This is a genomic window from Nostoc sp. LPT, assembly GCF_017115165.1.
Lineage (GTDB): Bacteria > Cyanobacteriota > Cyanobacteriia > Cyanobacteriales > Nostocaceae > Nostoc.
Window position 1 is genome coordinate 1 of sequence record NZ_JABXKF010000126.1, and the last position, 40,932, is coordinate 40,932.

The window sequence follows — 40,932 nt, forward strand, 5'->3', positions numbered from 1 at the left end:
TTTGAACTCCGTTAATGAGCCTTTGAACTCCGTTAATGAGTCTTTGAACTCCATTAATGAGCCTTTGAACTCCATTAATGAGCCTTTGAACTCCATTAATGAGTCTTTGAGGTGGATGAACGAGTCTTTAAGCCAATGCTTTAACTTCTAACTCCCTTGCCCCCTCCCCCTGCCCCCAGCAGTCGGCGTGTTTCGGCAGCAGCAGCTTGCATTGCTCGTTCAGGATTCATCCGATTAGATAAGGCGGCGCTGAGATAACGCTGCAAAATATCTGATGTCTGAGGATATTGCGCGATCGGCGGACGTAAAACTGCATTGTCCACGACCTCCAATAACTGCGGATAGTGAGGGTATTTAGCAACAATCTCTTGGTCAGTAAACAATTCCCGGCGACTAGGCACATAGCCTGCACTGAAAATAAATCGCCGCTGTGCTTCCCGACTGGTAAAATACTGAATTGCTTTCCAAGCTTCTTCTGGATGTTGAGAGGATTTCGCAATCCCTAAACCCCAGCCCCCTAGACAAGCCGCTCCCGTCTTACCAGGAGCATGAACCATCGGTTTAATCGCAATTTTGCCCCGGATTGGCGAATTTTCTGCCTGGGCTAAAGGCCACGCATAGGGCCAACTGCGTAAAAACGCTACTTGACCACTTTGAAATAAGCGTCGGGTATCTTCTTCCTGGTAAGTCGTGACTCCAGGAGGAGAAACGCCTTCTTTAACGGTACTACGCAGAAACTCAATGGCTCGTAATGTTTCTGGTCGATCTAGTCCAACTTCGAGCGTCTTGGGATTAACCCAGAAGCCACCAAAGCCATCAAGGACTTCCGCAAACATCGCCACAAGTCCTTCATATTGGCGACCTTGCCAAAGATAGCCCCAATTTACCTGGTTTTTCTTCTGCAAAACTTGGGAAATTCTAATCAAATCATCAAAGGTTTCTGGCGGTTTCAACCCTGCTTGTTTAATTAAATCTTCCCGGTAGTAGAGCATTCCCACGTCGGAACGCACTGGTATGCGGTACAGCTTGTTTTGGTAACGTCCCCCTTCTACATCCTGGGGTGAAAATGCTGCCAACTCTTTTTTAGAAATGCGATCGTCTAAGGGTAGCAACCATCCAGCAGCAGCAAACTTGGATGTCCAGATCACATCCATATTGATCAGGTCGTAAGGGGATTCACCTAAGATAAAAGATGAGGTATACAGGTCTTCGAGCAAATTTGTGGCATTCGGCCCTTCAACTAGGTTAATGCGAATACCAGGGTTCTCAGCCTCGAAGTCTCTAATTAAACCCTTCCTCCAAGGTTCGGCATCAGGAGCAGTCATTAATATATTCAGGGTAACTGGTTGCTGCGAGAGTGCTACCCAACTGAAAAATATAATGCTCAAGAGAGTTGCCAGAAAAATCCCTATATGCAAATAACTTTGTTTTTGGATGAATTTTTGTAACTTGTTTATTGGCTTTCGGTACAACATTATCAATGTAGCGATCGCTAGTGGTAATTCTTAGGAAATAAAAACATGAAATATCTCAAAAAAGATTATTCTGTATTATTTTTTTACGGCTTAATCAGTAGGTCGGCATAAATATTTGTTGTTGGAATGAGGCAGTAAGCAGATCGCTTTTAGCGTCTCCCCGTGGGAGAAAGTAGAAGTCAGGAGATAAAAGGGTTTTAGCCTCATTTATTTTTGACTCACATCGCCGACCGCGAAAGCGATATGTATGAGGAATTTGCCACAGTCCCAAATCACGACAATCATGTGCTGGTCAGAGCGCGCATTGACCGTCGCCTTGTGGGAAAAACCCAATCACTGTATACATACTTAAATCAACAGCCCAGCGAGGGGACTTATACAGTAGATGTGCGTAGCCTACCAGGAGAGAGGCTTTGAGTTTTATTCCCCTTCCCTGTCTTCGACACGCTGCGCGAATGTAGGGAAGGGGTTAGGGGTTAGGTCTGTATTCCATTCAACCGCAAACCGTTATAATTTGTGCTTTTTTCTCTGTTGAGAAACTGTTATGCTGAGAAAAATAAGTATAATCTCGTAATATTATTGTTAACTTATGGAAGCAGTAACATTAACAGCCGTAGGAACTGCGATCGCTACTATAGTTTTAACTAAGGCTTTAGAAAAAACAGGCGAAAAGCTGGGGGAAGCTGCATTAGAAAAAAGTAACGAGTTAATCGCACAGCTACGCCAGAAAAATAAGCTGCCCTTTTTAGCGAATACGTCACAGGAAAATACACAGCAGGCGTTAGATTATGGTCAAGCTGTGTTGGAATTGAAAGCCGCAGCCGATACAGATACCGAAATTGCTCAATCAGTACGGGAAGTAGAAGCAGCTGTAAACGTTGACCCACAAGCAGCAAAAGTTCAGGCTTTAGCAAATGACCTCAACTCACAACCAGCAGGTGCGATCAATAATGCAAAGTTAGCTGAATCTATTAAAAACGTCTTTCAGGGAAATACTTTTATTGGTACTCAGAACTTTTGACTACAGTCGCCCGAACAGGAACGGGTAAAGTCAAATCCTGAAATACCGCAAAATTTACCCCTGAGTGGGGTAGTGAAATTTGTGGGACGTGATGAAGAACTGCAAAAACTCCATGAACTTTTGCAGGAAAATAACCAAGTAGCCATTGCGGCTATTTTGGGAATGGGTGGACTGGGTAAAACAGAACTCGCCTTGCAATATGCCATGACTCAGCGCGAAACCTACAAAGGTGGACTGTGCTGGTTACAGGCGAAAGTTGAGGATTTTGGCGTTCAAGTGGTGCGGTTTGCCAGAACTCAGCTTGATTTAAAGCCACCAGAAGAATTTGATTTACCTGCACAAGTACAATACTGCTGGCGGAATTGGCGTGGGGGTAATGTGCTGCTGGTGGTGGATGATCTCACAGATTACCAGCAAGTCAAACCTTACCTACAGGGCGCATCTTCCAGATTTAAAGTGTTAATGACTACGCGCAAAAAGTTGGGTGCAGCTATCAAGCAATTATCTTTAGATGTATTACAACCAGATGCAGCGTTGGAGTTGTTACGGTCTTTGTTGGCAGAAACACCAGGGCGAATTGAGAGAGAATTAGACATAGCAAATCAATTGTGCGAATGGCTGGGGTATTTGCCTTTGGGTTTAGAGTTGGTGGGGCGATATCTGGCGCGGAAGCAGGATTTGTCTATATCGAAAATGATGGGGCGATTAAAGGAAAAGGAAAAGCCACTAGAACAACTTGCACTTGTGAACCCAGAAGCCGATATGACAGCACAATTGGGAGTGCAAGCCGCCTTTGAGTTGAGTTGGCAGGAATTAGCAGAGGATGATAGGTTATTAGGCTGTGTACTCAGTTTATTTGCCGCCGCACCCATACCCTGGAAATTAGTAGAACAGTGCTTAACAGAGAAAGATGAGGATGAGTTAGAGGAAATTCGGGATGATAAGTTATTGAATCTGCATTTACTCCAGCGCAAAAGTGAGGGAATTTATCAACTACATCCCCTACTGCGGGAATTTTTCCAATCTAAGTTTACAGGTTTAGAGCAAGCCGAGGAACTTAAGGGATGGTTTTGCGGTGTAATGATAGCAGTTGCTAAAGAAATTCCTGAGACTCCTACCCTTGAGGAAATTAACGCTGTTTCCCTTGCCATACCACACATAGCTGAAGTAGCAAACAATCTCATTCAATACGTCAGTGATGAAGATGTAATTTCGCCTTTCGTCGGCTTGGGTAGATTTTATGAAGGGCAAGGGTTATATACCCAAGCCGAACCTTGGAGAACACAGTGTTTATCAACAGCGCAAAATCGCTTGGGAGACAATCATCCCGATATCGCCACCAGCCTCAACAACTTGGCATTACTCTACGAATTCCAAGGAAAGTACAACCAAGCCGAACCCCTGTTTCTCCAAGCTTTAGAACTCAGACAACACCTGCTGGGAGACAATCATCCCGATATCGCCACCAGCCTCGGCAACTTGGCATATCTCTACTATTCTCAAGCAAGGTACGACCAAGCCGAACCCCTGTATCTCCAAGCTTTAGAACTCAGACAACGCCTGCTGGAAAACAATCATCCCAATGTCGCCACCAGCCTCGACAACTTGGCATTACTCTACACTTACCAAGGAAAGTACAACCAAGCCGAACCCCTGTTTCTCCAAGCTTTAGAACTCTATAAACGCCTGCGGGGAGACAATTATCCCCATATCGCCACCAGCCTCAACAACTTGGCATTACTCTACGAATTCCAAGGAAAGTACGACCAAGCCGAACCCCTATATCTCCAAGCTTTAGAACTCAGTCAACGCCTGCGGGGAGACAATCATCCCAATGTCGCCCCCAGCCTCAGCAACTTGGCAAATCTCTACGAATTCCAAGGAAAGTACGACCAAGCCGAACCCCTGCTTCTCCAAGCGTTAGAACTCTATAAACGCCTGCTGGGAGACAATCATCCCAATGTCGCCACCAGCCTCGGCAACTTGGCAAATCTCTACGAATCCCAAGGAAAGTACGACCAAGCCGAACCCCTGTACCTCCAAGCTTTAGAACTCTATAAACGCCTGCTGGGAGACAATCATCCCGATGTCGCCACCAGCTTCAACAACTTGGCTAAACTCTACTATTCCCAAGGAAGGTACGACCAAGCCGAACCCCTCTATCTCCAAGCTTTAGAACTCAGTCAACACCTGCTGGGAGACAATCATCCCGATGTCGCCACCAGCCTCAACAACTTGGCAGAATTCTACCGCACCCAAGGAAGGTACGACCAAGCCGAACCCCTGCATTTCCAAGCTCTAGAACTCTATAAACGTCTGTTGGGAGACAATCATCCCAATGTCGCCTCCAGTCTCAACAACTTGGCTAAACTCTACTATTCCCAAGGAAGGTACGACCAAGCCCAACCCCTGTATCTCCAAGCTTTGAATATTTTCGAGCGCAGTTTAGGAGGGAATCATCCTAATACTGTGAGAGTGCGTGAGAATTTAGCAAATTTGCGCGATCATCTCTAATGAGAAGACGAAAATTTACCTTCCCAACCTCATCACTCTAGCTTTTATCTCCAAGTTTCCTGTTGTGAACTCAAAGTTTCATGTTCAGAACCCGAACTTTTGTGTTGCAAACGAGAATGTTCCTGTTTTCAGCTAAAGTATTCTTGTTTCCAGTAAGAAGGTTCTTGTTCTAAACGAGAATGTTTCTATTTCAAACGAGAACGTTCCTGTTTCCAGTGAGAATGTTCTTGCTGCAAAGGAGAATCTTCTAGTTCTGAGGTCGAATGATGGTGTTATGAATATAAAAGTTCTCGTTTGTATGCAATACACTCTAACCTCTCTCCTACAAGGCTACGGTGTACACACAAGTCCAACATTTTCATGCTGAACCCTGATACCGCCTAGAACTTAAGTTCTAGGCTAATAGCTAAAGTCCACTCAAGTGGACTAAATGGAATTTCTCTTTGAGTCCTCTAAAGAGGACTTGCGCTATGAGACTCGGAATTGATTCCGAGGCGGGATAGATACACTGCGCCAAAACTTGTGTGTACATCGTAGGCTTGCGGGGAGGGGGTTGGGGGTGGGGTTCTTGTATCTCACTCAACTAAGAACCGCTATACCTACTTAGCGCTTGATAACAGAATTTAGGCAATTGTCAGCAAAAGTTTAGATTTCCTAGAGAAAACATCAAGTTTGACGCTTTGTCTTTTGACAGCGATCGCAATTTCACCTACAGTTCCGCACTAGAGGAGTGTTGAGTACTGAGTAAAGAAGAAAAGAAAAAAATTTCTTATTACTTCTGCAACATCTTTATTCGGACACTCAGGACTCATGACTCAGGGTTTTTTTATGGTAGATTTGTTGCTGATCGCAATCCTGGGATTCCTGGGGAGTTTTGGACATTGCTTTGGGATGTGTGGCCCGCTAACAGTGGCATTTTCTCTGTCTCATCAGCCAAAAAGTCCACAAACAGTCTCCTTGGGACGGACATTAACCTTAGAAAAACCCGATACTTGGCAACAGCAATTAAAATTTCATATCCTGCTAAACCTGGGGCGGATGTTGAGCTATGCTCTAGTCGGTGCTGGCATTGGGGCGCTAGGTTCGGTATTACTGCAAGGTGGACAGCTAGCGGGTGTTGGCAGCGACTTCCGGCGCTGGATGGCAATTCTGACTGGTGTGATGTTGATTTGGTTTGGCTTAGGACAAGTAAAACCCGATTTACTACCGCGTATTCCCGTGTTACATCCCCTATTGCAAGCTAGTTTACACGATCGCCTCAGCACAGGAATGGTTAAACTTTCCTTAAAAACCAAATGGTGGACGCCAATGCTTTTGGGCATGACTTGGGGTTTAATGCCCTGTGGTTTTCTGTATGCTGCCCAAATTAAAGCCGCTGAAACTGGCAATTTATGGATGAGTACAGCTACTATGCTGGCTTTTGGCTTGGGAACCTTGCCCACGATGATAGGTGTAGGCGTTTCCACATCATTGGTAAGTAAAGACAGGCGCAGTCAGTTGTTTCGATTAGGCGGTTGGGTAACACTCACCATTGGCGTCATCACCTTGCTGCGGACTGGTGACACAATGGTAGATTACACCGGACACGCCGCCTTAATCTGCTTAATTTTGGCGTTAATTGCCCGTCCAATTAGTGGCTTGTGGGCTTCACCACTGCGTTATCGTCGCGGCTTGGGAGTGGGATCTTTTGTGCTTTCTGTGGTTCACACCTTCCACATGATAGAACACTCATTGCAATGGAATTTTGCCGCCTTTTCTTTTCTGCCGCCAGAATTTCAGTGGGGGATGGCTGCGGGTGCTGTAGCATTGGTATTAATGTCCCCCGCCGCTTTTACAAGTTGGGAATCGTTGCAAAAATCTTTGGGCAAGCGTTGGCGACAGATTCATCTATTGGGTGTGCCAGCCTTGCTCTTGAGTGCCATTCATACTGTGTTGATTGGTTCCCATTACCTGGGTTCCTTGCAATCAACTTGGGGAAATAAATTAGCGGCAGTACTGATGGTAATTGTTACTGTCAGTGTCTTGCTAGTGCGATCGCGCTTTTTTTGGTCAAAGTTAGCCGTAGAAAAGTTTTATGTTCCCCCAACCAAATCGCGGTAAATCATCCTTATTTTCTGGCTCTATTCTAACGAGTCAAAAACAGAGGCGTTACCCCTTCAAAGGCATTTTCTGGAAGAATCAAGGAACGATAAAGTATTTATTATTCCTGAGTTGCTTAGTTATATCAATAACTAATCTTTACCCTGCTTTTGCTCATAAGGTGGAAGTAGCCTCAGATGTTGGTGGCACTCTCCACATTGAACCAAATGATAATCCCCGTGCTGGAGAACCAAGCCAAGCCTGGTTTGCACTTACCCGCAGAGGTGGAAAAGTGATTCCTCTGTCACAGTGTAATTGTCAGTTGGCTGTTTATGCCGAACCTTATGCAGCCGGAGAGCCACCGCTGTTAGAACCACAGTTAAAACCTGTGGCAGCCGAACGTTATCGAGGCATCCCAGGTGCAGAAGTTGTCTTTCCCAAACCAGGTCTTTATGAGTTGCAACTAAATGGTAAACCTGTCTCTGGGGCAAGATTCAAACCCTTTGAATTCAAATTTGAAGTAACTGTGGCAGGAGGCGGATCTACACAAAATTCACAAAACCTGCGAGATGTCAATGGTGATTTAGTAGAGGGTCAATCTCAACAATTACCAACTTGGGCGATCGCACTGCCAATTCTCGGATTTATTGGCATCTTAGTTGTTGTACTGCAAAGTATGAGAGGCGGTAGGGAATAAAAGAGTGGGGAGACATTTTCTTTGTGTCTCCCTTTGTGCACTGTAGTTCAGAGCATTGGATAAGGGCATCCACCGAGAACTATAAGGGTAGCCGTTTAGCATTCCTGCCACAATTGCCTCACCAATGGCTTTTGCTGCGAAGCCCACAGCATATCTTCAATCGGGATGGTCTTGATTTCAACAATGCGTATATTTTAAGTAATCCATATGAGATTAACTTTCTCCCCCTTCATCCCCATACGTACTATAAATTCATGTCCATCATCAGCAAAACTCAGCTTCCACAAATACGTCTGAGTTTCTCCTTGTTTGAGATGACCGAAGTAAGTAATTGTATAACCCTCAGACATGCGTGGAATTAGTGGGGAGCTAACTTGGTCAAAAATTTCTTTGGTAATATCTGTCCTGTAGTCTGAATCACCGACTGTGAGAAAAAGTTCGTAATTTCCCGTAGTAGTGGCATCCAAGATAGCCTGCAAAGAATTAATCACGTTTTTAGGGGGATTTGTCGAATTCATAATCATGCTCCCAAAACTCAACTTTTTCGCAGAAAGTAAAAAATATTACAAAACTTCGTATACTACTAACAGCATATTTACTTTTAAGTTTTCTCAAATCTGTCTTTAGATAGATGAGTTATCCTTATGTCTACCCTTTCAGTCTGCCTTCCTTGTAATCTGGTTAATAATATACAAGTGTTGGAGGTAGCAATTCCCCCAGCACATGTACTTATCTACTTTTGACTTTTTTTACCGATGTCGCTTTTGATGCCACTGCCACGCATGAACGACAATATCTTTGATAGATGGATACTGAGGTTGCCAGCCTAAGATTGTTCTGGCTTTATCGCTGGTGCCAATGAGAATTGGGGGATCGCCAGGACGGCGATCGCGTTCTTCTACTGGTATCGAAATTCCTGTCACGTCTTCGACTGCGGCAATGACTTCTCTGACGGAGAAGCCGCTGCCATTGCTCAAATTAAAAACTTCGCTATCGCCACCTTTTAATAAATATTCCAATCCCAAAATATGGGCATCTGCTAAGTCATTAACGTGAATATAATCTCGAATACACGTACCATCGGGTGTGGGGTAATCAATGCCGAAAATTGAAATGGCTTCTCGTTTGCCTAAAGCTGTCATTAACACCAAGGGAATCAAATGGGTTTCTGGGTTGTGATCCTCGCCCAGTAAGCCATTGGGATTAGCACCAGCAGCATTGAAATAGCGAAAACGCACTGATTGCAAACCGTAAGCGACATCAAAATCAGAGAGAATCCTTTCTACCATCAGCTTTGTAGCGCCATAAGGATTAATCGGATTTTGGGGATGGGTTTCTGGAATTGGCACGAATTCCGGTACCCCGTAGGTGGCACAGGTAGAAGAAAAGACAAATTTCTTTACAGATGCTGTCAGCATCGCTTCTAACAGGGTCAAAGTACCAAGGACGTTATTGCGGTAATATTTGGCCGGATCAGTCACCGATTCTCCTACGTAGGCATAAGCGGAAAAATGCATCACCGCAGCAATATCGTGGGTTTTAAATAGATGATCGAGCAAGGCGCGATCGCTTGTGTCCCCAATTATCAGTTCTACCTGTAAAACCTTTTCTACTAAATCGCGATGTCCATAGACCAGATTATCAAGTATGACAACGCTATAACCCGCTTTCTTCAAAGCAAGTACTGTATGGGAACCAATATATCCAGCTCCTCCCGTTACCAGAATAGTAGGCTTTTCAGGCGACATAGTTTTTCCTTTTAAGTCGATTACTTAATTAATTTAGTTTATCGGTGCCATATTACTCTTCTGGAAAATTATAAATAATAGACGCAGTGTCAAAAAATTGCACTAAAATCACTACGACGGTAGTCTTTGGGTGTGAGGTTTGAGAAATTTTAAGTCAAACAGTACGATTACAATTTGACAATAAAATAAATCCATTTCCCGAAACCTCTAGGTTGAGCCTTACGGGTGACGCTTCTAACGTCGCTATCAGTAAGAACTCGCCAGTTGTTTTATACAGGGAAACCATGCATGGCAGTCTTTTCTGGGGGCAACCCCGATCGAAACGGACTGCCTCTCCACCACACTGGCTCACTGCACCAGAAAATTTGAGAGTTAGTCTATGTTTCTATTGTTAAGCCGGGTACTGCTGTGGCTACTGATTGGCACTATCGTTTATTCTCTGTTCCAGCGATTTTATCCCTCTGGAAGTTTTGTCGGGCGATTAATCTTAGTCGTTATCTTGGTAATCGTAGCCCTATCATTTCTTAACCCCAATGAACCTGCTGTGGCGTCGTTGTGGAGGATGCTATCTTTTCCACTCAAGCCTCTAGGAGCCTCTGTTTTACTGATGATTATTGCCGCTCAGAAAATCAAAGGAGGTGGAATAGACAAACCAGGAGGATACTTGATTGGTTGGGCACTGACGATTTTGCTGTTGGCAAGTACACCAGCAGTCGCCTATTTCCTTTATAGAGCGCCACTAGCAATGACAGGTGAAAGATATGTAGCAACTGCTGCACCAACATCGGGGACACTGGTGGCATTAGGGCAACCCACCACAGCGAACATCTCGGATGTGACGGGGGATAGCATTCTTTCTTATAATTTGAGAGTACCTCCCTATTTATTACAAGGAAGTCCTCAAGATATTCGCACCCGCGGTTTACGACTTGAAGACTTTGTACCAAATTCGGAAACGTTGCAATTGACGACAAGAACTTGGGAAAGTTATCTCATTGAAGTTTACAGGTTCTTGCGTGTTCAGCGCTAATCAGGCAAGAGAACAATACTTGGTTCGTAGTCAGCGCTTGAGCGCTCAATCAAAGGACTAAACTCCTTACTACGAACTTATTTCTTCATTAAAGTTGCTGTAATGGACTACTAGTACCAAACGGCAATAACTATCCAGTTAAAACAGGTAACAAAAGCTGAATTTATAACAAGCGGTATTTCCTCTGCATAGCTGCCTTCTTGGACTAGCAGTTAATCTAGATGATAAAGTTGCACAATTGCTTTAATGGCAAAATCTCGACGAATCGCTAAACTCAGTGCTTACCTACGACCCCATTGGCAAGAAGCCTCCTTGGGCATTCTCGCTTTGTTGTCTGTCAATGCACTGGGCGTTTATATCCCTTGGTTGATTCGTGCTGGTGTTGACAAACTCTCGACAACCTTCAGCTGGAACCAAATACTACATTATGTAGTAATCATTGTCCTGCTCAGTTCGGCGATGTGGTTAATGCGGATGGCATCACGCATTTGGCTATTTGGGGTGGGACGTCAGGTGGAATTTGACCTGAAACAACGGATTTTTGAACACTTACTGAAGCTGGAGCCTGCTTATTTTGCCAGTAATACTGCTGGCGATTTGATTAGTCGGGCTACTAGTGATGTGGACAATATCAAACGGTTATTGGGTTTTGCGGTCTTGAGTTTGGCAAATACGGTGTTTGCCTACGCCCTGACACTGCCAGTAATGCTGGCAATTAGTGTGGATCTCACCCTAGCCGCCCTAGCAGTGTACCCTTTTATGCTCTTATTGGTGAGTCTGTTTAGCGATCGCTTACGCAAACAACAAGCAGCAGTCCAAGAGCAACTCTCTGACATCAGCGAACTCATCCAGGAGGATATCAGTGGCATTGCCTTAATTAAAATCTATGCTCAAGAAGCAAACGAGCGTCGAGCTTTTGCCAAGAAAAATCAGCAGCTATTGACTGCTAACCTGGAATTGGCAAAACTCCGCAATACACTGTTTCCGCTAATTGGCGGGCTAGCTAATATCAGTTCACTGGTAATCATCTGGCTAGGATCGGCACGGATGTCTGCTGGGACGCTTCAGGTTGGCGATTTTTTAGCGCTGTTAATTTATGTAGAGCGCCTGGTTTTTCCCACTGCCCTTTTAGGATTCACAATTACTGCCTACCAACGCGGTGAAGTTAGTATCGATAGGCTTGAATCTATTCTCTCTGTCACACCAAAAATTAAAGATGCAGCTGATGCCATACATTTACCAGTGGCTGAACTTAAAGGCGAACTGACAGCTAAAAATCTTACCTACAATTACCCTGCTTCCACTACTCCAGCTTTAGCAAATGTTAACTTTACCATTGCTCCTGGAGAAACTGTAGCAATTGTTGGGGCAATTGGTGCGGGGAAATCTACTTTGGCTAATACTTTACCGCGCTTGTTGGATGTTGAATCAGGACAATTGTTTTTAGATGGGCTAGATATTACTAAGATCGCCTTGACTTCTTTACGAGGTGCGATCGCCTACGTTCCTCAAGATAGCTTTCTATTTAGCACTACAATCAAAAATAATATTCGCTACGGCGATCCAGTTAGCGAACAACAGCAGGTAGAATCTGTCGCTAAACTTGCCCAAATTGAATCAGAAATTCAGAATTTTCCGCAGCAATATGAAACTATTGTTGGTGAACGCGGGATTAATCTTTCTGGCGGTCAACGGCAACGTACTGCTTTGGCTCGCGCAATGTTGATTAATGCTCCAGTGTTAATTTTGGATGACGCTCTCTCTAGTGTGGATAATCAAACAGCCACGCAAATCCTCAAAAATCTCTCCAGTGGTACTAAACGTAAAACAGTAATTTTTATTACGCACCAATTATCAGCGGCGGCGACGGCTGACCGAATTTTGGTAATGGAAAAGGGAAAAATTGTGCAGGTTGGAAATCACTTAGAACTTTTAAAACAACAGGGTTTATACAGAACTTTGTGGAGCCAACATCAAGTTGAGGAATTACTGCGGTGAACAAGACAGCATAAAACAAGTTTCAAAAGCCTTGAATGAAAGAATGACTCATAGCTTGCCTAGTTGAGCAAATTCATATCTAGCAACCTTTTTGGGCTTTTCTATCCATCGAACTCACGTTAATTTATTTATTGGAAATCCCTGCCTGCCGACTTTACTCAAGGATTGTAAAGAGGCCTAGCAAAATAATTGCATTTGTCATAACTTGATAGTTATGTAACTATTGATTTGATCGCCTCATTACTCATGGTTAACACCCTACCGAAGCCAGAAATTAAAACCCCCAGCAAAGAAACTGTACTCACCCCCCGGTTTTACACTACAGATTTTGAAACCGCAGCCAAGCTAGATTTGTCTGCTCAGGAAACGGAGTTGCAGGCGATGTTGACAGAAATGCGGACAGACTACAACCGCCACCATTTTGTTCGTGATGAAGCGTTTGAGCAGTCTTGGGAACATATTAGCGGTGAAGCAAGGCAGGCATTTATAGAGTATTTGGAACGCTCTTGCATTTCTGAGTTTTCCGGCTTCTTGCTATTCAAGGAATTATCCCGCAAGCTAAAAAATCGCAGTCCAGTGTTAGCGGAAATATTTCAAATGATGGCGCGTGATGAAGCCCGCCACGCTGGATTTCTCAACAAAGCAATGGCCGATTTTAAACTCTCCCTTGATTTAGGCACTGTTACTAAAACCCGCACTTATACATTTTTCCCGATTGAATGGGTACTTTACACCGTTTACCTCTCAGAAAAAATCGGCTACTGGCGTTACATTATTATTTTCAGGCATCTAGAAAAGCACCCGGAAAACCAGTTTTACCCCATATTCCGCTACTTTGAGAGTTGGTGTCAGGACGAAAACCGCCACGGTGACATATTCAAAGCATTATTGCGTTCTCAACCGCAACTTTGGAACACCTGGAAATCTAGGCTGTGGAGTCGCTTTTTCTTGCTATCAGTATTTGCTACTCACACTCTAACAGTTCATGAACGTTCCGGGTTCTACAAATCATTGGGACTTGATGCCACAGAATTTGATATCCAAGTTGTCCGCAACACCAATGAAACCGCAGGACGGGCTTTTCCTGTAATATTGAATACCGAACATCCCAAGTTTTTCCCACGTCTGCAACGCTGTGCTGGTTATAACTTGAAAATTGCAGAGATTGAAGGCAGTTCTAGTCCGAAATTGGTGAAGCTAATTCGCAAACTACCTTTGATTGCAGCAATTGTTTGGAATCTGCTGTTAATTTACCTCATCAAACCAATTGATACTGAAGTCCTGCGGGGAACGGTTCGTTAGCTATTTATTAAACATCTGCTAGTGAAATTAATTATGTGTTCTGAATAACGCATAATTAATTTCATCAGATGTCAATTCTTGAATATTTGGGTAGCTCAATGATGAGAAAATTAGACTAAAGTCTATACATATTGTCAACAGTGAAGAGTTCAGAGGGTGTAGGGGATAGGGTGTAGAGTGTAGGGAACCCCCACGTTTAAAAACGTGAGATTGAAGCAATGACCGGAGGCAAAGCGGCTTTGCGCTGTATTTCTCGCGCTGCGCCACTCGTTATACATCTTTTTTTTACTGGGCTTCAGACCCAGAACTAAAATTTTTTATTTCTACAACCCACACCCAAACCTGCAACCCCACACCCTTTTCTTTGTAAAAAATTAAAACGACTTTTATTGCGCTTCTGGGTTGAGTGCAATACGACCTAACCCCCTACCCCTTCCCTACTAGCGTTGGGGAGTAAGACTCAAAGCCTCTCTCCTTTTAGGAGAGAGGAATGGAAGTGAGGTCAAAGTGTATTGCATCCATTCGAGAACCGCTATAACTGGAGGCGAAGCTTTCCAAGGCTACACTTTAACTCTCAACTTTTAATCGGATCGTGTCCCCAATTTTTTAGTGAGTAGCGCCAACGTGTATGTTCAACATCGCCTTCAGGCTGCTGCGCTAAGTGGCGATGAATGTAACTAACGACTTTTTTCATCTCTGATAAATCATCATCTGTATAAGTATCTTTTTTCTTTTTCAGCAAACCGATGATTTGCTTACCTGATTTGTGTCCAATTGATTCATCGTCATTTTTCTTTTGTCCAACAGATTGAGATTCTTCTGTTTCCAGCCAGGATGCTAGTTCTTTTGGTGTCATGTTGACTGAAGAATAAAACTCATCTATTACTGATTTGATATCTTTACTCATAACGCTACATTACTCTTCAATTTTTTCAAGAGCATCGAATTTATGAGCAGCTTCTTTGCCAGTTTTGTCGCTTTTCACTAGATATTGTGGATTATCCTTTGAGGCAGCAACATGATGTCCACTTATATCTATGGGTGAAGTTAATTTTTTTTCTACTTTGCCAGTAGTTTCACCCTGTGATGTATTCCACTTTACCCGATCGCCTTTCTTTAATTCTTCAGTCACGAGTTTTTCTTTTGGCTATTTTATGTCTGTTTATTATGGTGGGGTCGCCAGAAAAATTAATCAGCCGAACGAGAGAAAAAGGGTTATGGAGAGCTAACTTTTTCCGTTATCGTTTGGGCAAAGCTATGTCTACGATGGGCTAGGTCTACGCTCACTGATTAAGTTTCTGTCGGTTCAGCCGATTTCATTCTTGCTTCACCAACCTCTGCTTTTGCTTCTGTAATGATATCTTTTGCCAACATGCGATCGCACTGACATTGATCGCAAATACCTGCCGTGACAATTAACAGAATCATCACCTGACTTTTCACGTTATGTGGAAAAGTCCACCAAAAACCTAACCCCCTAACCCCCAACCCGTGGCGGGAAGGGGGAAAATTCAAAGTCTCTCTCCTTTTAGGAGAGAGAAATAGAAGTGAGGTTTTCCAGATGCCGTGACAATTAACGGAATCATCACACCCACCTGTTGTTGCAAATAGTCCCGCAGTTGAGAAATTACAGACTCAATCGATTATCTGGGAATTTTTACTACCAAAGTACTAATTTTAAATATTTTCAATAGAATATTTGATGATACATATTGCTGACTTTTTACTAGCAGATTAGTAAATAATAATGCAGTGATGGTTAAAATACTTATCCGGGAATAAAGCTTAATTTTGATCAGATAAAAGAGATAAAATTTATTAATTTTAAATTTTCCCATACTGCATAGCAAAATCCATAGATGCCCTACATAAGGCTGGTCATAGAGTAAGCTAGGAGGTTGACACGACTAGCTGACAATGCAGCAATAGATGAAACAAATATTTTGACAGGTGCTTGATTATTCTGGTTGTTTGTGATAATTTTCTTTATTACTAACCTAAAATACTGTAAACTTATCAAGATGCCGTTGTTTATTAAATTTCGTTAACCTAGTTGCAAAGATTTGCAGTTAAAAATAAATAGCTAATCTATCGAGATTATTTATTGCAGGTATAACATTGCGAACCAACGAACTAGAAATTAATCTCTAAGCCAGGGCAACCTTATGAGCAAAATACGTGCTGTAATTGTCGATCCCAATGTGCCGGGGCGTTTGGCACTGAGTGAAGTGACTGCACCAAAGCCTGCCCCAGATGAAGCTCTAGTGCGGGTAGCGGCAATTTCCCTCAATCGGGGAGAGATAAAACGTTCAACCACTGCTGAGGCTGGTTGGCAGCCTGGTTGGGACTTAGCAGGTGTAGTGGAAATCCCCGCCGCCGATGGTTCGGGGCCTCCCCAAGGGGCGCGTGTAGTTGGCTTGCGTCGCGCCGGTGCTTGGGCAGAACTCGTGTCTGTTTCTACTAACGCCTTAGCAGTAGTGCCGCCATCGGTATCTTTTGCTCAAGCTGCCACACTGCCTGTAGCAGGTTTAACTGCATACCATGCACTCTTAAAAGGTGGTTCACTTTTGGGTCGGACAGTTCTGGTTACAGGTGCATCAGGAGGCGTTGGTTACTTCGCTATCCAATTGGCGCAATTGTCAGGAGCGCAAGTTGTGGCACATATTCGTCAAGCTGGCTATGAAACTCTAGTTAGAGAAGCAGGAGCGCAATCGGTGGTGATTGGCGAAGACCTCTCACCCGCCAGCGAGTACGGCCCCTACGATCTAATTGTAGAGTCAGTAGGTGGCAAGACTTTGGGGATAGCCCTTGGCTTACTGGCACAGGATGGGAAAACTGTGCTGTATGGAGTATCTGGGGGAGCTGAAGTGACATTCAACGCGGCTCAGTTTTTTGGAACTGGTAGCGTGAGCCTGTATGGTTTACGTCTATTTGATGAATTGAGATTTGAATCAGCAGCAGTCGGTCTAAAACGGCTTTTGAGTCTAGTAGAAGCAGGTGAGTTACATCCTCACATTGATTTAGAAGCTTCTTGGACAGAAATAGCTGACGTGGCCCAACAACTACTCGATAGGCGTTTTCCTGGTAAGGCTGTGTTGCATCTTTCAAACTGAGCAATAGCAGATGGTATGAGGGATAGTACTGACTTCTGGTTCAAACTAGATCGGCTTGTAATCATTAGTAATCTCAAGATAGATCGCCCAAAAGGGACATCACATCCACGTTATCCATCCTTTGTTTATCCGTTGGACTATGGATACTTGGAAAATACTCGCTCTGGAGATAGAGCCGATATTGATGTCTGGATAGGTAGTTTGTCTAGCAAAAAAGTCATTGCCGTCATTTGTAGTGTTGACTTGGAAAAGCGAGATACAGAAATCAACATACTTCTAGGTTGTACATCTGAGGAAAGCCAAGTCATCTTGGACATCCACAATATAGGCTCTCAATCAGCAGTATTGTTGGTTCGCAAGTAAATTACATTTTTGAAGGTAACTGTGTATGAGTTTAGAACTAAAACTATCAGGTAAAACAGCGATCGTTACAGGAGGAAGTGCGGGCATTGGTTTAGCTACTGCCAAAGCACTCTATAGTGAGGGTGTGAATATTGCGATCGCAGCCCGCAATCAAGAACGCTTAGATCGGGCTGTAGCTGACATCCAGTCCCTACCCACACCAGGGGCGAAAGTTATTGCCATCAGCGCCGATTTGACTAAAGCAGAGGATGTTGAGAAAGTTGTCTCCACAACATTGGCCCAGTTTAGTCAGATTGATATCTTGATTAATAATGCAGGTTCAGCTCGTGCTGGATCTTTCCTAGAATCCACTGATGATTTATTTTTGGATGCTTGGAACTTAAAATTATTGGGCTATATCCGCTTAGTTAGAGCCGTCGTCCCCCATCAAAAAAGTCGTGGCGATGGACGGATTGTCAATATAGTCGGTGGTGCAGGACGGACACCTCGTCCGAACTTCCTAGCTGGTGGTACAAGCAATGCTGCTTTGCTGAACTTCACAAAGGGCATTTCTAAAGAGCTAGCCGAGTACAAGATTCGCATTAACGCTATCTCCCCTGGTGCTACAGCTACTGAGCGTGCCGAGACTTTAGCTCGGCAAAATGCCCAAGCGCAAGGCATCACCGTCGAGCAAGTGAAGGCACAAAACATCCAAAGTATTCCTTTAAAAAGAATCGCCCAGCCAGAAGAAATTGCCGCGCTGGCGCTATTTTTGGTGTCTGATCTTGCTGCATCGATTACAGGAACAGAGATTATCGTTGATGGCGGATCTACCCCTGGTGTTTAACAGTAGAGACGCGATTCATCAGACGCGATAAATCGCGTCTCTACTGTTGTAAAAACATAAACTTCTTGGAGATAAAAACATGGGTTCTCAATACTTTGATATCAAACCAGTAGCAGGACGTATCGGTGCTGAAATTATTGGTGTTAATCTGAGTTCTAACCTCAGCGATGACATCATCAGTGACATTCGCAAGACTCTAGTCAAATACAAAGTCATCTTTTTCCGTGGTCAGCAACAACTCAATGCTGATGGACAGGTCGCCTTCGCTCGTCGTTTTGGTGAAGTCACTACAGCCCACCCAACTGTACCATCGCTGCCAGAAAATCCAGAAGTCTTAGACCTGAATTATGGGCGTACCACTTCCCGCGCCAATAGCTGGCATACTGATGTAACATTTGTAGACCGTCCTCCTCTCGGCTCTATCTTACGAGCGCTTGACATTCCTCCAACCGGCGGCGATACAATCTGGGCAAACTCCGTGACTGCTTACGAAGATTTACCTACCCATCTGCGTAATCTAGCGGATCAACTTTGGGCAGTACACAGCAATAAATTCGACTATGCAACTGCATTCGACCTACCTGAAGATGCCAAGGCTTACCGGGCTGTCTTCACCTCGACTGTATACGAGACTCTGCACCCAGTTGTACGCGTCCATCCCGAATCTGGGGAGCGTGGGCTATTCATCGGCGGATTTGTGCGCCAGTTCCGTGGTTTATCAACAACTGAATCAAATGACATTCACCGGCTGTTGCAAGCGTACATTACACGTCCTGAGAACACAGTCCGGTGGGGTTGGCAAGTTGGTGACGTAGCCTTTTGGGATAACCGGGCTACTCAACATTATGCGATCGCAGATTACGGCGACCAGCCCCGCCATGTTCAACGAGTCACAATTGTCGGCGACCTCCCCGTTGGCATCGATGGTAAACAAAGTGAAGCGATCAAAGGAGATGCTTCTGAGTACAATCGACGTGAAGCGGTAACTGCGTAATAGGACTAGCGTAAAAATAAAATACCAGCTAGACAATCTCTATGAAGTAGAAGTTTCATTGGTAGTAAAGCAAGTTCCATCCTTGGGCAGAGGAGCGATGCATGGGTGATACACGCGCTACTGTTTTGGAAACAATAGCGGATACTTTAATCGAGCGTGCTGAGGCTCTGCCTTCTCGTGTTCTGCAAGTAGCGGTAACAGGCATTAGTGCTAGTGGCAAATCCACTTTGGCACAGGAGCTAGCGCAGATACTAACCAGACGTGGAAGAAGTTCTGTTCACATTGCAGTGGATGATTTTCATAACCCACGCGATCTGCGCCATCGCCGAGGTCGTGAGTCGGCTGAAGGCTACTATTTTGATGCCTACAACTATCCGCTGCTCAAAAAGCTTGTGCTTGAACCACTCGGGCCTGGGGGTAATTTAATCTACCAGGCACGTGGGTTCGATTTGGAAATAGATGCTCCAGTGGAAGAGACACCTAATAAAGCCAATCCTGGAGATATTTTTCTTTTTGCTGCCAGTTTTCTGCTACGACCAGAGATTGTCTCTTACTTTGACTATCGTATCTATATAGATACAGATTTTGATGTGGCCGAGCAGCGTGGGGTAGACAGAGATACAGCACGGCTTGGGTCTTGGGAAAACGCAGTTCGTCTATATCGTCAGCGATACCATGCCGCACAACGAATCTATTTTGCAGAATCTAATCCTGTGCAGTATGCCGATGCTTTATTGAAAAACAATAATTTGGCAGAACCGATTCTCTTCTTCAGAGCAAATCATCCTAATTCGTAATGGGCTTACGCCCCGCTTCTCTACGCTACTGTGTATACACAAGTCTTTTAGAGTTGCTAGGTAACGTAGGGTAGGTTAATTTTTACAAGCCGATGCAATGGCATTGTCAGCCGACACAATGGCATTGTCAACCGATGCAATGGCATTGTCAGCCGATGCAATGGCATTGTCAGCCGACACAATGGTATTGTCAACCGACACAATGGCATTGTCAGCCAACACAATGGCATTGCAAGTCATGTGTACACCGTAGCTTCTCTTCTTAGGCTGCGCCAACGAGATGCACTCGCGTTCAGGACGCTACGCGAACGTAATTAAGACACACTGTAAACAGGAGAATGAGAAGAGAATGAGTACGAGAAAGAAACAATTAAGACTGGGTGTGTTAGGTGGAGACTGCATTCATTATGCCGCTTGCTGAAATAGAGTCAAATCCAATTATTGCTGCACTTCCCAAGGCAGACTTACACATCCATCAGGAATGGTCGCCGCGCCTTGACCGAGTGTTAGCGCGGCGCGAAGGGCGGACATCCTATAATTGGCGGCACTGGGCTGAACAGTTGATGACTGAAACACCACCTGGAATGCCGCGCCTCCAGCAGCTTGGTAGAATTTTCCCTGCTGCGCGAGACGCTGATGCTGAAGCAGAAAACTTCGTAGCGTGGATTGAGGATTTGCTGGATGAGGCAGCAGCAGATGGAGCCATCCTGGTAGAAGTGCGTTTTGGCAAAGAGGCGGTACTACAACCCGACTTTATGTCATTGTTTCGAGAAGCCGAGCGTCGCGTCCAGGCGCGACATCCCCGGCTTTGTGCTGAGGCGGTTTTCGTGTTCATGCTAGGTCGATACGATCGCGATCGCCTGGAGCAACTTTTACAAGGTTGTATTCAGGCAGCAGATGAGGGACTAAGCGGTATAGATTTCCTATACGAACCGTATGACACCGAGGCAGATTGGACAACTGCCTATCACATCGCAAAACGGGCTGCTGCGGTGGGGCTAGGTATTACCGCGCACGCAGGCGAATTCTCCACCGCCAATATTGCTGCTGCCCTGTGCGTCCCTGGACTGACGCGGATCGGTCATGCAACACAGGCTGTTCGTGACCCGCATTTGTTAGAACTGCTGGCAACGAGCGGCGTTACCGTTGAGTGTTCCCTTACTTGTAACGTTGTCTTGGGAGCCGTCGCTTCTTATACAGAGCATCCGGTTCGGCAGCTTGTATCTGGTGTTGCGATCGCCCTTTGTACAGATGATCCTGTCCAAATCTGTACCACCATTGGGCGGGAGTATACAGTAGCCCATGCCCTCGGTTTTTCTCCAGCCGAATTGCTTGCCGTAACTCGTAATGCGATCAAGGTAGCATTTACATCACCAAAGCGCCGAAACGAACTACTAATTGAGTTGAACCAATGGGGAGACTCAAAGTAATGCATTGTCAAAGTAGTACAAAAGGGTTTGTAGTAAGCGCTAAAGTGCTTAGAAAATAAGGACTAAAGTCCTTACTACGAACTTGCTTACCTATGAATTTAAACTTGACAAACTAGTAAATGCCACTGAAATATCTTTCAGACATTTCCTAATTTCTTAACCAGATTTTTTCAAATGTTAAAACGATAGACATTTGAATCCAGTATCTAATGACGATCGCGCTTTTTTATGAAACTCTTCTATACACCTAACTCACCCTATGCACGCATTGCACGGGTAGCAAGACTAGAACTGAATCTGTGCAATCGCATCGAAACGCAAAAAGTCATTGCACGAGATCCAAACAACGACCTACTTAATTACAACCCTACAGGTAAAGTACCAACTCTAACGACTGACGACGGATTTATCTTGAGTGAAACACGTATAATTTGCGTCTATCTGAATCACTTAAATCCTGAAATTAAACTAGTTGCTGACATTTCTAATGGCTTTTTACAGCAACTCGAAGGTATGACTGGTGGGTTCATAGATGGTATTGCTGTCTGGGTAAGGGAGTTAAGGCGTCCCCACAGTGAGCAATCACCTGGGGTGATCGAGTTTGAGCGTGAGCGGGCGTTGAGAATTTTGGACTATTTCGAGAAGATATCAGATAAACTCGACCAAACTCCAAAACTTGCTCATATAACCCTCGCCTCTGCACTGGGACTAGAGATCCGTCTTCCCAATCTCCAATGGCGGCAGAAATATCCAAAACTTGCTCATTGGTACGATGAATTCTCTAAACTACCCTCCATCCAAGCAACAAGACCAGAGTCTTAATAACTAACATTTTCTTGTTCCAAACAAGAGAACGAAAAAAGCATAAGTACACCCTCGCAAATACAAACATGAGTACAAAAAAACAACTTAAACTCGGAGCATTTTTACCCGGTAGTGGTCATCACGTCGCAGCATGGCGACATCCCAACACCCCGGCTGATGGAGGTCTAAACTTCCAACATTACAAGCAGCTGGCACAAACAGCTGAACGGGGTAAATTTGATATGCTTTTCCTCGCAGATGGTTTAGCCGTCTGGGATCGAGGGCAAGGGACTGAGGCTTTCAGCCGTTCGGGACAATTCAGTGTCCACTTTGAACCTTTAACCTTGTTGTCGGCTCTGTCTGTGGTGACAGAAAATATCGGGTTGGTGGCAACATCATCAACGACTTATGATGAACCTTTTCATCTCGCCCGCAAGTTTGCATCACTAGATTATCTCAGCGGTGGTCGTGCCGGATGGAATCTTGTAACCTCTGCTGCTGAAGCCGCAGCGCAGAATTTCAGCCAAGAAAACCACCTAGAACACTCGCTACGCTATGAACGGGCAAGGGAATTTGTGGATGTTGTCACCAAACTTTGGGACAGTTGGGAAGACGATGCTTTTCTCCACAATAAGGAGTCAGGTATTTACTTCGATGCAGAAAAGTTGCATATTCCCCACCACAAGGGCAAATATTTCTCGGTGCGCGGCCCGTTGAATGTGGCGCGTCCACCGCAGGGATATCCAGTAATTGTACAAGCTGGATCTTCTGAGGCTGGACAGGATTTAGCTGCCCAAACAGCAGAGGCGATTTTCACTGCACAACAGACATTGGCAGAAGCTCAAACGTTCTATGCCAGCGTCAAGGGGAGATTAGCTAAATACGGACGTTCCCCTGACCATCTCAAAATCATGCCAGGGGTGTTCCCGGTAATTGGTAAGACTGAGCAGGAAGCTAAGGATAAATATGAGCAACTTCAGGAGTTGATCCATCCCCTGGTCGGATTAGGGCTGCTTTCTGGGCTAGTGGGTGGCCATGATTTGTCTAAATATCCCCTAGATGGGCCGCTGCCGGATCTGCCAGATACCAACGCTGGCAAAAGCCGCTTGCAGCTGATCACCGATCTTGCCCGCAGAGAGAACTTAACAATCCGACAACTGTATTTGTGGATTGCAGGAGCGCGGGGACATCGAACGATTCTCGGAACACCACAACATATTGCCGATCAGTTAGAAGATTGGTTCGTTAATGGTGGGGCTGATGGATTTAACATCATGCCGCCCTGGCTACCTGGGGGTTTAGATGAATTCGTGGACTTGGTAATTCCCGAACTGCAACGCCGAGGAATATTTCGTACTGAGTATGAAGGTAGTACTTTGCGCGAAAATCTTGGTTTGCCTCGTCCGGTGAACCAGTTCATTACAAAGACTGCTCCTGAACCTGTGGGCGTCGGTTCCTTGGCATAGTTTTGATTGAACAACTGGCAGTGTTTTTGAAGCGACGGCTTTGATTTCCTCAATACTTCATCTAGTTTGTTATTCCAGTGGTTTTAACAATACAATCAAGTCGTCTCTAAGGAAACTTTTTATCGTGTTGGGCATCCTAACGGTTCTTCTATCCTCCTTTGTTTTGACGTTTCACAACGTTACTGTCCGAGTTTTGTTTTCAGAACATCTCGTACTAGGTTTATTTTTACTCGGTGGATACGTTAAACCGGATTTGCAGAATTCCTTCTTGCTGATGTTCATGCGAATGCTGCTGGTGGTTCCACTCATGGCATCTCTATCATTTAAGCTATATCCATCTGCTTGGACAGAACTCCAAAACTTGTTCACCCGCAAGCGTAGGGATGTTCTGATTCAAGCTCTTGGCTGTGGGGTACTGATGTTTGTATATATTGCCTCACTCTACATTGCTATTGGCTTGATTCCCACAGGCATTGCCTTGACCCTCTTCTTCACCTATCCCGTATTTACAGCTCTGCTGTCTTGGAGGTTTTTTGGCGATCGCCCCACATTGTTCCGTTGGCTAGTAATGGCTATTATTCTGGTGGGAAGCGCTCTCACCATTCCCCAATCTTCGGACACCTACAGCAGTCATACCATTGCGATCGGCATTTTCGCTAGTTTTGGCGCTGGAATTGTTTACGCTTTTTATTGTATCATTGCCCAAAAATGTTTAGAAAAATTCCATCCAGTTCCCTTTACCTGGATCAGTTTTGCCTCCACTCTACTGCTCTCCGGTATTAGCTTACTGTTCTGGCCAGCTAATAACGCCCAACTTGACTGGACACCCCTATGGATTGGTAGCATATTTTCGGGTCTTGTCAGCTTTCTCGGACACACTTTAAACAATGTAGGGATTCGGATGGTTGGCGCATCTACCGCCTCCATAATCGGCTCTAGCAGTCCAGCATTGACAGCGTTAGTTGCATGGATAACGATTAACGAAACTTTAAACGTGATTCAGAGTGTAGGGATTGGTGTTGTCACATTGGGGATCGCCTTACTTAGTGCAGAAGGCTTTATTAAATCGCTCAAACTTAGGGGTTAAATTAGTAACTAGGCATTGGGCATTGGGGACTTTTAGAATACTTTATGTAATACCAATTATCCCAAAGAAAGCTACAGATGCAGACCTAGAAACCCAGATTAAAATCGACTTTCTTAATTACGAATTAATATCAATATATGCTTTCTGACGCTGTTCTTTTTGATTTAGACGGAACGTTGACAGATCCTCAACTTGGCATCACTCGCTGCATTCAGTATGCGCTCTCTGAACTCGGTTACAAACCACCGAATGCTGATGAATTAAATTGGTGTATTGGCCCACCACTGAAAGATAGCTTTTCGCAATTACTCAATACCTTGGATAGCACAGTACTTGAACAGGCTCTTTTACTATATCGTCATCGCTTTGCCACAATTGGATTATTTGAAAACTCACTTTATCCCCAAATTTCAGAAGTCCTAAAAGCCATTCGTTTTGCTGGTTATAAAACTTTTGTTGCAACTTCTAAACCATATATTTATGCTACACAAATTATTGAATATTTTGGTTTATCATTGCTTTTTGATAGTGTTTATGGTAGCGAACTTGACGGAACGCGGAGCATGAAAGGCGACTTGATTCACTACATATTAGTGACGGAAAATCTTTCATCTTCTACTGTGGTGATGGTAGGCGATCGCTCACATGACATCATTGGAGCCAAGTGCCATCAAATCGCCTCAATTGGTGTCACCTATGGCTATGGAACTGAGGAGGAATTAAAAGCTCATGGTGCTGACTTGATTGCCCATTCTCCAAGTGATATTCCCAGATTTGTAATTCGTAATTCATAATTCGTAATTCGTAATTCAAAATAATGCCGCCATCATTAACGTTTATCCATAGTTTGCTTTTGTTTAGTACTGCTTTCATTGCAGGCGGCTTAAATGCTGTAGCGGGTGGTGGGAGCTTTATTACCTTTCCAACTCTCATCTTTACGGGTGTACCGCCGATTGCAGCTAACGCCACGAATAATACCGCAATTTGGGTGGCTGCTCTAGCAAGTGCTGGAGCATATCGTCAAGATTTAGGTATCGAGCGGCGAGATTTTTTACTTCTATGTGTTGTCAGTTTAATTGGTGGCATGATTGGCTCCATAGCTTTGTTATATACATCGCCAGATGTCTTTAAAAAGTTGATTCCCTATCTGTTGCTGCTGGCAACACTTGTTTTTACCTTTGGTGAACCGTTCAAAAAGTGGTTGCAGCGTCGAAACCAGAATACATCACCGGAATCTGTACCCTTGTTTAATTTGGTACTGGCTCAATTAGCGATCGCAATCTATGGCGGTTTCTTTGGCGCAGGTATAGGAATTTTAATGCTGGCAACTCTAACGTTTTTAGGTATCAAAAGTATTCACACAATGAATGCTTTTAAGACATTTTTAGGGAGTTGTATCAATGGTATTGCGATCGTTCCATTTATTTTTGCAGGTGTAATTGCTTGGCATCAAGCTATTTTGATGGCAGTCGGTGGCTCTCTTGGTGGTTATTTAAGTGCCCATTATGCTCGTAAACTTGAACCCCACCTAATTCGGAAATTTGTGATGATTGTTGCCTTCAGCATGACTACCTACTTTTTTATTCACGATTAAAACCATTTCTTCGTGAAGCTGCGCCAAGCCTTTTTAACTTCTTTCTTTCTTTGTGTCCTTTGCGTCCTTTGCCTAAAATACCAGTCAACAACCCCTGAGAATCTACTACTATACGGCGCTTACGCCCTTTAACCTTTTTACCAAATTCAGTACTGAGTCTTGAAATTTGAGTAAATTAAGACTTGCTTAACACTTATGTATGTAGGTATTAGCCCCGCCCCTAGTGGGCGGTTTTTTATAGCCGTAGCCACATAGGTTAGGACAATGTTGATTGCTAAAAGCCTTGATTTAACTGGGTTTATACTCAGCACTCAGCACTTTGCTATAACTCTAAGCCGAGGCACTCGGAACTCAGCACTCTTCATCACCATCGAAACCGTAGACCTTCCCTTTTTTTCCGTCGTCTTCACCGACTGAGAATCTGCGATCGCACAAAATTTTTCTTCTTCAACATCTCAGCAAAAAAACAGCAAAGCCAGCAGACAAAGTAAAAAAATGCGTAATTACTGTATCTAACTGGCTACATCTCACTATGCTTTTGAGGATTTATTTTTCTGGCGGTAAATCTACACTATAAATAGCCTTTCCAGCCAAATTACGCAATGTTACCGTTATCACCTTTGTATTTCCATCAATTTTAACTCCTCCAAAGAATTGCAAACCTTCACTTGGCGGTCGATTTGCTTTTGTATCTGGAGGAAGGCTTTGAAATACTAATTGTGGCCCAAAGGTATTTTCCAATTGGTTAGGCCCAAATGTACCAGAGTTAAGCGGTCCGGCGACGAACTCCCAAAAAGGCTTGAAGTCGGTAAACTGGGCTTTGGCGGGGTTGTAATAGTGGGCTGCTGCGTAATGTACATCAGCAGTTAACCAAACAACATTCTGGATATTTTTGTTTTTGATAAATCGTAGTAAATCGGCAAGTTCTAATTCTCTTCCTAAAGCTGGGCCATCTCCATTAGCCCAAGCTTCAAAATCAGTGCTACCGTCTCGAACTATCAGCCCCAAAGGCATATCACTAGCAATCACCTTCCATGTTGCTTTTGATGACAGCAATCGCCTTTTCAACCATTGCACTTGTTTTCTGCTTAAAAAGTCTGTTTCTTTACTTGGTACTGGCTGATTATTGGGACTATTTAGTCCTCGATAGGTGCGCTCATCCAGCATGAAAATGTCTAATAATGGGCCATAGTTGAAAGAGCGATAAATTTTCGCTTTATCTGGATTATTGCTCTCATATCCGATAGGCAGATATTCTAAAAACGCTTGTCTTGCCCTTTCGGCTAGCAAGTTAACATTTTTAACTGTATAACGGTCATCATTGAGGATAATTTGCCCAGGATACCAATTGTTTCTTGTTTCGTGGTCGTCCCACTGCGCCAATATGGGAACTTCAGCATTGAAACGCTTGATGTTTTTATCAAGCAAATTGTATATATAGTTGCCACGAAATTCTGTGAGGGTTTCTGCTACTTTGGATTTTTCTGGTGTGGTGATGTTTTTCCAAATTGTGCCGTCGTCTAAAGTTACTTCTGATTGAATCGGGCCATCAGCATAAATATTATCGCCAGAATGGATGAAAAAGTCGGGATGAAGTTGGCGCATAGTTTCGTAGATTTTCATCCCACCAAAATCAGGATTAATTCCCCATCCTTGACCGGCGGTGTCGCCACCCCAAACAAAGAATATATCTCGTCCAGATTTGGGGGTAGTTCGGAAAGTACCATAAAAAGGAGCGCTGTAGGTGCGTTGATAATCTAAATCTTGAAAAATCACCCGATAAAATAATTTTTGGTCTGGTGGCAGGTTCCTCAGATAAAGTCGTGCTGTAAAGTCGCTATTTTTTAAAGCATTGGGCCCCACAACTCGCTGCACATTTTTAAAAGATTCGCTGGTAGAATATTCTACGATCATTTTGGCGGGGCGATCGCTCCGACTCCAGATGACAATGCTATCGTTAGATATATCGCCGCTAGCTACACCATAAGGTATGTCAGGACGCATTTTATCAGAGGTGATAATTGCAGGTGCTTCGCCAAAAACTGGTGATTTGGTTACAAGGTTTGTGGAAATAATTCCACCGGCTGTGATAGCTGAACGTAGCAAAAAGTGACGCCGATTAAGCTTCAATGGGTGATGAGATTCCATACTAAATAATAGCAACCTTAAACTAAATAAAGTATTACAGGATAACTGTTTACCACACGTTGTTATGTCAACAAGTAAAGATTGAGTTATCTAAGGGTTAATAAAATATATTTAGTTTGATGTAATCAGAATGGTAGTATTTATTAAGAGCAAATTTATCTATGACCGAAACAGAAAAGGATATAAAGCAACTAAATTTATTTATGAGCTTGTTAATTTTTAATTTTTAATTCGGAGCGAAGCGACGTGACTGCTGCTGTCTTTTTAGAAAATGTCTACAAGTTTTACAACAATGTACCCGTAGTCAATGACCTGTCATTCCAAATTGAAGCGGGAGAGATATTTGCTCTACTTGGCCCGAACGGTGCGGGTAAATCAACTACAATTCGGATGCTGACTACACTCACCAAACCCTCCCAAGGACGCATAGAAGTAGGTGGATATAATGTGATGAGCCAAGCAACGTTGGCAAAACAGAGTATTGGCGTAGTCTTGCAACAGGTCAGTGTGGATAACGATTTAACCGTCTGGGAAAATATGGAACTGCACGGGAGACTACATCACATTAGTAACCCGCAGCGACAAAAATTGATAAATCAATGGCTAGAGTATGTTGAGCTAACAGAAAAACGTGATGATTTGGTAAAAACCCTATCTGGGGGTATGAAACGACGATTGCAAATTGCGAGAGCTTTATTGCATCAACCACAAATTTTGTTTTTAGATGAACCAACGGTAGGACTAGACCCCCAGACCAGGCGACGCCTTTGGGAAATTATTCGGGATTTAAATAAACAAGGGATGACGATGCTACTGACGACCCATTATATGGATGAGGTCGAATTTTTGTGCGATGCCTTTGGTTCTACCAAGCCAGGACGCATCGGTATTATGGATAGCGGTAAGCTGATTTCTTTGGGAACTTTACAACAGCTGCGTTCTGCTCACGGTGAAGGTTTGGTGATGAAACAATTAGGTGTGTCTAACGTCGGAGATGATGGCGCTCGTAATTGGGAATATCTGTTTTTCCCATCCTTGGAAGCAGCAAATATCTACTTGAATGAACAGCCCGATAAAACCGGAATGATGGTGCGTCCCTCTAATCTGGAAGATATTTTTGTAGAATTAACGGGACGCCAGTTAGATTAACCTCATCCTCCTAACTGCCGCAGCATGGCTTCTACCCTTTCTACGCCATCTGAGTCCTTGCGCTGCTTGTACAAGTTACGGGCTTTCTGAAGCAAGCTGTTTGCTTGTTTGGCTTGTCGTCGCTGTTTATACATCGAACCCATCAACTCATAAGTTTGGGCATTGTTTTTATCCAAATCGATTGCTTGTTGGTATGCCCAGGTAGCAGCAGTATAGTCTCCCATACGCGATTGCGTCACAGCCAATCCTAAATAGGCATTGACATTGTTACGGTTGAGCTGTATGGCACGACGATAACCTTCCTTTGCCCCACGTGTGTCGCCCAAATTGGCTTTGATGTAACCCACAGCATAGTAAAAATCACTATTGTTAGGATTGATAGCAATCGCCCGACGATAAGCTGTTAATGCTGCCTGGTAATTTCCCTGTTGAGCGTATAAATACCCAATACCTGAATGAATTTTAGCATTTTTGGGATCTATACTAGCTGCTTGCTGATAAACAGCGATCGCACCACCATAATCACCGGCATTCACTAACCTCCGTCCTTCCTCCAGTAATTGCTTTAACTCTGAGTTTTTGGCTTGCGCCACTAATACCTGAGCCTGAGCTACTGAAGGTATGGTGAAAGTAAAACATCCTAATAACACCACACTAAACACGAATGATGTCGGCTTGTACACAGTAAATTTCCTGAAATTTTAAAGGACTTTTTTCTTGTACATTAAAACAAAAATATGGACTTTTGAAAACTGTATTTCTTCGTATTGATTAAGATGTTAATAGTTCATTCTCCTTTCATTTACATTTAGCACTACATAACAGAGTTTTTACTGAAGGATGAAGTGTCAGCGATCGAGGAGCAGGTGAAAGTACTATACATATAAACCAGTACTATAGCAAAACAACACATATTTTAATCAGTAGTTATACGTGTTACTCAGAATAACTCAACAGGTATCTGACTTAATCCTAGATTCTGATGCAGCAAGCTTATAGCCTTTGACAAAACAATTAAAAATAGAAAATTAAAAATTAAAAATGGAAAATTACGAATAAAACTTTAGTTGTGGAATACAAGCCCACTTTAAAAAAGAATTCCTCCGAGGCGCGCAGCGTCTCGTAGAGAGGCGCAAGGCGTCAAGAGTTCCAGAGCTTACGGCTTAAGTCGTGGGATTGAATGCGTGAATTTTGAATTTTGAATTTTGAATTCGAGCGTTCGCGCAGCGTCTCGTAGAGAAGCGAGTGACTCTGTATCCAATTTTTCTGACATTTTTAATCCTTGATAGTACCCTTTGAGAAGTTATCATCCAGGCATTTACATGCTTTTTTGCTCATTCAAAGGTAAGATAAATCTAAACTGGAAAATGCTCCATTAATCTGTTTAGGACAATACTAAAACCCAAAGCGCAATTTCAAATTGTGTGAGAGGATGTTTATAAGCCTGTATTCTGTAATAATAATTACAATTATTAAAGTATTTATCAAAACACTTTAATAAATATCAAGATATATACCATATAGGAGGTTAATTTATGATTATAACTACCACTGATGTAATTCAAGGAGCCGTGATTGAGTCATATTTAGGCATTGTGACAGCAGAAGTAGTCTACGGCAGCAATTTCTTGCGGGATTTTTTGGCTGGTATTCGAGATATTATCGGTGGACGCACTGCTAGCTATGAGCGTCTATTTGAGCAGGGTCAACGCAAGGCACTAGAAGAATTAGAACAACGCGCACAACGTTTAGGAGCAAATGCTGTAATTGGGATTGAAATTGATACTGGCACAATAAATATTGACCAGTCAGGAGTGCTTTTGCTGATTACTGCCACAGGCACTGCTGTGAGGATGCGTTAGTTTTTGATGATTTTTACTTTTGACAATACATTAGAAAGTTTTAATTAGATTAAGTCTAATTGCATACATAATTAAAGCTACTTTCTGATAGCTAGATAATAGTTGGATTTTAAGTTAAGAATTTTTATATAAAAAATTTAGAAAATAAGACATAAATAAATCCTAAACTATTATATTAAAAATTGTTAACTTAAATTTATTTTTTCTAGCTAAAGATATACCTATTAAATCTTTCTATTGATAGAGACTAAAACAGAACATTTAGTTATTTAATTTGAAGCATAAAGATGAATATACCCGAGCAGGAACTTTGCTGAAACAGCACTGGAGAACATAAGCGATGTCATACGTAAATCGGACAGGCAATGACGTTATATCTACTGATACTGGGGTAGCAGGTAGAGTAGCTGAATATCATGATCGTGTTCGCTGGGGACCAATTATTGCTGGTTTGTTGGTTTCTTTGGCTACACAATTAATTTTGAGTTCTATCATTGCTGCGGTTGCGGCAGGCACAGTTGCGGGTTCAGGTGCACCTAGAACAATTGCCCCTAACGCTGCCGGTAATGCGGGGCTTTGGTCAACTATCGCTCTACTAATTTCCCTATTTACTGGTGGTTGGGTTACAGCTCGTGCTTGTGGTCCGATGAACCGCAATACAGCTCTTCTTAACGGCGCAATTCTTTGGGCAACGACTTTGGCAGTTAGCTCATGGCTTTTAGCAAGCGGAGTATCTGGTGCTTTTGGTGTTGCTGCTTCTAACGCAGGGGAAGTCATAAACCAAGTACAACAGCAAGGTGGTGTTAATGTACCACAAGCAAACATAAGTGCCCAACAAGCTCGTGAAACGGCAGCTAATATACGTTCGGGATTGTGGTGGTTTGTGTTTGGTTCTTTGTTGGGTTTAATAGCCTCAATGATTGGAGCCGTAACTGGCGCTCGTAGTCCTCGGACTAACACTTACAATGCTTAAATAATTGTTTGAAAAATCAAATGTTATTTATTTTTAAATAAAAGCACCTTAAAAAAGGTGTTTTTTGTTTATTATTTAAGCTTGGCGTTTGTAGCGTCCAATTAATTTTGCTGTTGCCAAGATGTTTGTCCGAGTGCATCAGGGTCATCAACCGACAATTAATACTATGCTTTATGTTGCGAAGTACTTAAAAGGTTCTCGCTCCAATATTAGACTTTAAGCAAAAATGCTTATCTGTGAATATCGCGCTTCTAAGAAACATTTCTGTTTTTTAAAAGCGCGATATTTTTATGGTTATTTTTTCTAAGTATAGCATCCGCCATAACGGTTAGGACGCTAGATGTAAGATATGCTCCATCGCATCCCGTAGACACTCATATTGGTCAAGTTGCTTGCGAATGCGACTTTTGAGCCAAGACCAGCATCGCTCAATCTTGTTGAGATCCGGTGAAACAGGTTGTAAGTACAGCAGTTTACAACCTGCTTGCTGAATCAGTTGCTCAATGCGACCGCCTTTATGGAATGTGGCATTATCGATGACTACCACCTGCCAAACAGTTCAAGCAAAGGGATTAAGCAGGTTTCCAACCAAATTTCAAACACAATCCGGTTGCAGGAACCTTCTCCTATCGGAGACGCTACGCGAACGATTGTAAAAGGAGCCATTAGTTGGTGGTTACGCAAGGCCGCAATCATATTAACACAGGCGTTGCCTTCGTCCTGATTTGAGAGCATGAAACCGTTCTCCTTTCTGATTCCAGCCATAACCGTAATCTTCTCGATTGTCCATACCCGCTTCATCGACATAAACAATCGTTTCATCTGCTTGGGTTGTCAACTGTTCTATGAATCCTTGCCGTTTGATTTCATCGCGCTCTTGATAGCCATAGGTCTTTTTTTCGCGTGAACCCTATTTTCTTTAACGCTCTTGCAATTGTGCGTTAGCGTAGCTCGCCGTAGGCATCGCTAATGTTGCCCTCCCACAGTTGAGCCATCTCTACCTGGGTTTTATCACCATGAGATTTAGCAAAAGCCCGAAATTGCTCCCAGTCTGTGATGCAAGTGGTTGTTTCCAGATGGGTGGTTGGGCTTTGGATGAACATCTCCAGTTTCGGCTTTGCGCTGCAACCATAGGTTGATCGTGTTGCGGCTGATATTGAAGAGTTCACTGGCTTCACTTTTCTTCAATCCATCTAACTCAATCGATTGGATCACCATAAGAGCGGAAATCGTAACTGTAGGGTTTTGCCATAGCAAATCAGACGATAGCAGATCATGATAATACTTTTAGTTTACGTCCTAATCGACTAGACGGTTACTATAAATGCAACGAAAATTTTACTACTGCAAATCACCATTTCAGATATGAACCTTCAATTCCCTGCTCGCGTCGAATTTTGCCATCTTTTTCAAACCAGGCAATTACTTGCTGTGCTGTCAAATCTTCAATATCAACACCGTACTCTTGGGCGATATGCTTCAAAAGCTTAAGTGATGAAATTGTCAATCTTGTTAAAAACTTTTCTGGGGAAGACAACAAGGCAGCATCTACTTTGGCTGATTCTTCTAGAGTTAAAAATTGTGCTGATGGTTGCTGTGGTGGTACGTCCATAAATGAAAAAATGAAATGCTATCTCAAAGTTAGTTGGGTATTGGACATTAGTTATTAAAAAAAGGACTAATGACAAATGACTAATGACAAATGATTAATGGCGAACTTGTACTAAATACCCACAACGATGTTGACCATCAATAATCCAGTGGGTGCGTTCTACGGTACAATCAGGTAAGACGGCTGCAAACATTTCTAATTCGTGACCACAGATGCTGGGGAAAGACTCGGCAACGTTAGAAATGGCGCAGTTATACTCCATTAAGATAAAGCGATCGCTCTCGAAGCAGTCATTCACATCAACAGGGTGATACTCCGCCATGAAGCCTTCCGCTTTTCTCAACTCGACTAAGTTGGCTACACGTTCTCGCAGTGAACCATTACCCACGCGATCGCGGTATTCTAGTGCTTTGCGCTCCCACTGTTTCTGTAAAATCCATTTGAATTGCTCGTGTCCTACCGTTTCGGCTAAGGTGTCTAGCAGCGAAACCGCAAAATTTCCATGGCCATCACCAAAGCGATCGCTCATTGTTCGGTGCAAGCGATCACGTCCCTGACGACTCAGTTGATAAAGGTGCTGCGGACGCCCCATCCCCGCCGCCTGCACTGTCGATGAATACAAAACTAGCTCCTCCGTCTCCAAATCTTTGAGATGGCGACGAATCGCTTGGGGGGTAACGTCTAAAAGTTCAGCTAGCTCCAAAGCCGTTGCTTTTTCGTGTTTGTGCAGATATTCTAGGATATCTTGTTTGGTTGAGGACTGGTGGGTAGTCGCCATCTTATGGTTGGTGCAAGACGTTCAGCGAACGTCCCAAAAATTTCTTTGAAAATTTGACTTTGACAACATTGTTGTTGTTAATATAGCGTAAAATGAAGATAAGTTAAACAACATAGCTGTTGTTTTATTATCCACCACTATTCTAGCAGCCGTGTAACCATTCCGTAACGTGATATGGGAATCGGTTAGCCACAGCCCGCCTCCCATCCTAAAAGAGTTCTGAACAAGAGAGATTATTACTGATGAGTGCCACTGTCAAAACCTTAGTCAACCAACCCTACAAGTACGGCTTTATCACCGATATTGAAGCCGACACTATTCCGCGTGGACTAGACGAGGACGTTGTTCGCTTGATCTCCTCTAAAAAGAACGAGCCGCAGTTCATGCTGGACTTTCGCCTCAAGGCTTATCGCCAGTGGCAAAAAATGACTGAACCAACTTGGCCAAACGTCAAGTATCCGCCAATAAATTATCAGGATATCATTTATTACTCAGCGCCGAAACGCAAGAAAGAAAAATTAAACAGCTTGGACGAAGTTGATCCAACCCTTTTAGAAACCTTCGAGAAGTTAGGCATTTCCCTATCTGAACAGAAGCGACTGGCAAACGTCGCCGTCGATGCGATTTTCGATAGCGTCTCTGTCGCCACTACATTTAAAGAAAAGCTAGCGGAAGACGGCGTTATTTTCTGCTCAATTTCGGAAGCGTTACAAGAACACCCAGAACTAATTAAAAAATACCTGGGTAGCGTTGTTCCTGTAGCTGACAATTACTTTGCCGCCTTAAACGCCGCCGTATTTAGCGATGGTTCCTTTGTTTACATTCCTAAAGGCGTGAAATGCCCAATGGAACTATCTACCTACTTCCGCATCAACTCTGGTGACACGGGACAATTTGAGCGGACTTTGATTGTCGCCGAAGAAGGTAGTTATGTTTCTTACCTCGAAGGTTGCACCGCACCGATGTATGACAGCAACCAGCTGCACGCCGCTGTTGTGGAACTCGTCGCCCTCGACAACGCTGAAATAAAATACTCTACCGTGCAAAACTGGTACGCTGGAGATGCTAATGGTAAAGGCGGTATTTTCAACTTTGTCACCAAGCGCGGTTTGTGTCAGGGCGTAAATTCTAAGATTTCCTGGACTCAAGTAGAAACAGGTTCGGCAATTACTTGGAAATATCCTAGCTGTGTGTTGGTGGGTGATAACTCTGTGGGTGAGTTTTACTCGGTGGCGCTGACAAATCATCAGCAGCAAGCCGATACGGGTACAAAGATGATTCACGTAGGTAAGAATACTCGCAGTACAATTATTTCTAAAGGAATCTCCGCAGGTAATTCTAGTAATAGCTACCGGGGTTTGGTGAAAGTCAACCCGACAGCTAAAGGGGCGAGAAATTATTCCCAGTGCGACTCAATGCTGATTGGGGATAATGCCCATGCTAATACTTTCCCTTATATCCAGGTGCAAAATAATACTGGGAAGGTGGAGCACGAAGCTTCTACTTCTAAGATTGGGGAAGATCAACTGTTCTACTTTGCTCAACGAGGTATTTCTTCAGAAGATGCCATTTCGATGATGGTTAGCGGCTTCTGTAAGGATGTTTTCAATCAGCTACCGATGGAGTTTGCTGTGGAAGCTGATAAATTGTTGAGTTTGAAGTTGGAAGGCAGTGTTGGCTAAATGGAAGCAAGGATAAACACAGAGACATCCGCGTTCTGTGTTTATCTTTAGGAAGAATAACGTAGACGCAAAGCGGTGAAGGAAGCAGCGCGGTCTTGGGGGTTTCCCCCATGAGCGACTGCTGAACCCGGAGGGCTTGCCGCAGGCTACCGCGAAGACGCCAAGAGCGCGAAGTAGAGAGAAGAGAGAAAATGATTATTGAAAATAGTGAAGTTGTGCTGTCAGTACGGAATCTGACGGCTAATGTTGATGGGACACCGATTCTTAAGGGTGTGAATTTGGAGGTGCGATCGGGTGAAATTCATGCGATTATGGGGCCGAATGGTTCTGGTAAGAGTACCTTTTCTAAGGTTTTGGCTGGGCATCCGGCGTATGAGGTGACTGGTGGTGAGGTGATTTTTCAGGGGCAAAATCTTCTGGAGTTAGAACCGGAGGAACGTGCAAGAAGTGGTGTATTTTTGGCGTTTCAGTATCCGTTAGAAATTCCCGGTGTGAGCAATTTGGATTTCTTGCGGGTGGCATACAATTCTCGTCGCAAGGCACAAGGTTTAGAGGAAATAGACGCTTTTGATTTTGACGATTTGATTGAGGAAAAGCTGGATGTAGTGAAGATGAATTCCAGTTTTCTCAGTCGGAGTTTGAATGAAGGGTTTTCTGGTGGTGAGAAGAAGCGGAATGAAATTCTGCAAATGGCGCTGCTGGAACCAAAGTTGGGAATTTTGGATGAGACTGATTCGGGTTTGGATATTGACGCACTTAGAATTGTAGCGAATGGGGTAAATCAACTGGCAAGTCCAGAAAATGCCACAATTTTGATTACTCACTATCAGCGGTTACTCGATTATATAGTGCCTGATTTTGTGCATGTGATGGCACAGGGGCAGATTATTACCAGTGGCGGTAAGGAACTGGCATTAGAATTAGAGTCTCGCGGTTATGATTGGGTGCTGGCAGAATTTGCAGCTGCTGAGGTGGGTGTGTAATGAGTATTCAAGTATCTCCTAGTCCTATTCCTAATTCAAATGTAGTCAGTTTGACATCGACTCTGTTAGATAGAGATGATTATCTGACTGGGTTGTTAAATCAAGTAACGGCAACGAAAACAGAAGGTTGGTTGCAGGAATTACGCCAAAGTGCTGCTAATTGGGTACGTCACTCGATTATCCCAACTACCCGCGAGGAAGAATGGCGATTTACTGATTTGTCGTCTTTGCGAAAGGTGCAATTTAATCTAGAGACGGTAAATTTTGCATCTCTAGAATTTGATATTTTGCCAGAAGCGGCTAACAGTCGTTTGGTATTTGTTAATGGTGTTTTTGCACCGGAGTTATCCGCAGTTTCAGATTTACCATCTGGAATTGTGGTGAGTAATTTGGCTGCTTTGTCTGTGGTTGAGCAGGAGGGTGTACGGCAGTATTTAGCTCAAGCTGAGGGAGCGCAGGAAGTTTTTACTGCTCTCAACACGGCTGGGATAACTGATGCTGCTGTGGTGTGGGTGAAGAAGAATGTGGTAGTTGAAACGCCAATTCATTTGGTGTTTATTTCGGTTGCGGGTGAGACGGCAATGATTTCGCAGCCGCGTTGTTTGGTGGTGGCAGAAAGTGGTTCGCAGGTAACGTTGGTTGAAGAGTATACGAACCACCAAGGCGCAAAGAAAGAGGGAGTATATTTCACCAATGCGGTTACGGAAATTTGGGTTGCTGACAATGCAAAAGTGAGTCACACTAGGGTTGAGCGAGAAGGTGCAGAGGCTTTTCATATTGGGAAAACTGCGATCGCCCAAGCTCGTGATAGTCGATATACAAGTCATGCCATAACTTTAGGTGCGAAGTTGTCACGGCACAATTTGGAGATTTTGCAAACTGGTGAGCAGACAGAAACTACTCTCAATGCTTTGACGATGATTTCTGGTAAGCAATTGGCAGATACTCACAGTGCGATCGCACTCAACTATCCCCACGGTACAAGTGACCAATTGCATAAATGTATTGTAGGCGATCGCGCTCATGCGGTGTTCAATGGTAAAGTTTTTGTACCCAAACCAGCGCAGTTGACAAATGCAGCCCAGTTGAATCGCAACTTGCTGCTATCATCCAAAGCCAGAGTTGATACCAAACCCCAATTGGAAATTACGGCAGATAATGTCAAATGCGCCCACGGTGCTACCGTTAGCCAATTGGAAGATGATGAAATATTCTATCTGCAAAGTCGGGGAATTGATGAAAACGATGCTCGTAAATTGTTAATAAACGCCTTCGCCGCCGAAATCATCAACCAAATACCAGTTCCTTCTCTACGAGAAATCCTGTTAAGTACAGTCAATAATCTTAAGTCTCTGACTAATGACTAATGACTAATAACTAATAATTAATCTACCAATGACTTTCACTCCTACCAAAACCCTTGCCGATAAAGTTCGCGCTGACTTCCCGATATTGCATCAGGAAGTCAACGGTAAACCCCTGGTTTATCTCGATAATGCTGCGACATCACAAAAGCCTTTGTTGGTGTTAAATACTCTACGGGATTATTACGAACACTATAATGCTAACGTGCATCGCGGCGCTCATACGCTGAGTGCTAAAGCTACTGATGCTTATGAAGGTGCTAGAGATAAAGTTGCCAAATTTATCAATGCTGCATCCCGTCAGGAAATCGTCTACACCCGCAACGCTAGTGAGGCGATTAACCTAGTAGCCTACAGTTGGGGAATGAATAATTTGCAGCCGGGAGATGAAATTATTCTCTCGGTGATGGAACACCATAGTAATATTGTGCCTTGGCAATTGGTGGCACAAAAAACGGGTGCAGTACTGAAATTTGTAGAATTAACACCAGAAGAAACTTTTGATTTGTCACAGTTTAAAAAACTGATTTCCGACAAAACAAAACTAGTGTCGGTGGTGCATATTTCTAATGCTTTGGGTTGCATTAACCCAGTGGAAGAAATTGGTGCGATCGCTCACAAATACGGTGCTAAATTCTTAGTTGATGCTTGCCAAAGTGTCCCTCACTTCCCCGTTGATGTGCAGCAGATAGATTGTGATTGGTTGGTAGCTTCCGGTCACAAAATGTGCGCCCCAACTGGGATAGGATTTCTGTATGGCAAGTTGGAATTGCTGGAATCAATGCCACCATTTTTTGGTGGTGGTGAGATGATTGCAGAGGTGTTTTTAGACCATTCCACCTATGCAGAATTACCACATAAATTTGAAGCCGGTACACCTGCAATTGGAGAAGCGATCGCGCTTGGTACTGCGATAGATTATCTTAACAGTATTGGCATGGATAAAATCCACGCCTACGAAGCAGAATTAACAGCTTATTTGTTCCAACAATTAGAGCAAATTCCCCAAATTAGAATTTACGGCCCCAAACCAAATGCTAAAGGTGAAGGTAGAGCCGCTCTTGCGTCATTCACAGCCGGGGAAGTCCACGCCAACGACTTATCTACATTATTAGATCAAGAAGGCGTTGCTATCCGTTCTGGACACCACTGTACTCAACCATTACACCGTTACTTAGGTCTTGCTGCAACCGCACGAGCAAGTCTATCTTTCTACAACACCCGCGAAGAAATTGATATTTTCATCAAAGCACTGAAAGAAACCCTAGAATTTTTTGCGGGTTTCCTTGCTTAAAGTTACAAAATATTCAAATCTTAATTGTGCCGATTTTCAGCAACATAACTTGCTAATACTTGGCACAATTTAATTATTTGGATTTTTGGTTTTTTCGGTGCTTTTATGGTGAATATTGAATTCAAGTAAATTTGAACATCTATACATCTATAATTAATTAATGCTAACGGCTGAAATATTTATCATACAAAAACTTAATAAATATCAAATATAGGAATCCTATTTGAGTTTTGAACAAATTCCGTACATCTCAAGAGTGGCAAAATCACTCATTTGTGTGTCGAAGAAACCACTCAAACATCCACTTCAAATGCGAGTATGTTGGTATCAACGCACAAAAACGCCTTACCCATGTTTTGGCTTGTAACTAAATATCTTCAATCGGATTTTGTTCTGGACAATTAGGAGCTTTAGCGTTCGCAGTGTATTTTCCATTGTTCGGCTGCCAAGCCTTGATTAACCTCTGCCAAGAAATCTTGAATCTCTTTGGAGCGGTGATAAGTAGCACCATCGCACAAAATCAGCAATCCTTGGTCAGGAGACTCATTCAGCAGATATCGGAGATAATCAATAGTATGAGAGTGAGTTGCCCTTGTCATAAGCTTTCAGCAGTAATTGTCCTCCCTTGATAGTCTACAGCTCCGTAATATGTCTGTTTCTCTGGCTCATTTACGACTGGAACTGTGATTTCTTGGTCACTAATAGGGTATAGGGGGTAGGGTGTAGGGTATAGGGAGGACGGCATTGGT

The 40,932-nt window shown here is 43.5% G+C and carries 37 protein-coding genes and 2 pseudogenes; 27 read left to right on the forward strand and 12 right to left on the reverse strand.

The window, feature by feature from the left end; translation table 11 throughout:
- Nucleotides 1–140: 140 nt before the first annotated feature.
- On the reverse strand, nt 141–1,475 hold the full coding sequence (locus tag HWQ58_RS23215; RefSeq protein WP_292867698.1) for an ABC transporter substrate-binding protein: 1,335 nt from the start codon (nt 1,473–1,475) through the stop codon (nt 141–143).
- 213 nt (nt 1,476–1,688) lie between these two features.
- Between HWQ58_RS23215 and HWQ58_RS23220 the strand changes: the two genes are divergently transcribed.
- The 5 genes from HWQ58_RS23220 (at nt 1,689) to HWQ58_RS23240 (ending at nt 7,786) form a co-directional block, all read left to right on the forward strand.
- Entirely contained in the window at nt 1,689–1,892 is a 204-nt protein-coding gene (locus HWQ58_RS23220; RefSeq protein ID WP_292867701.1) for a hypothetical protein, read from the forward strand.
- Between the two features lie 172 nt (nt 1,893–2,064).
- Nucleotides 2,065–2,496: a hypothetical protein gene (locus HWQ58_RS23225; protein WP_292867704.1), complete on the forward strand. Its 432-nt coding sequence runs from the start codon at nt 2,065–2,067 to the stop codon at nt 2,494–2,496.
- 72 nt (nt 2,497–2,568) lie between these two features.
- The gene (locus HWQ58_RS23230) at nt 2,569–5,010 is read left to right on the forward strand and encodes a tetratricopeptide repeat protein (RefSeq protein ID WP_292867707.1); all 2,442 of its coding nucleotides are present in this window, start codon (nt 2,569–2,571) and stop codon (nt 5,008–5,010) included.
- 828 nt (nt 5,011–5,838) lie between these two features.
- Complete coding sequence (locus tag HWQ58_RS23235; RefSeq protein ID WP_292867805.1) at nt 5,839–7,110, forward strand: sulfite exporter TauE/SafE family protein; 1,272 nt, start codon at nt 5,839–5,841, stop codon at nt 7,108–7,110.
- Nucleotides 7,085–7,786, forward strand: a complete 702-nt coding sequence (locus HWQ58_RS23240) for a hypothetical protein (RefSeq protein WP_292867710.1) — start codon at nt 7,085–7,087, stop codon at nt 7,784–7,786. The genes HWQ58_RS23235 and HWQ58_RS23240 overlap by 26 nt, the downstream gene beginning before the upstream one ends.
- Before the next feature lie 194 nt (nt 7,787–7,980).
- Here the strand turns inward: HWQ58_RS23240 and HWQ58_RS23245 are convergent, their stop codons facing one another.
- Together HWQ58_RS23245 and galE are read right to left on the reverse strand one after the other, a co-directional pair.
- Nucleotides 7,981–8,304, reverse strand: a complete 324-nt coding sequence (locus HWQ58_RS23245; protein WP_292867713.1) for a hypothetical protein — start codon at nt 8,302–8,304, stop codon at nt 7,981–7,983.
- A gap of 231 nt (nt 8,305–8,535) precedes the next feature.
- Nucleotides 8,536–9,534, reverse strand: coding sequence for a UDP-glucose 4-epimerase GalE (gene galE, locus HWQ58_RS23250; RefSeq protein WP_292867716.1), 999 nt, complete (start codon nt 9,532–9,534; stop codon nt 8,536–8,538).
- A 379-nt stretch (nt 9,535–9,913) separates the two neighbouring features.
- Between galE and HWQ58_RS23255 the strand changes: the two genes are divergently transcribed.
- From HWQ58_RS23255 to acsF, 3 genes are all read left to right on the forward strand, one after another.
- Nucleotides 9,914–10,564: a hypothetical protein gene (locus HWQ58_RS23255; RefSeq protein ID WP_292867719.1), complete on the forward strand. Its 651-nt coding sequence runs from the start codon at nt 9,914–9,916 to the stop codon at nt 10,562–10,564.
- Nucleotides 10,565–10,810: 246 nt separating this feature from the next.
- On the forward strand, nt 10,811–12,562 hold the full coding sequence (locus HWQ58_RS23260; protein ID WP_292867721.1) for an ABC transporter ATP-binding protein: 1,752 nt from the start codon (nt 10,811–10,813) through the stop codon (nt 12,560–12,562).
- A gap of 246 nt (nt 12,563–12,808) precedes the next feature.
- Entirely contained in the window at nt 12,809–13,864 is a 1,056-nt protein-coding gene (gene acsF / locus HWQ58_RS23265; protein WP_292867724.1) for a magnesium-protoporphyrin IX monomethyl ester (oxidative) cyclase, read from the forward strand.
- Between the two features lie 574 nt (nt 13,865–14,438).
- Here acsF and HWQ58_RS23270 read toward each other — a convergent pair.
- From HWQ58_RS23270 to HWQ58_RS23280, 3 genes are all read right to left on the reverse strand, one after another.
- Entirely contained in the window at nt 14,439–14,771 is a 333-nt protein-coding gene (locus HWQ58_RS23270) for a DUF3140 domain-containing protein (RefSeq protein WP_292867727.1), read from the reverse strand.
- Nucleotides 14,772–14,780: 9 nt separating this feature from the next.
- The gene (locus tag HWQ58_RS23275; protein WP_292867730.1) at nt 14,781–14,996 is read right to left on the reverse strand and encodes a DUF2945 domain-containing protein; all 216 of its coding nucleotides are present in this window, start codon (nt 14,994–14,996) and stop codon (nt 14,781–14,783) included.
- A 158-nt stretch (nt 14,997–15,154) separates the two neighbouring features.
- Entirely contained in the window at nt 15,155–15,379 is a 225-nt protein-coding gene (locus HWQ58_RS23280) for a hypothetical protein (protein ID WP_292867733.1), read from the reverse strand.
- A gap of 650 nt (nt 15,380–16,029) precedes the next feature.
- On the opposite strand from HWQ58_RS23280, the gene HWQ58_RS23285 reads away from it, so the two are divergent.
- From HWQ58_RS23285 to HWQ58_RS23340, 12 genes are all read left to right on the forward strand, one after another.
- Nucleotides 16,030–16,977: a zinc-binding dehydrogenase gene (locus tag HWQ58_RS23285; protein ID WP_292867736.1), complete on the forward strand. Its 948-nt coding sequence runs from the start codon at nt 16,030–16,032 to the stop codon at nt 16,975–16,977.
- A 15-nt stretch (nt 16,978–16,992) separates the two neighbouring features.
- Nucleotides 16,993–17,340 carry a hypothetical protein gene (locus HWQ58_RS23290; protein WP_292867739.1) on the forward strand — a complete coding sequence of 116 codons (348 nt, stop codon included), beginning with the start codon at nt 16,993–16,995 and terminating at the stop codon, nt 17,338–17,340.
- A gap of 25 nt (nt 17,341–17,365) precedes the next feature.
- A complete protein-coding gene (locus tag HWQ58_RS23295; RefSeq protein ID WP_292867742.1) occupies nt 17,366–18,166 on the forward strand; it encodes an SDR family oxidoreductase in 801 nt (266 codons plus the stop codon).
- Between the two features lie 79 nt (nt 18,167–18,245).
- The gene (locus HWQ58_RS23300; protein ID WP_292867745.1) at nt 18,246–19,160 is read left to right on the forward strand and encodes a TauD/TfdA family dioxygenase; all 915 of its coding nucleotides are present in this window, start codon (nt 18,246–18,248) and stop codon (nt 19,158–19,160) included.
- Between the two features lie 101 nt (nt 19,161–19,261).
- On the forward strand, nt 19,262–19,957 hold the full coding sequence (locus HWQ58_RS23305; protein WP_292867748.1) for a hypothetical protein: 696 nt from the start codon (nt 19,262–19,264) through the stop codon (nt 19,955–19,957).
- A gap of 97 nt (nt 19,958–20,054) precedes the next feature.
- Nucleotides 20,055–20,210, forward strand: a complete 156-nt coding sequence (locus HWQ58_RS23310; RefSeq protein ID WP_292867751.1) for a hypothetical protein — start codon at nt 20,055–20,057, stop codon at nt 20,208–20,210.
- Between the two features lie 154 nt (nt 20,211–20,364).
- Nucleotides 20,365–21,387, forward strand: coding sequence for a hypothetical protein (locus HWQ58_RS23315; RefSeq protein WP_292867754.1), 1,023 nt, complete (start codon nt 20,365–20,367; stop codon nt 21,385–21,387).
- Nucleotides 21,388–21,615: 228 nt separating this feature from the next.
- Nucleotides 21,616–22,209: a glutathione S-transferase family protein gene (locus HWQ58_RS23320; protein WP_292867757.1), complete on the forward strand. Its 594-nt coding sequence runs from the start codon at nt 21,616–21,618 to the stop codon at nt 22,207–22,209.
- Nucleotides 22,210–22,277: 68 nt separating this feature from the next.
- Complete coding sequence (locus tag HWQ58_RS23325; protein ID WP_292867760.1) at nt 22,278–23,657, forward strand: LLM class flavin-dependent oxidoreductase; 1,380 nt, start codon at nt 22,278–22,280, stop codon at nt 23,655–23,657.
- 124 nt (nt 23,658–23,781) lie between these two features.
- Entirely contained in the window at nt 23,782–24,744 is a 963-nt protein-coding gene (locus HWQ58_RS23330) for a DMT family transporter (RefSeq protein WP_292867763.1), read from the forward strand.
- 137 nt (nt 24,745–24,881) lie between these two features.
- The gene (locus HWQ58_RS23335; protein WP_292867766.1) at nt 24,882–25,538 is read left to right on the forward strand and encodes an HAD family hydrolase; all 657 of its coding nucleotides are present in this window, start codon (nt 24,882–24,884) and stop codon (nt 25,536–25,538) included.
- A 23-nt stretch (nt 25,539–25,561) separates the two neighbouring features.
- Complete coding sequence (locus tag HWQ58_RS23340; protein WP_292867769.1) at nt 25,562–26,338, forward strand: sulfite exporter TauE/SafE family protein; 777 nt, start codon at nt 25,562–25,564, stop codon at nt 26,336–26,338.
- Between the two features lie 546 nt (nt 26,339–26,884).
- On the opposite strand, the gene HWQ58_RS23345 is transcribed toward HWQ58_RS23340, so the two are convergent.
- Nucleotides 26,885–28,486: an alkaline phosphatase D family protein gene (locus HWQ58_RS23345; RefSeq protein WP_292867772.1), complete on the reverse strand. Its 1,602-nt coding sequence runs from the start codon at nt 28,484–28,486 to the stop codon at nt 26,885–26,887.
- A gap of 246 nt (nt 28,487–28,732) precedes the next feature.
- Here HWQ58_RS23345 and HWQ58_RS23350 point away from each other — a divergent pair, with 246 nt between their 5' ends.
- Nucleotides 28,733–29,635, forward strand: coding sequence for an ABC transporter ATP-binding protein (locus tag HWQ58_RS23350; protein WP_292867775.1), 903 nt, complete (start codon nt 28,733–28,735; stop codon nt 29,633–29,635).
- A 2-nt stretch (nt 29,636–29,637) separates the two neighbouring features.
- Here HWQ58_RS23350 and HWQ58_RS23355 read toward each other — a convergent pair whose 3' ends face one another.
- Nucleotides 29,638–30,318 carry a tetratricopeptide repeat protein gene (locus HWQ58_RS23355; RefSeq protein ID WP_292867778.1) on the reverse strand — a complete coding sequence of 227 codons (681 nt, stop codon included), beginning with the start codon at nt 30,316–30,318 and terminating at the stop codon, nt 29,638–29,640.
- A gap of 852 nt (nt 30,319–31,170) precedes the next feature.
- Here HWQ58_RS23355 and HWQ58_RS23360 point away from each other — a divergent pair.
- Entirely contained in the window at nt 31,171–31,497 is a 327-nt protein-coding gene (locus HWQ58_RS23360; RefSeq protein WP_292867781.1) for a YbjQ family protein, read from the forward strand.
- Nucleotides 31,498–31,837: 340 nt separating this feature from the next.
- Nucleotides 31,838–32,470: a hypothetical protein gene (locus HWQ58_RS23365; protein WP_292867784.1), complete on the forward strand. Its 633-nt coding sequence runs from the start codon at nt 31,838–31,840 to the stop codon at nt 32,468–32,470.
- A 328-nt stretch (nt 32,471–32,798) separates the two neighbouring features.
- Here HWQ58_RS23365 and HWQ58_RS23370 read toward each other — a convergent pair.
- The 3 genes and pseudogenes from HWQ58_RS23370 to sufR form a co-directional block, all read right to left on the reverse strand.
- A pseudogene (locus tag HWQ58_RS23370) lies at nt 32,799–33,722 on the reverse strand (IS630 family transposase).
- 99 nt (nt 33,723–33,821) lie between these two features.
- Nucleotides 33,822–34,082, reverse strand: coding sequence for a hypothetical protein (locus HWQ58_RS23375; protein ID WP_292867787.1), 261 nt, complete (start codon nt 34,080–34,082; stop codon nt 33,822–33,824).
- Between the two features lie 94 nt (nt 34,083–34,176).
- Nucleotides 34,177–34,860 carry an iron-sulfur cluster biosynthesis transcriptional regulator SufR gene (gene sufR, locus HWQ58_RS23380; RefSeq protein WP_292867790.1) on the reverse strand — a complete coding sequence of 228 codons (684 nt, stop codon included), beginning with the start codon at nt 34,858–34,860 and terminating at the stop codon, nt 34,177–34,179.
- A gap of 242 nt (nt 34,861–35,102) precedes the next feature.
- Between sufR and sufB the strand changes: the two genes are divergently transcribed.
- The 4 genes from sufB (at nt 35,103) to HWQ58_RS23400 (ending at nt 40,183) form a co-directional block, all read left to right on the forward strand.
- Nucleotides 35,103–36,542: a Fe-S cluster assembly protein SufB gene (sufB, locus tag HWQ58_RS23385; RefSeq protein ID WP_292867793.1), complete on the forward strand. Its 1,440-nt coding sequence runs from the start codon at nt 35,103–35,105 to the stop codon at nt 36,540–36,542.
- 191 nt (nt 36,543–36,733) lie between these two features.
- The gene (sufC, locus tag HWQ58_RS23390; protein ID WP_292867796.1) at nt 36,734–37,525 is read left to right on the forward strand and encodes a Fe-S cluster assembly ATPase SufC; all 792 of its coding nucleotides are present in this window, start codon (nt 36,734–36,736) and stop codon (nt 37,523–37,525) included.
- Nucleotides 37,525–38,892: a Fe-S cluster assembly protein SufD gene (gene sufD, locus HWQ58_RS23395; protein WP_292867799.1), complete on the forward strand. Its 1,368-nt coding sequence runs from the start codon at nt 37,525–37,527 to the stop codon at nt 38,890–38,892. The genes sufC and sufD overlap by 1 nt, the downstream gene beginning before the upstream one ends.
- Before the next feature lie 28 nt (nt 38,893–38,920).
- The gene (locus tag HWQ58_RS23400) at nt 38,921–40,183 is read left to right on the forward strand and encodes a cysteine desulfurase (RefSeq protein ID WP_292867802.1); all 1,263 of its coding nucleotides are present in this window, start codon (nt 38,921–38,923) and stop codon (nt 40,181–40,183) included.
- A gap of 219 nt (nt 40,184–40,402) precedes the next feature.
- Here HWQ58_RS23400 and HWQ58_RS23405 read toward each other — a convergent pair.
- Nucleotides 40,403–40,932 (reverse strand): annotated as a pseudogene (locus HWQ58_RS23405) (transposase); the annotation flags it as partial.

What these genes read in the sequence shown, in the direction of transcription:
- HWQ58_RS23325 (WP_292867760.1), top strand. Translation starts at nt 22,278, where the DNA reads ATGAGTACAAAAAAACAACTTAAACTCGGAGCATTTTTACCCGGTAGT.
- HWQ58_RS23240 (WP_292867710.1), top strand. Translation starts at nt 7,085, where the DNA reads ATGTTCCCCCAACCAAATCGCGGTAAATCATCCTTATTTTCTGGCTCT.
- HWQ58_RS23255 (WP_292867719.1), top strand. Translation starts at nt 9,914, where the DNA reads ATGTTTCTATTGTTAAGCCGGGTACTGCTGTGGCTACTGATTGGCACT.
- sufB (WP_292867793.1), top strand. Translation starts at nt 35,103, where the DNA reads ATGAGTGCCACTGTCAAAACCTTAGTCAACCAACCCTACAAGTACGGC.
- HWQ58_RS23345 (WP_292867772.1), bottom strand. Translation starts at nt 28,486, where the DNA reads ATGGAATCTCATCACCCATTGAAGCTTAATCGGCGTCACTTTTTGCTA.
- HWQ58_RS23285 (WP_292867736.1), top strand. Translation starts at nt 16,030, where the DNA reads ATGAGCAAAATACGTGCTGTAATTGTCGATCCCAATGTGCCGGGGCGT.
- HWQ58_RS23400 (WP_292867802.1), top strand. Translation starts at nt 38,921, where the DNA reads ATGACTTTCACTCCTACCAAAACCCTTGCCGATAAAGTTCGCGCTGAC.
- HWQ58_RS23295 (WP_292867742.1), top strand. Translation starts at nt 17,366, where the DNA reads ATGAGTTTAGAACTAAAACTATCAGGTAAAACAGCGATCGTTACAGGA.
- HWQ58_RS23305 (WP_292867748.1), top strand. Translation starts at nt 19,262, where the DNA reads ATGGGTGATACACGCGCTACTGTTTTGGAAACAATAGCGGATACTTTA.
- HWQ58_RS23215 (WP_292867698.1), bottom strand. Translation starts at nt 1,475, where the DNA reads ATGTTGTACCGAAAGCCAATAAACAAGTTACAAAAATTCATCCAAAAA.
- galE (WP_292867716.1), bottom strand. Translation starts at nt 9,534, where the DNA reads ATGTCGCCTGAAAAGCCTACTATTCTGGTAACGGGAGGAGCTGGATAT.
- HWQ58_RS23340 (WP_292867769.1), top strand. Translation starts at nt 25,562, where the DNA reads ATGCCGCCATCATTAACGTTTATCCATAGTTTGCTTTTGTTTAGTACT.
- HWQ58_RS23225 (WP_292867704.1), top strand. Translation starts at nt 2,065, where the DNA reads ATGGAAGCAGTAACATTAACAGCCGTAGGAACTGCGATCGCTACTATA.
- HWQ58_RS23360 (WP_292867781.1), top strand. Translation starts at nt 31,171, where the DNA reads ATGATTATAACTACCACTGATGTAATTCAAGGAGCCGTGATTGAGTCA.
- sufR (WP_292867790.1), bottom strand. Translation starts at nt 34,860, where the DNA reads ATGGCGACTACCCACCAGTCCTCAACCAAACAAGATATCCTAGAATAT.
- HWQ58_RS23290 (WP_292867739.1), top strand. Translation starts at nt 16,993, where the DNA reads ATGAGGGATAGTACTGACTTCTGGTTCAAACTAGATCGGCTTGTAATC.
- HWQ58_RS23335 (WP_292867766.1), top strand. Translation starts at nt 24,882, where the DNA reads ATGCTTTCTGACGCTGTTCTTTTTGATTTAGACGGAACGTTGACAGAT.
- HWQ58_RS23300 (WP_292867745.1), top strand. Translation starts at nt 18,246, where the DNA reads ATGGGTTCTCAATACTTTGATATCAAACCAGTAGCAGGACGTATCGGT.
- HWQ58_RS23310 (WP_292867751.1), top strand. Translation starts at nt 20,055, where the DNA reads ATGGCATTGTCAGCCGACACAATGGCATTGTCAACCGATGCAATGGCA.
- sufD (WP_292867799.1), top strand. Translation starts at nt 37,525, where the DNA reads ATGAGTATTCAAGTATCTCCTAGTCCTATTCCTAATTCAAATGTAGTC.
- HWQ58_RS23375 (WP_292867787.1), bottom strand. Translation starts at nt 34,082, where the DNA reads ATGGACGTACCACCACAGCAACCATCAGCACAATTTTTAACTCTAGAA.
- HWQ58_RS23270 (WP_292867727.1), bottom strand. Translation starts at nt 14,771, where the DNA reads ATGAGTAAAGATATCAAATCAGTAATAGATGAGTTTTATTCTTCAGTC.
- HWQ58_RS23315 (WP_292867754.1), top strand. Translation starts at nt 20,365, where the DNA reads ATGCCGCTTGCTGAAATAGAGTCAAATCCAATTATTGCTGCACTTCCC.
- acsF (WP_292867724.1), top strand. Translation starts at nt 12,809, where the DNA reads ATGGTTAACACCCTACCGAAGCCAGAAATTAAAACCCCCAGCAAAGAA.
- HWQ58_RS23320 (WP_292867757.1), top strand. Translation starts at nt 21,616, where the DNA reads ATGAAACTCTTCTATACACCTAACTCACCCTATGCACGCATTGCACGG.
- HWQ58_RS23245 (WP_292867713.1), bottom strand. Translation starts at nt 8,304, where the DNA reads ATGAATTCGACAAATCCCCCTAAAAACGTGATTAATTCTTTGCAGGCT.
- HWQ58_RS23260 (WP_292867721.1), top strand. Translation starts at nt 10,811, where the DNA reads ATGGCAAAATCTCGACGAATCGCTAAACTCAGTGCTTACCTACGACCC.
- sufC (WP_292867796.1), top strand. Translation starts at nt 36,734, where the DNA reads ATGATTATTGAAAATAGTGAAGTTGTGCTGTCAGTACGGAATCTGACG.
- HWQ58_RS23235 (WP_292867805.1), top strand. Translation starts at nt 5,839, where the DNA reads ATGGTAGATTTGTTGCTGATCGCAATCCTGGGATTCCTGGGGAGTTTT.
- HWQ58_RS23365 (WP_292867784.1), top strand. Translation starts at nt 31,838, where the DNA reads ATGTCATACGTAAATCGGACAGGCAATGACGTTATATCTACTGATACT.